This is a genomic window from Klebsiella africana, from assembly GCF_020526085.1.
GTDB classification, from domain to species: Bacteria; Pseudomonadota; Gammaproteobacteria; order Enterobacterales; family Enterobacteriaceae; genus Klebsiella; species Klebsiella africana.
On the sequence record NZ_CP084874.1, the window covers coordinates 1,473,771 to 1,531,441 of the forward strand.

The following is a 57,671-nucleotide window of genomic DNA, read 5'->3' on the forward strand; positions in this document are numbered from 1 at the left end:
GCCGTTCAAAATTCACGGCGTTAACTACTCCATCAGCTCGGCCTGCGCCACTTCCGCCCACTGTATTGGTAACGCGGTAGAGCAGATCCAGCTGGGCAAACAGGACATCGTCTTTGCCGGCGGCGGCGAAGAGCTGTGCTGGGAAATGGCCTGCGAATTCGACGCCATGGGCGCGCTGTCCACTAAATACAACGACACCCCGGAAAAAGCGTCCCGTACCTATGACGCTAACCGTGACGGCTTCGTTATCGCCGGCGGCGGCGGTATGGTCGTGGTGGAAGAGCTGGAACACGCCCTGGCGCGTGGCGCACATATCTATGCCGAAATCGTCGGCTATGGCGCAACCTCCGATGGCGCAGACATGGTAGCCCCGTCTGGTGAAGGCGCAGTGCGCTGCATGCAGATGGCGATGCACGGCGTTGATACGCCGATCGACTACCTGAACTCCCACGGTACGTCCACTCCGGTCGGCGACGTGAAAGAGCTGGGCGCCATCCGCGAAGTATTTGGCGACAACAGCCCGGCTATCTCGGCAACCAAAGCGATGACCGGCCACTCGCTGGGCGCGGCGGGCGTACAGGAAGCCATCTACTCTCTGCTGATGCTGGAGCACGGCTTTATCGCGCCGAGCATCAACGTTGAAGAGCTGGACGAGCAGGCTGCCGGCCTGAACATCGTCACCAAACCGACTGACGCTAAGCTGACCACCGTAATGTCTAACAGCTTCGGCTTCGGTGGCACCAACGCCACGCTGGTGATGCGTAAATACAACGCTTAACCAGCACGCGATGCGCAGAGGGGAGCCTATGGCTCCCCTTTTTTGTCATCTTGACAGGTTAAGGGCCTGCAGGCACACTGCTGGCGTATCCATTAGTCTCTCCACTAATGCGTAAGCGTTTAACGTCAACCAACGCGCCTTAACCCTGATAATCAGGTGGAGGGGGCGTGTCGCTTTGCTCGCCTTACTCTGCGAATCTGGAGTAATGCATGTCCGCAGTTACTGAAACAACATCCCATTCATCGGCGAATTTTTCGCTCTTCCGTATTACGTTTGCCGTCTTTTTGACCTATATGACCGTCGGTTTGCCGCTGCCGGTGATCCCGCTGTTTGTCCATCAGGAGCTGGGATTTGGCAACACTGTGGTCGGCGTGGCGGTAGGGATCCAGTTCCTCGCCACCGTTCTGACCCGGGGGTACGCCGGGCGCCTGGCAGACCAGTACGGCGCCAAACGCTCCGTCCTGCAAGGGATGCTGGCCTGTGCTCTGGCCGGCGCGGCATGGCTGGCCGCTGCGCTGCTGCCGTTACCAGTGCTCGCCAGGCTTGGTCTGCTGCTGCTGGGCCGCCTGATCCTTGGGTTTGGCGAAAGCCAGCTACTGACCGGTAATCTGAGCTGGGGGTTGGGCCTGGTGGGGCCGGCTCGCTCCGGTAAAGTGATGTCATGGAACGGCATGGCGATGTACGGCTCGCTGGCGGTGGGCGCTCCGCTGGGATTATTGATCTATAGCCATTTTGGCGTGGCGGTGCTGGCCTGCGTCACCATGGGACTACCGTTCGTCGCCTGGCTTATTAACGGTACCGTGCGCAAAGTGGCGGCCCACGGAGGCGAGCGGCCTTCACTCTGGAGCGTCATCGGCATGATCTGGCGGCCGGGTATTGGCCTGGGTCTGCAAGGCGTCGGCTTTGCGGTGATCGGCACCTTCGTCTCCCTCTATTTCGCCAGTCATAACTGGCCAATGGCCGGCTTTACCCTGACGGCGTTTGGTGGTGCTTTTGTGCTGATGCGGGTGCTGTTCGGCTGGATGCCGGATCGGTTTGGCGGCGTTAAGGTGGCGATGGTCTCGCTGCTGATAGAGGCGGTTGGTCTGACGCTGCTGGGGCTGGCGCCGAGCGCCTGGGTGGCGCTGGCCGGCGCGGCCCTGACCGGGTGTGGCTGCTCCCTGATTTTCCCGTCGCTTGGCGTTGAGGTGGTGAAGCGCGTCCCGGCGCAGGTGCGCGGTACCGCGCTCGGCGGCTATGCAGCCTTTCAGGATATCTCCTATGGCCTGACCGGGCCGCTGACCGGCCTGCTGGCAACCTCGCTGGGCTACTCGTCGGTGTTCCTTGCCGGCGCCCTCTGCGCGGCGCTGGGGATCCTCGTCACCCTCGTCTCTTTTCGCCGCTAGGTTAGTGTCCGGCCAGAAATCGCTGTAGTAAACATCGCGGCGTTTGGCATGAAAGGGAGCCGTGAACGCCGCCTGTGGCTGCTGGGTTACAGCAGGAGCCACAGCACAAGAAGCAGGACGACTGCGCCCAGCGCCAGCTGCCATGGCTTAGCGCTCCACGTCCGCTTCGCCATCGGCTCCTCCTGCGGGATGGCCAGCGTCTCCTGGGCGCGGGCCACCCGCAGCACAAACACCTTGTTTAACAGCGCCAGGATCTGCGCCGGACTCAGCGTGGTCTGCGGCGTGATCTGCCAGTTGCGACTGGCAAAGTCGACAATCTTTTGCCACTCCGCGGCTTCCAGCGGCTGCTTGAGCGCCCCCTGCAGCGAGGTGAGCGTGGGCGCGCTTTGCGCACTCAGCGTCTGCCGCGCCTGCAGCCAGTACGAAAGCGGCAGGAAGTGTGTCGCCGGGATCAGCTCCCCGGACTTGACGCCGCAAAGCTCCAGCATGGACTGCCAAATCAGTTTGCTTGGTTCGCCGGTGGCGGCCGCCAGTTTAGTCACCAGCTGATTGAGCGTATTATGCTCGGCTGGCAACAGCGGGCGCAGGGTTGGCGGGCGCTGCTGCGGCTGCGGGATCGACAGCTGACCGCGCTGCAGCAGATGCAGAATATTCTCCAGTTGCGGCTGGCTGAGTGCGTGCAGCGCGGTTTGCCCATAATGCTGACGAATATAATCACTCACCGCCTGGCGGTTATTGCCCTGGCCAAGCAGATCGCTGAGCTGCGCCAGCGTCTGGCGGTGATGATGATTGTCCTGAGCCGTGGCTAAACGCTGATTGAGACTCGCCTCGGCGGCGTTGAAATGGCGGGCCAGCAGGGGCGTGTCGCCTTTCAGGCCGAGGTCATGTTTGACGCAGGCCCACACTTCCGCATTCTGCTGCGAGGTCAGCGCCACCAGGCGCGTGATCAGTCGCTCCAGGACGGTGCGTTGCTGCATGGAAAGCGAAGGTTCGCCGGTGGCGGCAGTGCCTGATGGACCTCGCCCCGGAGGACGGTCTGGCATATCTGCAAGGGGGTGCGTCATGATTCATCCTTTCGATATCGCGGTGCTGGAACCAGGTGATGAGTATGCCTGGCGGCCAGATTATGGCACACTTCCCCGGTTAACTCTCGTTCTCAGACAGGTACTGAACTGTGAAAATCCTCGTTGATGAAAATATGCCCTATGCCCGCGAGCTTTTTAGCCGCTTAGGCGATGTGCAGGCGATCCCGGGCCGCCCGGTTCCGGCCGATGCCCTGACCGATGCGGATGCTTTAATGGTGCGCTCGGTCACCCGGGTCAATGAAGCATTACTCGCCGGTAAGGCCATCAAGTTTGTCGGCACGGCGACTGCAGGCACCGATCACGTCGATCAGCCGTGGCTGCAGCAGGCGGGGATTGGTTTCTCCGCGGCGCCTGGCTGCAACGCCATTGCGGTAGTGGAGTACGTCTTTTCGTCGCTGCTGATGCTGGCTGAACGTGACGGCTTTGCGCTGCGCGATCGCACCGTTGGGATCGTCGGCGTCGGCAACGTCGGCGGGCGGCTGCAAAAGCGCCTGGAAGCATTGGGGATCAAAACTCTGCTCTGCGACCCACCGCGCGCCGATCGCGGTGACGAAGGCGACTTCCGATCCCTGGAGGCTTTGGTCCAGGAAGCCGATGTCATCACCTTCCATACGCCGTTATATAAAGAAGGGCAATATAAAACCCTGCATCTGGCGGATGAGGCGCTGATTAGCCGCCTGAAGCCTGGAACAATTTTGATTAACGCCTGCCGCGGGCCGGTGGTCGATAACGCCGCACTGCTGAAGCGGCTGGAAGCTGGTCAGCCCCTGAGCGTGGTATTGGACGTCTGGGAGCCGGAGCCGGATCTTAACGTTGAGCTTCTCAAGCGAGTGGATATCGGTACTGCGCATATCGCCGGCTACACCCTTGAAGGGAAAGCGCGCGGGACGACGCAGGTCTTTGAAGCCTATAGCGCCTTTATTGGTCATCCGCAGCAGGTGGCGCTGGATACCCTGCTGCCGGCCCCGGAGTTTGGCCGCATCACCCTGCATGGGCCGCTCGATCAGCCGACGCTGAAAAGACTGGTCCATTTGGTGTATGATGTGCGCCGCGATGATGCGCCGCTGCGAAAGGTAGCGGGCGTCGCCGGTGAATTCGACAAGCTGCGCAAAAATTACCAGGAACGCCGCGAATGGTCTTCGCTGTACGTGCAGTGCAGCGATGAGCAGGCGGCGACGCTGTTGCGCCAGCTCGGTTTTAACGCTGTGCATCATCCTGTTCGTTAATGTCTTCTTAATGCCCCTGCCGGATACTCCGGCAGGGCCGCTTTATTTCTGGAGTAAACCACCATGTCTGAAGGCTGGAATATTGCCGTACTGGGCGCAACGGGCGCCGTAGGCGAAGCCCTGCTCGAAACTCTTGCTGAACGCCAGTTCCCGGTGGGGGAGATTTTTGCTCTGGCGCGCAATGAAAGCGCAGGCGAACATCTGCGGTTTGGTGGCAAGTCGGTGATCGTTAAAGACGCTGCCGAATTTGACTGGACCCAGGCCCAGTTGGCTTTCTTCGCCGCCGGCGTCGAAGCCAGCGCGGCGTATATCGAAGATGCGACAAACGCCGGGTGTCTGGTTATCGATCTCAGCGGCCTGTTTGCGTTGGAGCCGGACGTACCGCTGGTGGTGCCGGATGTGAATCCATTCGTGTTAGGCGATTACCGCAACCGCAATCTGATTGCGGTGCCCAATAGTCTGACTAGCCAACTGCTGACGGCGCTCAAGCCGCTGATCGATCAGGGTGGACTGTCGCGCATTAGCGTTACCAACCTGCTCTCCGCCTCGGGGCAGGGGAAAAAAGCGGTGGATGCGCTGGCAGGGCAGAGCGCTAAGCTGCTGAACGGCATCCCTATCGATGAAGACGATTTCTTTGGCCGCCAGCTGGCGTTCAACATGCTGCCATTGCTGCCGGATCGGGAAGGTAGCGTGCGCGAAGAGCGTCGGATCGTCGATGAAGCGCGCAAAATTCTTCAGGATGACGGGCTGATGATCTCCGCCAGCGTCGTTCAGTCGCCGGTCTTCTACGGCCATGCGCAGATGGTGAGCTTCGAAGCGATGCGTCCGCTGGCGGCGGAAGAGGCGCGTGACGCCTTTACCCGCGGCGAGGATATCGAACTTTCTGAAGAGGGCGAATTCCCGACTCAGGTTGGCGATGCCTCCGGCAATGCCCGCCTCTCCATCGGCTGCGTGCATAACGATTACGGCATGCCGGAGCAGATCCAGTTCTGGTCGGTCGCGGATAACGTCCGCTTCGGCGGGGCGCTGATGGCGGTGAAGATCGCCGAGAAGCTTATTGAGGAGTACCTGTACTGATGTCTGAGATGGAGCAACAGCCGATCTGTAAAATCGCGCTGGGCATCGAGTACGACGGCAGCAAATATTACGGCTGGCAGCGGCAAAACGAAGTGCGCAGCGTGCAGGAGAAGCTGGAAAAGGCGCTCTCGCAGGTGGCGAACGAACCGATTACCGTCTTTTGCGCAGGCCGCACCGACGCCGGTGTCCATGGCACCGGCCAGGTGGTGCATTTTGAAACCCGGGCGCAGCGGAAAGATGCCGCCTGGACGCTGGGGGTAAATGCGAATTTACCTGGTGACATCGCGGTGCGCTGGGTCAAACATGTACCGGCGGATTTTCACGCCCGGTTCAGCGCTACGGCACGCCGCTATCGCTACGTCATCTATAATCATCGCCTGCGTCCGGCGGTGTTAAGTCATGGCGTGACGCATTTTCACCAGCCGCTCGACGCTGAGCGTATGCAGCGCGCCGCGCAGTGTCTGCTGGGAGAGAATGATTTCACCTCGTTTCGCGCGGTGCAGTGCCAGTCGCGTACCCCGTGGCGCAACGTGATGCATATTAACGTTACCCGCTACGGCGCGTATGTGGTGGTGGATATCAAAGCGAATGCCTTTGTACATCATATGGTCAGGAATATTGTAGGCAGCCTGATGGAAGTCGGGGCCGGAAACCAGCCGGAGAGCTGGATGGCAGAACTGCTGGCAGCAAAAGACAGGACGCTCGCTGCGGCAACGGCAAAAGCGGAAGGGTTGTATCTGGTGTCGGTGGATTACCCGGCCCACTATGATTTACCGGTGCTGCCAATGGGCCCGCTGTTTCTGGCGGACTAATAGAGTCATTAAGGGTAAAGACAAACATGGACTTGATTCACTTTTTAATTGATTTCATCCTGCATATTGATGTGCACCTTGCCGAGCTGGTTGCCCAGTACGGTGTCTGGGTTTATGCCATTCTGTTTTTGATTCTGTTCTGTGAAACCGGGCTGGTGGTGACGCCGTTCCTGCCGGGAGATTCACTGCTGTTTGTGGCGGGGGCGCTCTCGGCGCTGCCGACGAACGATCTCAATGTTCACCTGATGGTACTGCTGATGGTCATCGCGGCTATCGTCGGTGATGCGGTCAACTACACTATTGGTCGGTTGTTTGGCGAGAAGCTGTTCAGTAATCCGAACTCAAAGATTTTCCGTCGCAGCTACCTGGATAAAACTCATAGCTTCTACGAACGTCACGGCGGGAAAACCATTATCCTGGCGCGCTTTGTGCCGATAGTCCGAACCTTCGCGCCGTTTGTGGCGGGAATGGGGCATATGTCCTATCGTCATTTTGCAGCCTATAACGTAGTCGGGGCGCTGCTGTGGGTTCTGCTGTTCACCTACGCCGGCTATCTGTTTGGCGATCTGCCGGTGGTGCAGGAGAACCTGAAGCTGCTGATTGTGGCGATCATCGTCCTCTCCGTTCTGCCTGGCGTGATTGAGATTATCCGCCATAAGCGGGCGGCGGCGAAGCAGACGAAGTAGTTCGCCCTGCGCTGCGCGTGACGGAGCATGATCGTCGCGCGCAGCGGTTTGACCACTTTTTTATCCCATGTTCCGGGATGATATGATTTAATGTGCAACATTCATGGTCTGTAAGAGGCAAAAATGGCATTATGCGCCCCTTACGACAAAACTGGCATCGACCAGGTTCAGGCAGAAAGGTTATCAATGAGCTGGATTGAACGAATTAAAAGCAACATCACTCCCACCCGCAAGGCGAGCATTCCTGAGGGTGTATGGACCAAGTGCGACAGCTGCGGTCAGGTACTCTACCGCGCCGAGCTGGAGCGCAACCTGGAGGTTTGTCCTAAGTGCGATCACCATATGCGCATGTCGGCGCGTAATCGCCTGCATAGCCTGTTGGATGAAGGTTCTCTGGTAGAGCTGGGTAGCGAACTTGAGCCAAAAGATGTGCTGAAGTTCCGCGATTCAAAAAAATACAAAGACCGCCTGGCGTCCGCTCAGAAAGAGACGGGCGAGAAAGACGCGCTGGTGGTGATGAAAGGCACGCTCTACGCGATGCCGGTGGTTGCCGCTGCCTTTGAGTTCTCCTTTATGGGTGGCTCGATGGGTTCCGTCGTCGGCGCGCGTTTTGTGCGCGCGGTGGAGCAGGCGCTGGAAGATAACTGCCCGCTGATCTGCTTCTCCGCCTCCGGTGGCGCCCGTATGCAGGAAGCGCTGATGTCGCTGATGCAGATGGCGAAAACCTCCGCCGCGCTGGCGAAAATGCAGGAGCGCGGACTACCGTATATCTCCGTGCTGACCGACCCGACCATGGGCGGCGTATCGGCGAGCTTTGCGATGCTGGGTGACCTGAACATTGCCGAGCCGAAAGCGTTGATCGGCTTTGCCGGTCCTCGCGTCATTGAGCAGACCGTACGCGAGAAGCTGCCGCCGGGATTCCAGCGCAGCGAGTTCCTGATTGAAAAAGGGGCGATTGATATGATCGTTCGCCGCCCGGAAATGCGTCTCAAGCTGGCCAGTATTCTGGCGAAGCTGATGAACCTGCCGGCGCCGGTAGCTGCTTCTGAAGCGCCTCATGAAGGCGTGGTGGTGCCGCCGGCACCGGATCAGGAACCTGAGGCCTGATAAAGCAGAGGGCAGGGCCTGGCGGCGCTGCCCTTTTTTATTCATACGCGTTAACCGTCAATTCTTGCGGGCATCATGGAAAAAGATCCTATTCCTCAGGCCACGTCGCCCCTGGCTACGTGGCTTTCTTATCTGGAACATCTGCACAGTAAAACCATCGACCTGGGGCTGGCGCGCGTCAGCGAGGTCGCCCGGCAGATGGATATCGTTAAACCGGCGCCGTTCGTCTTTACGGTCGCGGGCACCAATGGCAAAGGCACCACCTGCCGCACGCTGGAAACCGTCCTGATGGCGGCCGGCTATAAAGTGGGGGTATACAGCTCCCCGCACCTGGTGCGTTACACCGAACGCGTGCGCATTCAGGGAGCGGAACTGCCGGAGGCGGCGCATACGGCTTCGTTTGCTGAAATTGAAGCGGCGCGGGGTGATATCTCGTTGACCTATTTTGAGTACGGCACGCTCTCGGCGCTATGGCTGTTTAAGCAGGCGCAGCTGGATGTAGTGATCCTGGAGGTGGGCCTCGGCGGCCGTCTCGATGCCACCAACATCGTAGATGCTGACGTCGCGGCGATCACCAGCATCGCCCTCGATCATACCGACTGGCTGGGGCCGGATCGCGAAAGTATCGGCCGGGAAAAAGCCGGTATCTTCCGTGCCGGTAAACCGGCGGTGGTAGGGGAGCCGGATATGCCGCACACCATTGCTGAAGTGGCGAGCGAGAAGGGCGCCCTGCTCCAGCGCCGCGGCGTCGACTGGCGCTATGATGTGGAGGGCGATACATGGTCCTTCCACGATGCGGCCGGGGCGTTAAGCCACCTGCCGTTGCCTCAGGTGCCGTTGCCGAATGCAGCGACGGCCGTGGCGGCGCTGCGCGCCAGCGGACTTGCGGTGGATGACGCTATCCTGCGCGCGGGGATCCGCGACGCGATACTCCCGGGACGCTTTCAGATAATCAGCAACGCCCCGCGGGTGATCCTCGATGTGGCGCACAACCCGCACGCGGCGGCTTATCTCGCCGGGCGTCTCAAAACGTTAGCGAAAACGGGACGCATACTGGCGGTTATTGGTATGCTGCATGATAAAGACATCGCCGGCACGCTGGCCAATCTGGCCCCGGAAGTCGATACCTGGTACTGCGCGCCGCTGGAAGGCCCGCGCGGGGCGACGGCGGAGCAGCTGGTGGAACATTTGCGTGGCGGCACAGTCTATAGCAGCGTGGCGCAGGCGTGGCATGCGGCCATGGCTGACGCGAAAGTGGAAGATACCGTGCTGGTGTGTGGTTCGTTTCACACCGTAGCGCAGGTTATGGAAGAGATAGACGCGGGGAGAATCGGTGGCGAGTAAGTTTCAGAACCGTTTAGTCGGGACAATCGTGCTGGTGGCGCTGGGGGTGATTATCCTGCCAGGGCTGCTGGACGGGCAGAAAAAGCATTACCAGGATGAGTTTGCCGCGATCCCGCTGGTACCGAAACCAGGCGATCGCGATGAACCGGATATGCTGCCGGCGGCAACCCAGGCGTTGCCTTCGCAACCGCCGGAAGGGGCGGCGGAAGAGGTGCGGGCGGGCGATGCCGCCGCGCCATCGTTAGATCCATCGCGTATTCCGGTGAACAGCAACAGCTTCGATGACGTTCAGGAGCCGGTGGTGGCCGCGAAACCGCAGCCCAAGCCGCAGCCGAAACCGCAGCCGCAACAGCAGGCCGCGACGCCAACGCCGCCGCCGGCTAAGCCACAGCAGCAACAGCCCCCGCAGCAGCAGGCGGCCCTGCCGGCGCCGACCGGCAAAGCCTATGTGGTTCAGCTGGGCGCGTTGAAGAACGCCGATAAGGTGAATGAGATTGTCGGTAAACTGCGGGCCTCGGGTTTCAAAGTCTATACGTCGCCTTCGACGCCGGTACAGGGTAAAATTACCCGCATCCTCGTCGGCCCGGATGCGTCAAAAGACAAGCTGAAAGGCCAGCTGGGCGATCTGCAGCAGATCTCCGGGCTTAGCGGGGTGGTGATGGGCTTCACCCCGAACTGATTGTTTTTTCCGCCATGCGGAGAGAACGTGGCGGGGAGAAACGCCCCGCAAACCCTGTCTCAGCCGCCCTGAAGAGGCGAAAGGCAGTCTGGCGTTGAATGTTTTTTCAGCGCCATTTTTATTTCCGTAGGGCATGGAAATCCCTACGCAAACGTTTTCTTTTTCTGTTAGAATGCGCCCCGAACTGGACGACAGGGCGTAAATCGTGGGACGTATATGGTCTGGATTGATTACGCCATTATGGCGGTGCTGGGTCTTTCTTGCCTGGTCAGCCTGATCCGCGGCTTCGTTCGCGAAGCTTTATCGTTAGTCACGTGGGGTTGCGCCTTTTATGTCGCCAGCCACTACTACGCTGACCTGTCTGTCTGGTTTACGGGCTTTGAGGATGAACGGGTTCGAAATGGGATTGCTATTGCGGCGCTGTTTATCGTGACGCTCATCGTTGGCGCTATCGTGAACTATGTGATAGGCCAGCTGGTGGAGAAGACCGGTTTGTCAGGTACCGACAGGGTATTGGGGATCTGCTTCGGCGCGCTACGTGGGGTGCTGATCATCGCCGCTATCTTGTTCTTCCTCGACACCTTTACCGGGATGGCGAAGAGCGATGACTGGCATCAGTCGCAGTTTATTCCCTATTTTACCCCTGTCATCAGATGGTTTTTTGAATACCTGCAAAGCTCGTCAAGTTTCTTGCCTAAAGTATAGACTTTGGGTCGTTGCTGAACGAGGAAAAGACGTATGTGCGGTATTGTCGGTATCGCCGGTGTTATGCCGGTTAACCAGTCGATTTATGATGCGCTAACGGTGCTCCAGCACCGTGGACAGGATGCCGCTGGCATCATCACCATTGATGCCAACAACTGCTTCCGGTTGCGTAAGGCTAACGGGCTGGTAAGCGACGTATTCGAAGCCCGCCACATGCAGCGTATGCAGGGCAATATGGGTATTGGCCATGTGCGTTATCCTACGGCGGGCAGCTCCAGCGCCTCCGAGGCGCAGCCGTTTTACGTAAACTCGCCATATGGCATCACATTGGCGCATAACGGCAACCTGACCAATGCGCACGAGCTGCGTAAAAAGCTGTTTGAAGAAAAACGCCGCCATATCAATACCACCTCTGATTCCGAAATCCTCCTCAATATTTTCGCCAGTGAGCTGGATAACTTCCGTCACTACCCGCTGGAAGCGGACAACATCTTCGCTGCGATTGCGGCGACCAACCGCCTGATTCGCGGCGCATACGCGTGCGTGGCGATGATCATCGGTCATGGCATGGTGGCCTTCCGCGATCCTAACGGCATTCGTCCGCTGGTGCTGGGTAAACGTGACGTTGGCGACGGTCGCACTGAGTATATGGTGGCCTCGGAAAGCGTGGCGCTTGATACGCTTGGTTTTGAATTCCTGCGCGATGTCGCGCCGGGCGAAGCGGTCTATATTACCGAGAAAGGCCAGCTGTTTACCCGTCAGTGTGCCGATAATCCGGTCAGCAACCCATGCCTGTTCGAGTACGTCTATTTTGCCCGTCCAGACTCGTTTATCGACAAAATTTCCGTCTACAGCGCTCGCGTCAACATGGGGACTAAGCTGGGCGAGAAGATTGCCCGCGAGTGGGAAGATCTGGATATTGACGTCGTTATTCCGATCCCGGAAACCTCCTGCGACATCGCTCTGGAAATCGCCCGTATTCTCGACAAGCCTTATCGTCAGGGCTTCGTGAAGAACCGCTATGTCGGCCGGACGTTTATCATGCCGGGTCAGCAGCTGCGTCGTAAATCTGTTCGCCGTAAGCTTAACGCCAACCGCGCGGAATTCCGCGATAAGAATGTGCTGCTGGTCGACGATTCCATTGTACGCGGCACCACCTCTGAGCAGATCATTGAGATGGCGCGGGAAGCCGGGGCGAAAAAAGTTTATCTGGCCTCCGCTGCGCCGGAAATTCGTTTCCCGAACGTGTACGGTATCGATATGCCGACCGCCAACGAACTGATCGCCCATGGCCGCGAAGTGGATGAGATCCGTCAGATCATCGGCGCCGACGGCCTGATTTTCCAGGATCTCAACGATCTGATCGACGCGGTGCGCGCGGAGAACCCGGATATTCAGCAGTTTGAATGTTCTGTGTTCAACGGCGTGTACGTCACACGGGATGTCGACCAGCAGTACCTCGACTACCTTGATTCTCTGCGTAACGATGATGCCAAAGCGGTCCAGCTGCAGAACGAAGTCGAAAACCTTGAGATGCACAACGAAGGGTAAATGAGCTACAGCAGCCAGCGGCGTTGCGTCGCTGGCGATGCTTAACGGTGTACGACGCCAAAACGGATGCCGTATTTCTGTACCTTATAGTTCAGCGTCGTTCGGGAGACGTTGAGACTGCGCGCCGCCGCCGCAATATTTCCCTGATAAGTATCCAGCGCGGTTTCTATCAACCCCCTTTCGTAATTTGCTACCCGTGCCTCGAGAGAGCTCTCGTTATCCGGTTCTGCTGCCGGGAGAGAGGGAAGCGATGTTGGGGTCTCCGGGCCGCCTAAATTCAGTTCTTCGTTTTCAAATACGATCTTTTTCAGCATGCCATCGGTTTCCTGCATGATCATACTGCGAACAATGGCGTTTTCCAGCATCCTGACATTGCCCGGCCAGGAATGGCTCAGTAGCGCAATACGTGCCGCCTCGCTGAGACCATGGATATCTTGCGGAACTTCACTGCGATATTTATCAATGAAATAATTGGCCAACAGAGGAATATCTTCCGGGCGAGTGCGTAGTGGCGGAAGCATGAGCATCCCGACGTTAAGCCGATAAAACAGGTCCGGGCGCAGACGCTCTTGCTGAATCAATCGCGCAGGGGATTCATTCATTGCGGCAATAATACGCACGTCGGAATGAATAGGGTGTTGACCGCCTAGCCTCCAGAACGTTTTATCCTGTAAGAAGCGAAGCAACTTGCTCTGCATCTCGATTGGCATTGCGTTCAGTTCATCAAGAAAAAGCGTTCCACCGTTTGCCAGTTCCAGATAGCCCTGACTGTTTTCCGCGCCAGTATAAGCGCCGCGCATAGCGCCAAAAAGCGTACTCTCCACCAGGGTTGGCGGGAGCGCCCCGCAATTCAGCGCAATGAAGGGTTTGTTGGCGCGTTTACTGCACTGGTGGATAAGACGGGAGAAAAGTTCCTTACCCGTACCCGTTTCGCCAACAATTGTCACGGGAATATTACTCACCGCCAGACGTTTAGCTTTGGCAATAATGGCAAGCATTTCCGCGTTTTCAGTAATGATAGCATGGTGCTTTTCACGGCCCTGAGCGTAGAGCAGATGGTTTAGCTCAACAACCTGTTCCTGTAATCGCCGGACGCCGGACATATTCCTGCCGATTTCGATAACACCGACCATATTGCCCTTGCTGGAGTAGAGCGGGGCGGTGGTATGCTGGTAATCCACCGCCTGGCCCCGGGCATTGTAGTAAATCTGGTAATGACCAATATACTCGACCCCGTCTTTTAGTGAAGAAAGCATCGTACTTTGGTTCTCTTTCATGCTGGGGTAGACATCCAGCATATGTTTACCCATCGCTTGTTCAATACTATACCCGTCCAGATCGGCGCTTTCCTGGTTGTAATAGACATATTCACCTCGTTCGTTAATAACGGCCAACGGTTGATGTATCAGATCAAAGAAACGAGAGAACATTTTAAGTGCGGAAGCGAGCTCTTCATTGGTGGATGCCATAACAAAATCAAATCCTTTCTATCAGTCTTATCCCTATTGTAAATGTGACAATTTTTCGTCGCTATGATGAATAACAAACCATTTGACGAAAGATAAAAAATACAAAATTTATAAGCCATTGAATTTTAAGATTAAAAATTTTGGCATGCTTGTTGCTGTATCCATTATGAAACGTATGGTTTTTTACAGAACAATAAGCAGAGGGTGTTATGACTGACTCCATTATCGAAAATTACAATCAATTACGTCGCAACGTTGTCGAGGCCGATCGACGCTTCCAGCAGAAGGATGGCCACCTGTGTTTTGAAGGTGTTGATCTCGATGCTTTAGCGCGTAAGTACCCGACGCCGTTTTATGTTTTCTCTGAGCCAGAAATTATTCGTAATATCAAGGAGATAGAGCAGGCATTTGCCGCACATAACAATACGAAAACTTTTTTTGCTTCAAAAACTTGTTCCGTCATGGGGGTACTGAAAGCCATTCGGGATGCAGGTATCTGCGCCGAAGCCAATTCGCAGTATGAAGTCCGTAAATGCCTTGAGATTGGTTTTCGCGGGGATCAGATCGTGTTCAACGGTGTGGTGAAGAAGCCCGCCGACCTGGAGTTTGCGATTGCCAACGATCTGTATTTAATCAACGTCGATAGCCTGTATGAACTTGATCATATTGATGCGATCTCTCGCAAGCTGAAAAAGGTGGCTAATGTTTGTGTGCGCGTAGAACCTAATGTGCCTTCTGCCACACATGCTGAACTCGTCACTGCTTTCCACGCTAAATCCGGTCTCGACCTTGAACAGGCAGAAGAGACCTGCCGTCGAATCCTGGAGATGCCTTATGTCCATCTGCGCGGATTGCATATGCACGTAGGTGATCAGGTACCTGAATCAGAACCGTTTGCGAAAGCCACAAAAGTTCTGGTGGACGAGTCTCGTCGTCTGGAAGAAGTGTTAGGCATTAAGTTTGATTTGATTAATGTGGGCGGGGGTATTCCAGTTCCTTATAAATACGATGAAGAAAACGGTGACCCACTTAAAGACAATATGTATGCCGGGATCACCGCGCAGGATTTCGCGGATGCGGTGATCCGCGAGGTGCATAAATGGCGTACTGATGTTGAAATCTGTATTGAGCCAGGACGCAAAGTCACTGGATCCGCTGCGGTATTGCTAACAGAAGTTGCCTGTGAAAAGCGTAAAACAAACTATGACCTCGATGGCAATGTGGAGTGTCACGTTGAATGGAAGTTTGTCGATGCGGGGTACAGCATTCTGTCCGATAGCCAGCATTTCGACTGGTTCTTCTATGTATACAATGCCTCCCGAATGACCGAGGCCCATGATGCATGGATCAAGCTTGCCGGCCCTCTGTGCGATGGTGGTGACTATTTCCATATGGGCGTTAAAGGCGAAGAATTCCTGATGCCGAAAACCACCACGCCTGGCGATATTATCGCGTTTCTTGATGCCGGGGCGTATACCATTGAAAGCCAAACTGTCTATAACAACCGCCCGCGTTCTGCCGTGGTGATGATTGATAAAAATGGACAGGACCGTTTAATTCGCCGGGAAGATAGTTACGAAGATATGGTCAAGTACGACCTTTATTAAATCTGTGGTTTGGGCTTCAGATAATGACTGAAGCCTCTGGATAACGCGATTCTGCAGGGGCGGTCACGCCCCTGAGGGATAACAGGAGATAGCCATGAGTAACAATAGTTCTGGCTTACTTGGTATTAAAGACATTGTTTTTATGAATGTCATTGCCATTCTTAGTTTGCGACAAATACCCAACGTTGCGCCTTATGGGGCTTCTGCGATGTTATTATGGGTAATTGCCGCATTTTGTCTGTTCTTTCCTCTGGCAATGGTATGTGGCGAGCTGTCCACCGGCTGGCCGAAAGACGGTGGTATTTTTGTCTGGATTAAAGAGGCGTTTGGGAAACGTATCGCCTGGATTGTGGTGGTTTGTTTCCTGTTTTCATGTGTACTGTTTTTCCCGCTGATGCTGCAATTCGGTTTTACCGCGCTGGGATATATGATTGGTAATGGTCTGGCAGAGAATAAGGCATTCATCGGCATTGGTTCGGCAGTCATCTTCTGGCTACTGACGCTGATGAATATTCGCGGTATGGAATGGACGAAAATCATCAACAGCGTCAGCGCCTGGTGTGGTGTGTTTATTCCTTCAGCGATTTTAATTGTTCTGGCGATTGTCTGGCTGCTCACCGGTCATCCGATGCAGACGAACTATGCGAGTGCCTCAAACTGGGTGCCTGATCTTGGGCACTGGGATACCATTGTCTTCCTGTCCAGTATGATGTTCGCTTTTGCCGGTCTGGAGGTCGCACCGATGATCGCCGGGCGTACCCGTAACCCGCAGCGTGATTTTCCGCGGGCGATGGCTGTTTCTGCCGCCGTCATTGTCGGGATATATATGGTTGGCACCTGGGCGCTGAATACGCTATTACCAGCAGGGAAAACTGATATTGTTGCTGGTGTCATGCAGGCTATGCATGCTGCTGCCGATACTCTCCATATGCCATGGCTGATTCCGGTGATGGCTATCTGCATGTTTTTCGGCGCATTGGGCCAGATTAACTCATGGCTGGTTGGCCCTATCTACATGCTTCAGGAAGCTTCTCGTGAGGATAACCTGTTAGGCGATAAAATTGCGCAATTGCATCCGGTCTGGAAAACACCTGCTTTTGCGCTGATGGTTCAGGCGATTATTGTTACGGTATTGTGCTTCTCAACCTTTATCTCGCCAAGCGTTGCGGCGGCCTACTGGATGCTGACTGCGCTGACCACGATCACCTATTTTATCCCTTACCTGGTGATGTTCCCGGCGTTCTGGCGCCTGCGTAAAACACAGCCTGACACACCGCGAAGTTTCAAGATTCCAGGGAAAGTATTACCTGCCGTACTGCCTGCATTAGGTTTTATTTCTATCGCTTTTGCCGTTGTGTTGCTGTTTATTCCACCATCCCAAATCGATATGGGGGGGTATTTCCAGTATGCCGGCAAGATTATTGGCGGGGCATTGCTGGCCATTGTTGTCGCTGAATGGATTTACCATCGCGCTTTGAAACGCAATACACGTCTGGGTATGGTGAAGGGGAAATAATATGTATATGCCAACGCTCAAAATAAATTTACGCAAACTTGAAGAAAATGCGCGTACTGAGAAAGCTTTGTTAGCCAGCAGCGGTATTGACGTTATGGCGGTCAATAAAGTCTTTGATGGTTGTGTGGAAACCGCACAGGCAGTTTTTGATGGCGGAATTCATGTTATTGCCGAATCACGGACTTATAACTTGAAAAAAATCCGGGAGATCGGTTGTACGACTTGTTTACTTCGTAGTCCTTGCCTGAGTGAAATTGAAGATGTCGTTCGCTATGCAGATATTAGTTTAAATAGCGAGCCAGCGGTGTTGCGCGCATTATCAGAAGAGGCTCGTCGCCAGGGAAAAACGCACCAGGTTTTACTGATGGTGGACATGGGCGATTTACGTGAGGGCATTTGGTTTAGTGAATATCAAAAAATCCTCGATACCATTAACCTTATCAAAACGTTGCCTTGTCTCGATCTGTATGGTCTCGGCACTAATTTCAACTGCTATGGCACCGTTCTGCCAACGGTAAAAAATGGCGAAGATTTCCTGGCTCTGGCTTCTCGACTGGAACGAGACAGCGGCTTGACGATTCGTCGCTTATCTGCGGGTAATTGTACCAGCTATCACCTGCTGGATAAGGGCATTTGGCCGAAAGGGCTGAACCATCTGCGCATTGGTGGGCTACATGAATTTGGTATCGAATATGTAGAGATGAAGTATCTCAATGAATTTCACCACTCCGGAAAACCGGTAGAGAAAGCGTGCTCGGATATGTATGTGCTGGAGGCCGAGATTATCGAGTTAAACAGCAAACCGACGGTTCCAGTCGGCGAGCTGGGAGTGGATGCATTTTTGCAGAGCAAAACCTTTACTGATAATGGCATCCGTAAGCGCGCATTACTGGCATTTGGTCGCCAGGATGTCCCGTCTGATAACTGTGTGCCATGCCATGACAGTATCACCATTCTGGGTCAGACCAGCGATCATACCCTGGTGGATATCGAAGATTGCCCATTACCGTTGCAGGTGGGGGATGTGGTGAGCTTTGAGCTTGATTACACCGGGCTTTTGATGGCTTGCCAGACCAAAGGCGTTGCCATGCGATTTATTCGATAAGCAAAACGCTGCGGGTTTGACCCGCAGCGTAATTCTGACCCCCTATAAAAAAACAGGGAGGTATGATGAGTACCCTGCAAGAACCCCCTCTGACAGAGCAAACGGGTGGATTGCGCCGTAACTTAAAAAAGCGCCATTTACTGATGATGTCACTAGGCGGAACGATAGGAACGGGTTTATTTATCGGGATTGCCGAGCCCCTGTACAGCGTTGGGCCTGCTGGCACTCTTCTGGCTTATTTATTAGCCGGTGGGATAATGCTGGCGACGATGATGTGTCTTGGCGAATTATCGTGCGCGTTTCCTCACTCGGGCTCATTTCAGCATTATGCATTGATGTTTATTCCTCACCCGATATGGAGCTATACCATTGGGTGGCTGTACTGGTTTAGTTGGGTCTTTTCCCTGGCCGCCGATTTAACCGCTGCAGGTTTTATCGCTCACCATTATTTCCCCTTCATACCCGTCCATAACTTCTGTCTTTATATTCTCGTTGCGTTAACGCTGGTTAATCTTTTTTCAGCGAAGAGTTTTGGTGAGTGTGAATACTGGCTATCGGCTATTAAAGTTTTTGCTATCGTGCTGTTTATTGCGGCGGGCGGTGTCATGATCTATTCGTTATCAGGCCATACCGGCTGGCACCCGACATTAAAAACGTCGGAGGGCTGGTTTCCTCATGGCGGCTGGCAAATTCTGGTTTGCATGACCATCGTTATCTATTCTTTTCAGGGCGTTGAACTGGTCGGAAATGCGGCTGGAGAAACCGAGTCGCCGCATTCTATTCTACCGAAAGTTATCCTCGGAATAGGTATTCGGATTATCTTATTTTATGGCCTGGCGATTGCTATTCTGGCGCTGGTTTATCCACGAGATCGCCTCCCTGACGGGCAAAGCCCTTTTGTCTGGGTCTTTTCCCATGCGGGAATTCCAGGGGCGGATACCCTGATGACGTTGGTGATCTTTTCTGCTGCGGTGTCGGCTGCGAATTCGGCAATTTATGCCAGTTCGCGAATGTTGTGGTCGATGGCTGGCGATCATTTCGCACCGGCTCGTTTCAGCCGGGTAAGCCGCAATGGCGTCCCGGTGAATGCGATTTTGCTGACTACCGTTTTGGCACTGGTATCAATGCTTACCCGTTATATTTCAGCACAGCAGTTATATCTCTATTTGATCGCCAGCACCGGGCAGGTTGGGTGTCTGGCATGGATTGTGATTGGCTGGTGTCAGTACCGTTTCCGGCGCGCGGTGGACCGGGGCGAATATCCACGTAGCCTGCTGCGCTACCGCTCCCCCTTTTTCCCGTGGGTGGCGGTAATAGTGATAGTCACCAATATCGCCATCATCATCGGCACCTGGTTCAGTCAATCCGGGATGTTGATTATGCTGATAGAATTGTTATTTATGACCTGCATTATCGCGTCATGGTTTGTATTCAGGCCCATCCTGAAATAGGAACAGGTATCGGGTCTTTTGTACGTGTAGACCTTAACGCATCATGGTTGCGTCTGACAGAGTAATCCGGCAAAGTGGCCCCAATTATGGCAACAGGGTGGTCCTCGTGAAACGACTGATTATTGGCATTTCCGGCGCCAGCGGCGCCATCTACGGCGTGCGGATGCTGCAGGTGCTTCGGGATATGCCGGATATTGAAACCCATCTTATCCTCAGCCAGGCGGCGCGACAGACGCTGGCCATGGAGACCGACTACTCCGTGCGCGACGTACAGGCGCTGGCTGATGTGGTCCACGACGCCCGCGATATCGCCGCCAGTATTTCATCCGGTTCGTTTAAAACCGCCGGGATGGTGATTTTACCCTGCTCTATGAAGACGCTCTCGGGCATTGTCCATAGCTATACGGATGGCCTGCTGACCCGGGCGGCGGATGTGGTACTGAAGGAGCGTCGTCCGCTGGTGCTTTGCGTGCGGGAAACGCCGTTCCATCTCGGTCATCTGCGCCTGCTGGTTCAGGCCGCGGAGTTGGGGGCGGTGATTATGCCGCCAGTGCCGGCGTTCTACCACCGGCCGCAAGGCCTGGATGATGTCATCAATCAGACCGTCAACCGGGTGCTCGATCAGTTCGACATTAGCCTGCCTCAAGACTTGTTTACCCGCTGGCAGGGGGCCTAGTGTCGCACTATAGTGGTGCATGAAATGTACGCTTGCGCTGCGGTGGTGCAAATTTGTCGCCCCGATCAAATCCTCGACATTTATTTCGTCTTTTTGCGCTCAGGCGCTGCGGTTTCGCCAGTAATGCTGGTATCTTCCCCTTTAAGACAATATTGCAACTTAATTTTAACAAATTTAACCCTGTTCCCGGCACGCACCGGGAAGGTGGCATAAAAACTGCAGGATTGATCGGCAATCACCATAACAAGCAACGCACCACATCACGACACTTAAGGGTACTGTATGAAGAAGACGATTCTGGCTCTCTCTTTACTCGTGGGAATGAGCAGCACGGCCAGCGTGTTTGCTGCTCTGCCGCAGAGCATTCGCATCGGCACTGACGCGACCTATGCGCCGTTTTCGTCGAAAGACGCAAAAGGGGATTTTGTTGGCTTTGATATCGATTTAGGCAATGAGCTGTGCTCCCGTATTAAGGTGAAATGCACCTGGGTCGGCAGCGATTTTGATTCCCTGATCCCCTCTCTCAAGGCGAAGAAAATTGACGCCATCATCTCTTCCCTCTCCATCACCGAGAAACGCCAGCAAGAGATCGCCTTCTCGGACAAGCTTTATGCCGCCGACTCGCGCCTGATTGCTGCCAAAGGGTCGCCGATCCAGCCGACGCTGGAGGCGCTGAAAGGTAAGCACGTCGGGGTGCTGCAGGGTTCCACTCAGGAAGCCTATGCTAACGATCGCTGGCGCAGCCAGGGCGTTGACGTGGTGGCCTATCAGAACCAGGACCTGATCTATTCCGACCTTGCTGCTGGCCGTCTGGATGCGGCGCTGCAGGATGAAGTCGCGGCCAGCGAAGGCTTCCTGAAACAGCCCGCCGGAAAAGATTTCGCCTTTGCCGGCCCGTCGGTCAAAGATAAAAAGTACTTTGGCGACGGTACAGGGATCGGCCTGCGTAAGGACGACGTCGAGCTGAAAGCCGCGTTTGATAAAGCGTTGGGTGAGATACGTAAAGACGGGACTTACGACAAAATGGCGAAGAAATACTTCGATTTTAACGTTTACGGCGACTAAGACTGCTGCAGGCCCGCACAATGGGGTGGGCCTGCCGCCATGATCGTATTATGCCCTGAAAAGGTGCAACAGAAGACGCTATGGATCATTACAGTGCAAATGCAGCCGGTTTTTTGGCTAAAAAATGCATAGTTAAGCGTTTATGATGCAAAAAATCGGCTTTTCTGGTGCATAAATCTTTGCCCTCAAGGGGCGAATAATGGCACGATAACTGGCGTAAATAGTTCTAATAAACCCGTTAGAATGACAGTCTGTCGAGGATAGTTATGAAAAAACTGGCGTTGTCTCTCTCTTTAGCGCTGGCACTTTCCAGCGTTTCCACGGTCTTTGCCGCCATCCCGCAAAAAATACGTATCGGCACCGATCCGACTTATGCTCCCTTTGAATCGAAGAATGCGCAGGGGGAATTGGTTGGTTTTGATATCGATCTGGCAAAAGAACTGTGTAAGCGTATTAATACCCAATGTACCTTTGTGGAAAACCCGCTGGATGCACTGATCCCCTCCTTAAAAGCGAAGAAAATTGACGCGATTATGTCTTCCCTGTCGATTACTGAAAAGCGCCAGCAGGAAATTGCCTTCACTGACAAGCTGTATGCGGCAGATTCGCGTTTGGTAGTGAAAAAAGGTAGCCCGGTAACGCCGGACTTAGCCACCCTGAAGGGTAAGCGCGTGGGCGTGCTGCAGGGCACAACTCAGGAAACTTATGGCAATGAGCACTGGGCGCCGAAAGGTATCGAAATTGTCTCCTATCAGGGGCAGGACAATATCTATTCCGACCTGACTGCCGGCCGTATCGACGCCGCGTTCCAGGATGAGGTCGCGGCCAGCGAAGGGTTCCTGAAACAGCCTATCGGTAAAGATTATCAGTTTGGCGGCCCGTCAATCAAAGACGAGAAGCTGTTTGGCGTTGGCACCGGTATGGGGCTGCGCAAGGAAGACAACGAACTGCGTGAAGCGCTGAATAAGGCGTTTGCAGAGATGCGTAAGGACGGCACCTACGACAAGCTGGCGAAAAAATATTTCGATTTTAACGTATACGGCGAATAATTCTCACGCCTCACCATTGCGTGTGCGTTTCACACGCAATGGTGAATGACAGACAGGGTAGGCAGCATGCTGTATGGGTTTTCACAGGTTATTTTTCAGGGGGCGCTCGTCACCCTGGAGCTTGCGCTCAGCTCGGTCGTTCTCGCCGTCCTGATCGGGCTGGCAGGCGCTGGCGCAAAGCTATCGAGCAACCGTCCACTGGCGCTGGTATTTGAAGGCTATACCACTCTGATCCGCGGCGTGCCCGATCTGGTGCTGATGCTACTGATTTTCTACGGTCTGCAAATTGCGCTGAACAGCGTCACCGACGCGCTGGGCATGGCGCAGTTTGATATCGACCCGATGATCGCCGGGATTATTACCCTCGGCTTTATCTATGGCGCCTATTTTACGGAAACTTTTCGTGGCGCCTACCTTGCGGTGCCGAAGGGGCATATCGAAGCGGCTACCGCCTTTGGATTTAGCAGCGGGCAGACGTTCCGGCGTATTCTTTTCCCGGCGATGATGCGCTACGCCCTGCCGGGGATAGGCAACAACTGGCAGGTTATCCTCAAGGCGACGGCGCTGGTCTCGCTGCTGGGGCTGGAGGATGTGGTCAAAGCCACGCAGTTGGCGGGGAAAAGCACCTGGCAGCCGTTTTATTTCGCCATCGTCTGCGGCCTGATTTATCTGGTGTTTACCACCCTTTCTAATGGCGTACTGCTGCTGCTCGAACGCCGCTATACCGTTGGCGTGAAGAGGGCTGACCTGTGATTGAAATTATTCAGGAGTACTGGAAGTCGCTGCTGTGGACCGACGGCTATCGCTTTACCGGCGTGGCGATTACTTTATGGTTGCTGATCTCTTCGGTGGTGATGGGCGGCATCCTGGCGGTGTTTCTGGCTATCGGCCGCGTCTCAAGCAATAAGTTTATCCAGTTTCCCATCTGGCTGTTCACGTACATATTTCGCGGCACGCCGCTGTATGTGCAGCTGCTGGTTTTCTACTCCGGCATGTACACCCTGGAAATTGTTAAAGGTACGGAACTGCTGAACGCCTTTTTCCGCAGCGGGCTTAACTGTACGGTGCTGGCGTTGACCCTCAACACTTGCGCCTATACCACCGAAATTTTCGCCGGCGCGATCCGCTCGGTACCAGCAGGCGAAATTGAAGCGGCGCGGGCCTACGGCTTCTCTTCCGTCAAACTGTATCGCTGCATTATTCTGCCTTCCGCTCTGCGGATTGCGCTGCCGGCCTATAGTAACGAAGTGATCCTCATGCTGCACTCAACCGCGCTGGCCTTTACCGCCACGGTGCCAGATCTGCTGAAAATCGCCCGCGATATTAACTCGGCCACCTATCAGCCGTTCACCGCCTTTGGCATCGCCGCGGTGCTCTATTTAATTATCTCGTATGTGCTGATTAGCTTGTTCCGCAAAGCGGAAAAGCGTTGGTTGCAGCATATCAAACCTTCTTCGACGCATTGAGAACGCCATGTCCGACAATAAATTAAACGTTATCGATCTGCATAAACGCTATGGGGAACACGAGGTGCTGAAAGGCGTCTCGCTGCAGGCGAAAGCCGGGGACGTTATCAGTATCATCGGTTCATCGGGTTCCGGGAAAAGTACCTTTTTGCGCTGTATTAACTTCCTTGAAAAACCGAGCGAAGGGACGATCGTCGTTAGCGGCCAGAATATTGGTCTGGTGCGGGATAAAGACGGCCAGCTAAAGGTGGCCGATAAGAACCAGCTGCGCCTGCTACGCACCCGGCTGACCATGGTGTTTCAGCACTTCAATCTGTGGAGCCATATGACGGTGCTGGAGAACGTCATGGAGGCGCCGATTCAGGTGCTGGGCTTAAGCAAACAGGAAGCGCGCGATCGCGCGGTAAAATATCTGGCCAAGGTCGGGATAGACGAACGTCAGCAGGCGAAATATCCTGTGCATCTTTCCGGTGGTCAACAGCAGCGAGTCTCTATTGCCCGCGCGCTGGCGATGGAGCCGGAAGTGCTGCTGTTTGATGAGCCGACCTCCGCGCTGGATCCGGAACTGGTGGGCGAAGTGTTACGCATTATGCAGCAGCTGGCGGAAGAGGGGAAAACCATGGTGGTGGTGACCCACGAAATGGGCTTTGCCCGCCACGTCTCTTCACATGTCATTTTTCTGCATCAGGGCAAAATTGAAGAAGAAGGGCATCCGGATGCGCTGTTTGGCGCGCCGAAAAGCCCGCGCCTGCAGCAGTTTCTGAAAGGTTCGCTGAAATAAACGGTTCACCCGGCGTCTGCGGGCGCCGGGTGCGATTCACGCTCCAGCCGATAGATCCAGTCATCATAATCGACGCCGTTCAGATGATAGGCTTTCTCCAGCACCTGGGTGCGCACAAAGCCATGCTTCTCCAGCAGGCGCGATGAGCCACGGTTTTCACCCAGCACCCAGGCATTGATGGCCTGCACCCCCAGGGTGGTGAAACCATACTCGCAGACCGCCCGCAGCGCTTCGCCGGCGTAGCCTTTACCCTGAGCCTGCGGCAGTAACGCGTAGCCGACGTCGGCTTCGTGTGGATTTTTCGGACTGATGCGGAGCCCAATATCACCCAGCGCCTCGCTGCATTTATCGCGCAAAACAAACACCCCGGGATCGGCACAGCGACTGACGAAGACGCTGCGCAGCGCCTCCTCGCTTAACACCTCACCCATAAAACGCATCACCTGCGGATCCTGGCGCAGGCGCAGAAAAAAGGGCCAGTCATCGGTAACAAAGCGGGTAAGCGAAAGGCGTGGTGTGGTGATGGTCGTCATAAAGCAGTCAATACGCAGAAAGAAAAGCCTACCTTAGCACTTTGCTTCGCCAGGTTACACCGGCGAACCGGCCGGCCGGCGGTGAATTCAGGCGATTAAGGGCGCTGCTTGTCCTGAATATGGCGGTGCTACAGCGCCAGGGTGAAGCCATCCAGACGTGGAGCATGAGCCAGCAGAATGGAATCAGGGGAGCCAATGCTCCCCCGTTTAGCTGTTAGCTCAGCACATCCTTGAGCGCGTCGTCGAGATCGTACCAGCGGAAGGCGAAGCCAGCGGCCTCCAGACGTTTAGGTAGCGCGCGCTGGCCGCCGAGTACCAGGACGGCGGATTCCCCCATCAGCAGGCGGATAGCGGCGGCGGGGACGCGGAAAATCGCCGGTCGATGAAGCGCGTGACCGAGCGCGTGGGCAAACTGTTCGTTATGTACCGGATAGGGCGAAACCATATTGAACGGGCCGCGCAGATCGTTATCCAGCAGCCACAGGATGCCGTTAACCATATCGTCGATATGGATCCAGGACAGATACTGTCTGCCGCTGCCGATAGGCCCACCGAGGCCGAGCTTAAAGGCAGGCGTCATTTTGCCAAGAATACCGCCTCGCGGGGCCAGTACCACACCGGTTCGCAGCAGGCAAACGCGGGTGCGCTCGCTTTGCGCTTCGCAGGCAATTTGTTCCCAACGGGCGCACAGCTTATGGGTAAACTCGTTATGCGGTGGTTCTTCTTCGGTGACCACCACCTCGCCGAGGTCGCCATAATAGCCGGTGGCCGAACCGCTGATCAGCACGGAAGGCGGGGTGTCGCTGGCGTGGATCAGGCCCACCAACCGTTGAGTAAGATCCCAGCGGCTATGGCATAAGCGCTGTTTCTGTTCGGCCGACCAGCGTTTATCAGCAATGGGTTCACCCGCCAGATTGATGACGGCATCCATGTCATTGAGGTGGTGATGGCCCTCGAAATCACGCCACAGAGTGACGCGCGGATCGAGGCGGGCACGTGCGGTATCCGGGTGTCGGGTGGAGACCGTGACGCTATGCCCGAGCTCCAGCAATTTGGGTATTAGATGTCGGCCAATCAGGCCAGTACCACCCGTAAGCAGAATCTTCATACCACCTCCCTGACATGATTAGCGCCGCCAGCTCATGGTCATCGACACCGAGTCGGCATAGCGCAGCGCATGAAGTTTATCGATCTCCACTTCAGCATATGTGACCCAGTGATGTTCGCATGCGATATTCAGCACATCCTGAGTTAATTTTTCCAGCAGTGAGAAACGACCATTTTCCAGATGGCTGATGATACGCTTGGTGATGGTGCGGTAATTCAGCGCATCATTGATGTCTTCGCTATCACGCGCCTTGTCGGCGGGGTAGTGAATCGCCACATTCACCACCACATCCTGGCGGTTGGCGATCTCTTCCTCTTTAATACCAATAAAAGTACGCAGGCGCAGGTTCTTAATACGAATAATGGCGTCTGGTTGAGACATTGCAGGCTTCCTCCGTGGTGTAAGTTCCGCAATCATACAACAAAGCGCGACGGGCGAGCAGGGGGTTAATAAGGCTGAATTTTTTGCATCGCTTCACTGGTCGCTGGCCGTTGTCGAATCCGCTCATACCAGTTGTGCACCGCCGGATAGCTTGTCAGATCAATACGCTGACGGACATGGTTATTCACCCATGGCCAGGCGGCGATATCGGCAATGCTGTAATGTTCTCCGCCCAGCCACGGGCTGGATCCCAGGCGCTGATTCAGTACTCCGTACAGTCGTTGGGTTTCCACCTGAAAGCGTTCAATAGCGTAGGGCACGGTTTGCGGCGCTGAATGAGAAAAATGCTGATTTTGCCCCAGCATCGGGCCCAGCCCGCCGACCTGCCAGAACAGCCACTGCAGCGTGACGTAGCGTTCCCGGAGCTCACCGCTCAGCAGTTTGCCGCTTTTTTCCGCCAGATAGAGCAGGATGGCACCGGACTCGAAGACGCTCAACGGCGCCCCGCCATCAGCAGGCATGTGGTCGACGATAGCCGGGATTTTGTTATTCGGCGATATCGCGAGAAACTGCGGATGGAACTGCTCTCCTTTACTGATATCGACCCGGATCAGTCGATAGGCCAGCTGCGCCTCTTCGAGAAACAGGGTTATTTTGTGGCCGTTTGGGGTGGGTGCATAGTAGAGATCGATCATAATATTTCCCGCCGTCGTGGGTCGCAAACTGTTCGAGTATAGGTGAAGCTGCGCGACCCGGGAGAAAATCCGTGGCAGCGCCTTCTTTCTGCTTATCGCCAATGGGTTACGCTGGAGAACAGTGACATCCCTTGCCAGCCAGGCTATGTTGGCGTATTGCCTGCCTATCAATCTTGAGGATGCTATGAGCCAGCCTGTCATTACCCTGTGGTCCGATGCCGATTTTTTCTCACCGTACGTGATGTCTGTCTATGTCGCTCTGCAGGAAAAAAGCCTGCCTTTTCGTCTGAAAACCGTTGATCTGAACCGCGGCGAACATCTGCAGGTTGGCTGGACAGGCTATACGGCCACGCGTCGTGTACCGCTATTGGAAGTGGATGATTTCACCCTGAGCGAGTCTTCGGCGATTACCGAGTATCTGGATGAGCGTTTTGCCCCGCCGGAATGGGAGCGGCTTTATCCGCATGACCTGCAAAAACGAGCCCGTGCCCGGCAGATCCAGGCCTGGCTGCGCAGCGACCTGGTGCCCATCCGTGAAGAGCGTTCCACCGCGGTCGTGTTTGGTGGGGAAAAAATGCCGGCGCTCAGTGAAGCAGGGAAGCAGTCGGCAGAAAAATTGTTTACCACGGCCACCGCGCTACTGGCGCACGGCGGACAAAATTTATTCGGCGAATGGTCCATTGCTGACGCAGACCTGGCGCTGATGCTCAACCGCTTGGTTCTCAATGGCGATGACGTGCCGGAGGCGCTGGCTGATTATGCGACTTTTCAGTGGCAGCGGGCTTCAATCCAGCGTTACGCGGCGCTTTCCGCCAAACGCTGAGGCTGATAACCCGCCGCGCTTCCGCTATCATAGAGGCATCGTAACCAGTGGAGATAAAAGCTATGAAGCTGATGTTTGCCTCCGATATTCATGGTTCGCTGTCCGCCACGGAAAGCGTCCTTGAACGGTTCGCGCAAAGCGGTGCCAGGTGGCTTATTATTCTTGGCGATGTGCTCAATCACGGGCCACGGAACGCGCTGCCGGAAGGGTATGCGCCGGCTGAGGTGGCTGAGCGGCTAAACAGCGTGGCGGAACGTATCATTGCCGTGCGCGGCAACTGCGACAGCGAAGTGGATCAGATGCTGCTTCGTTTTCCCATCACCGCGCCCTGGCAGCAGGTGCTCAGCGAACGCAACCGCCTGTTTCTGACCCACGGTCATCTGTATAGCCCCGAAAATTTGCCCCCCCTTGCCGCTGGCGATGTTCTGGCTTACGGCCATACTCATATACCGGTCGCGGAAAAACGAGGCGAGGTTTACCTCTTTAATCCTGGCTCAGTGAGTATCCCGAAAGGAGGATATGCCGCCAGCTATGGGGTGCTGGATGAGGGGCGTCTGCAGGTTTTAGCACTCAATGATAATCAGGTTATTGCAGAGGTCGCAATTTACCCGTAATTTAGCCTTCAATCATAAAGACGCGCCGCGAGAGCGCTTTTAAAGTAAGGTTTCCTGATGGCGGAACAGAATCATTTGGCAAGCACAGAATGGGTCGATATTGTTAATGAAAACAATGAGGTGATAGCGCAGTCCAGTCGCGAACAGATGCGCGCGCAGTGTCTGCGTCACCGGGCGACCTATATCGTCGTTCACGACGGAATGGGGAAAATTCTGGTGCAACGACGCACCGAGACGAAAGACTTTCATCCGGGGATGCTGGATGCCACCGCTGGTGGTGTCGTTCAGGCTGATGAACAGTTGTTGGACTCGGCTCGTCGCGAGGCCGAAGAAGAGTTAGGTATCGCCGGGGTGCCGTTTGCCGATCACGGCCAGTTCTATTACGAAGACAAATTCTGCCGCGTCTGGGGAAGCTTGTTTAGCTGCGTCTCGCACGGGCCATTTGCCCTGCAGGAAGAAGAGGTGAGCGAAGTGTGCTGGTTAACGCCGGAAGAGATCACCGCCCGCTGCGATGAGTTCACGCCGGACTCCCTGAAAGCGCTGGCGCTGTGGATGACTCGCAATGCGGGTAACGAGTATGATGAGGCAGAAGAGAGCGAGCGCGAGTAAAATCCCAAACGCGTGGCAGCAATCGCTGCTCGCCTCCTGACGAAAAAAGGCAGCCATCTGGCTGCCTTTTGCTTTGATTTCAGCGGGAGATTACTTCTGCTGCTGAGCCGACTGGATCGCGGTCAGAGCGATGGTGTAGACGATATCGTCAACCAGCGCGCCACGAGACAGGTCGTTGACCGGCTTGCGCATACCCTGCAGCATCGGCCCGATGGAGATCAGGTCAGCAGAGCGCTGTACCGCTTTGTACGTGGTGTTACCCGTGTTCAGATCCGGGAAGATGAACACGGTCGCGCGGCCAGCCACCGGTGAGTTCGGCGCTTTGGACTTCGCTACGTCAGCCATTACCGCGGCGTCATACTGCAGCGGGCCGTCGATCATCAGGTCAGGACGTTTTTCCTGCGCCAGACGGGTCGCTTCGCGGACTTTCTCGACATCGCTACCCGCGCCGGAGGTACCGGTGGAGTAGGAGAGCATCGCCACGCGCGGTTCGATGCCGAAGGCAATCGCGGATTCAGCGGACTGAATAGCGATTTCCGCCAGCTGCTCGGCGGTCGGGTCCGGGTTGATCGCGCAGTCGCCGTAAACGTAAACCTGTTCCGGCAGCAGCATGAAGAATACGGAGGAGACCAGCGAGCTGCCCGGCGCGGTTTTGATCAGCTGCAGCGGCGGACGAATGGTGTTGGCAGTGGTGTGAACCGCGCCGGACACCAGGCCGTCGACTTCGTCCTGTTCCAGCATCAGTGTGCCGAGAACCACGTTGTCTTCCAGCTGCTCGCGAGCGACGGCTTCGGTCATGCCTTTGTTCTTACGAAGTTCAACCAGGCGACCCACATAGCTTTCACGCACTACTTCCGGATCGACGATTTCAATGCCGGCCCCGAGCTCAACGCCCTGGGCTGCCGCAACGCGGTTGATCTCATCCGGGTTGCCCAGCAGGACGCAGGTGGCGATCCCGCGTTCGGCGCAAATCGCCGCCGCTTTCACGGTACGTGGTTCGTCGCCTTCCGGCAGAACGACACGTTTGCCGGCTTTGCGCGCCAGCTCGGTCAGCTGGTAGCGGAACGCTGGCGGAGAGAGACGACGGCTGCGCTCGGAGGTCGCGGTCAGCGATTCGATCCAGTCGGCGTTGATGTAGTTGGCCACGTATTCCTGAACTTTCTCGATACGCTCGTGATCGTCAACCGGTACTTCGAGGTTGAAGCTCTGCAGGCTCAGGGAGGTCTGCCAGGTGTTGGTGTTGACCATGAATACCGGCAGGCCGGTCGCGAAAGCGCGTTCACACAGCTTGCTGATGCGCGCGTCCATTTCATAGCCGCCGGTCAGCAGAATGGCGCCGATTTCCACGCCGTTCATCGCCGCCAGGCAGGCCGCAACGAGTACGTCAGGACGGTCTGCGGAGGTAACCAGCAGAGAGCCCGGGCGGAAGTGTTCCAGCATGTGCGGGATGCTGCGTGCGCAGAAGGTCACGGATTTCACGCGGCGGGTGTTGATATCGCCTTCGTTGATGATGGTCGCATTCAGGTGGTGCGCCATGTCGATCGCTCGGGTGGCGATCAGATCGAAGCTCCACGGTACTGCGCCCAGCACCGGCAGCGTGCTGCCTTTCTGCAGCTGAGCCGGGTCAATCTTCACGATTTTTGCTTTCGACGAGTCGTCGAAAATTTCCGACAGATCAGGACGGGTACGGCCCTGATCGTCAACCGGTGCATTCAGTTTGTTGACGATAACGCCGGTGATGCTGGTATTTTTCGCGCCGCCAAAGCTGTTACGGGTCAGTTCGATACGCTCGTTCAGCTGTTCTGGCGTGTCGGTGCCCTGAGACATCACGAAGACGATTTCCGCGTTCAGCGTTTTGGCGATTTCAAAGTTCAGCGCCTGGGCGAACTGATGCTTACGGGTCGGCACCAGGCCTTCTACCAGCACCACTTCCGCATCCTGAGTATTCGCGTGGTAGTTGGCGATGATCTCTTCCATCAGCACATCTTTCTGATTGCTGGAGAGCAGAGACTCAACGTGGCTCATCTTCAGCGGTTCAGCAGCGGTGGTGGTGGAGGAGCTGGCGCGGACGATGGTGGTGGTTTGGTCTGGGGCATCGCCACCGGAACGCGGCTGGGCGATAGGTTTAAAGACGCTCAGGCGAACGCCTTTGCGTTCCATAGCGCGGATCACACCGAGGCTGACGCTGGTCAGGCCTACGCTGGTACCGGTAGGAATTAACATGATAGTACGGGACACGGTATATCCTCTTTCGTTACCGCCAGTATCAGGCGGGATACAAAACAGCACTGCCAGCTACCCGTCATATTTCAAGTTGCACGTGCGTTGGCTCTACTTGCTCACCCCGGTCGCGTACGCGCTGTACGCGACCGGGGTTTTGCTGAGTCGCCGCCTTCCTGCAGCTCGAATTATTGCGGGTCAGGGCTGGCGGTGTGGAATTAAGCGGTCAGACGGCTGGCGTCTTGCGCGATGACCAGTTCTTCGTTGGTCGGGATAACCACGGCAGGACGGGTGCCTTCTTTGTTGATGAAGCCAGACTTGCCGAAACGAGCAGCCAGGTTACGTTCATGGTCAACTTCGAAGCCCAGTACGCCCAGTTTGCCCAGCGACAGTTCACGCACCATCGCGGCGTTTTCACCGATACCACCGGTGAAGATAACGGCGTCGAGACGGCCGTCCATCAGCGCGGTATAGGAGCCGATGTATTTCGCCAGGCGGTGGCAGTATACGTCCATCGCGCGTTTAGCGTCGGCTTTTTCCTTGTAGTTGTCTTCTACGTAGCGGCAGTCGCTGGTGACTTCGGTCAGACCCAGCAGGCCGGACTCTTTGGTCAGCATTTTGTTGATGGCGTCAACGCTCATGCCCAGGGTGTCGTGCAGATGGAAGATGATGGCCGGATCGATGTCACCGGAGCGGGTACCCATCACCAGGCCTTCCAGTGGGGTCAGACCCATGGAGGTGTCAACGCATTTGCCGTTACGGATTGCAGATACAGAACCACCGTTGCCGAGGTGGCAGGTGATGATGTTTAGCTCTTCAACCGGCTTGTTCAGGATCTTAGCGGCTTCCTGAGTCACATAGAAGTGGCTGGTGCCGTGCGCGCCGTAACGACGAACGCCATGCTCTTTGTACAGGCTGTACGGCAGGGCGTAGAGATAGGATTCTTCCGGCATAGTCTGATGGAACGCCGTATCGAATACTGCCACATTTTTATCTTTCAGATGCGGGAAGGATTTCAGCGCTTCAGCGATGCCGATGAGGTGTGCCGGGTTGTGCAGCGGTGCGAAGGACGCGGCGTCTTTAATGCCCTGAATCACCGATTCGTCAATCACCACGGAGCTGGTGTATTTTTCGCCGCCGTGGACGATACGGTGGCCGATTGCGGTCAGCTGAGCAGACAGTTCTGGTTTTTGTGCCAGAATAGTGTTAACGATAAAGTTCAGCGCTTCACTGTGCGCGGCGCCCGCGCCTAACTCGGCTTCTTGTTTGCCGCCGTCCATTTTCCATTTGATACGGGCTTCCGGCAGGTGGAAGCATTCCGCTAAACCGGACAGGTATTCGTCGCCGTTCACGGCGTCAAGGATAGCAAATTTCAGAGAGGAGCTACCGCAGTTCAGAACCAGTACTAACTTACTCGACATGGAAGTACCTTTTTATGATACGTGGCTAAAAAAACGTCAGGGTGTCATTAGCGTAGCGCAGGATGACCTCGACATTTATGATTAACATCATGCCTTGTTCTGTTTTCGGGCACGATGGGAGAAGTACATTTGATTTTATGCCATTTTGCATAATTTTCAGCCAATGGCAGAATATGCGATAATTTGACTAGCCTGGCAAAAGAGTCTATCCGCCCTTTCAGGCGGGCACAGGATACCCGATTGCGGCATCCTTTGCCAAAATCTTTTGAACGATGTCATGCATAGTTGGTGTTTTGCACGAATTTTTTAAGTTTTATATGTAAAGTTGAGGTAAAGCCATGTCGACCCCTGAGAAACGCCCCGTTAGCTTCTTTAGCTTGTTCAATCGCGGGCAGCACTATGCCAGGACCTGGCCTCTCGACAAGCGCCTCGCGCCGGTGTTTATTGAAAACCGCATTATTCGAGCTACCCGCTATGCTATCCGCATCATGCCGCCGATCGCTATTTTTACCCTCTGCTGGCAGATAGCCCTTGGCGGACAGCTGGGTCCTGCCGTGGCCACCGCGCTGTTTGCGCTGAGTCTGCCGATGCAAGGATTATGGTGGTTAGGTAAGCGTTCGGTGACGCCGCTGCCGCCGTCCATTCTTAACTGGTTCTATGAAGTGCGCGGCAAACTGCAGGAGGCAGGGCAGGCGCTGGCGCCGGTTGAAGGCAAACCCGATTATCAGGCGCTGGCTGACACGCTTAAGCGCGCCTTCAAACAACTGGATAAAACTTTCCTTGATGATTTGTAATTCACTACGGAAAACGCATATAAAAGAAGGCGCATGATTTATGCGCCTTCTTTATTTCACGCCCTACCGTGCTACAGGAGTCACACCATGGAAATGACCAATGCGCAGCGTCTGATTTTATCCAATCAGTATAAAATGATGACGATGCTCGACCCGGACAACGCGGAACGCTACCGTCGTCTGCAAACCATTATTGAGCGTGGGTATGGGCTGCAGATGCGAGAACTGGACCGTGAGTTCGGCCAGTTGACGGAAGAAACCTGCCGTACCGTTATCGATATCATGGAGATGTATCACGCTCTACATGTCTCCTGGACTAACCTGAAGGATACGGCTGGTATCGACGAACGCCGGGTCACTTTCCTCGGCTTTGATGCCGCCACCGAAGCGCGTTTTCTCGGCTACGTGCGTTTTATGGTCAATGTCGAAGGCCGTTACAGCCATTTTGATGCCGGCACCCATGGCTTTAACTCGCAGACCCCGATGTGGGAGAAATACCAGCGAATGCTGAGCGTCTGGCACGCTTGCCCGCGCCAGTATCATCTGAGTAGTAATGAAATTAACCAAATTATTAATGCCTGAGGGAGGTGCCCGTGCAGTGTAAAGGTTTCCTGTTCGATTTAGACGGGACGCTGGTGGATTCCTTGCCGGTGGTGGAGCGTTCATGGTGCAAGTGGGGGGATCGTTTCGCCATTGACCATGATGAAATTCTCAATTTTATTCACGGCAAGCAGGCCATTACCTCCATTCGCCATTTTATGCCGGGGCGCAGCGAGGAGGATATTCAGGCCGAATTTCGCTATCTCGAACAGATAGAAGCCACTGATATTGAGGGTATCGTCGCGCTGCCTGGGGCATTAGCCCTGCTGAATACCCTTAATGAAGCCGGCATCCCATGGGCGATTGTCACCTCCGGGTCGATTCCGGTTGCCCATGCGCGTCACCGCGCGGCGGGCCTGCCGATGCCGGAGGTGTTCGTCACCGCAGAGCAGGTAAAACACGGCAAGCCGGCGCCGGATGCCTATCTGCTGGGCGCCGAGCGGCTGGGGTTGCCGGCTGAGCAGTGTGCGGTGGTGGAAGATGCGCCTGCGGGACTACTGTCCGGCCTGGCGGCGGGGTGTCGCACCATCGCGGTCAACGTGCCTGCTGATGCGCCTCGTCTGGATGAAGCCGATCTCGTGCTGAGTAGCCTGGAAGCCCTGGCTGTCGAACGCCAGGCGGACGGCTATGTGAATGTGCGTCTTAAAGCGTAAACAAATGATTTCGCCCCGCGTTGTCGGGGCTTTTTTATGCCACTATATCGACTCCCTCTTCTGACAAGGAAACGTTGTGAACGGTGAATTGATTTGGGTTTTAACCCTCCTGGCCATCGCGGTTGTGCTGTTTGCTACCGGCAAGGTGCGCATGGATGCTATTGCCCTGATGGTTATTGTCGCCTTCGTCCTCAGCGGCACGCTGACGCTGAATGAGGCTTTTTCCGGATTCAGCGATCCTAACGTGATCCTCATTGCCGCCTTGTTTATTATCGGTGACGGCCTGGTGCGCACCGGGGTGGCGACCAAGATGGGGGCCTGGCTGGTGAGCGTGGCTGGCAGCAGCGAAACCAAAATGCTGATCTACCTGATGCTCACCGTCGCCGGGCTGGGCGCATTTATGAGCTCAACCGGGGTGGTCGCCATTTTCATTCCGGTGGTGCTCAGCGTGTCGGCGCGGATGAATACCTCTCCCTCGCGGCTGATGATGCCGCTGAGCTTTGCCGGACTCATCAGCGGGATGATGACCCTGGTCGCAACGCCCCCCAACCTGGTGGTCAACAGTGAATTGCTGCGCGAAGGGCTGCACGGCTTCAGCTTTTTCAGCGTCACGCCGATTGGCCTGGTGGTGCTGATCCTGGGCATCGTCTATATGCTGGCGGTGCGCTTTATGCTGAAAACAGATAATGGTGAATCCGCACGTGATGGCCGCAAAAGAAGCACCTTTCGCGATCTGATCCGTGAATATCACCTCACCGGCCGCGCTCGCCGTCTGGCCATCCGCCCGGGTTCGCCGATGATTGGCCAGCGGCTGGATGATTTAAAACTACGTGAGCGCTACTGCGCCAACGTCATCGGCGTTGAACGCTGGCGGCGGTTCCGGCGGGTGATCGTCAACGTCAACGGGGTATCGGAATTCCGCGCCCGCGATGTCCTGCTGATCGATATGTCTGCCTCCGATGTTGATTTACGCCAGTTTTGCGGCGAACAAATGCTGGAGCCGATGGTGCTGCGCGGCGAGTATTTTGCCGACCAGGCGCTGGATGTGGGCATGGCGGAGGTGGCGCTGATCCCGGACTCAGAAATGATGGGGAAAACGGTGCGTGAGATAGCCTTCCGCACCCGGTTTGGCCTCAATATTGTCGGCATGAAACGCGATGGCAAGGCGATGGATGGATCCGTGGTCGATGAGCCGCTGCAGCTCGGCGATATCCTGCTGGTGGTCGGCAACTGGCGGCAAATTGCCCTGCTGGCGAAGCGCGGCCGGGATTTCGTGGTGCTCAATATGCCGGTTGAGGTCGATGACGCCTCGCCAGCGCACAGCCAGGCTCCACATGCAATTTTCTGCCTGGTGCTGATGGTGGCCCTGATGCTGACGGATGAAATTCCTAACCCGATAGCCGCGATTATCGCCTGCCTGCTGATGGGCAAATTCCGCTGCATCAATGCCGAAAGCGCTTACAAGGCGATCCACTGGCCGAGCATTATTTTGATTGTCGGGATGATGCCGTTTGCTCTGGCGCTGCAAAAAACCGGTGGGGTGGATCTGGTGGTCAAGGGACTGATGGACGTCGCCGGAGGCGAGGGGCCTTATCTGATGCTCGGCTGCCTGTTCGTGATGTGCGCGGCGATAGGCTTGTTCATCTCTAATACCGCGACGGCGGTGCTGATGGCGCCCATAGCTCTGGCCGCGGCGAAGTCGATGGGCGTATCGCCATACCCCTTCGCCATGGTGGTGGCGATGGCGGCTTCGGCGGCATTTATGACTCCAGTCTCCTCGCCGGTCAACACCCTGGTGCTTGGCCCGGGTAAGTACTCCTTCAGCGACTTTGTGAAGATTGGCGTGCCCTTCACCATACTGGTAATGGTGGTCTGTGTGCTGCTGATCCCGGTGCTCTTTCCGTTTTAGGATATTCAGGCCGGGCAGGGACAACCGCTGCCCGGCCTGAAAATTACAGCGGCGAATCCTGGCTTATTTCATCCAGCGACAGCTGGAAGCTCGGAACAAACACCTGCATAAAGTAATCCATCTCCGCGCTGCGCCGTGATTCCAGCGTCTTTTCCAGACGGCCTTTAGCCAGCAGAAATTCGTTGTTGCCCGCAGACAGTTCTTCGAGGCATTTCAGGTAAGCGCAGAGGGCGTCAGCTTGTTTAACGATCGACTGTTCTTCCTCACTGTAGTGGTGCTCGTCAATCAGCGGTTCGAAAATATCCCGCAGCTCGTCAGGAACCATATCCACCAGTTTTTGCTGCGCAATTTTCTCAATCGCCTTATATTCCTGGGCAATCTGCGAATTGAAGTATTTCACCGGCGTGGGCAGATCGCCGGTAAGCACTTCAGAGGCATCGTGGTACATCGCCAGCAGGGCAATACGTTCGGCGTTGACCTGGCCGCCAAATTTGCGGTTTTTAATCGCCGCCAGCGCGTGGGCGACCATCGCCACCTGTAGGCTGTGCTCGGAGACATTTTCGGTGCGAACGTTGCGCATCAGTGGCCAGCGGTTGATCAGTTTCAGGCGGGAGAGGTGGGCAAAGAAATGACTCTGACTCATAGGAACCCTTAATCAGTGACAACATCGGGTTCCATTGTGCGCAGGGATCGCCGCCGGATGCAAATACCGGCGGCGAAGCGATTAAAGCTGGTGGTAGCCAGAGAGGAAGCGGCCAAAGCGGGAGATCGCCATCTCCAGGTCGTCTTCGCGAGGCAGAGTCACAATACGTACGTGATCCGGCCACGGCCAGTTAAAGGCGGTACCCTGCACCAGCAGGACTTTCTCCTGCAACAGGAAATCGAGCACCATTTTCTGATCGTCGTGAATATTAAAGCGCTTCGCGTCGATTTTCGGGAACATATACAGCGCGCCTTTAGGCTTCACGCAGGAGACGCCCGGAATATCGTTGATCAGTTCCCAGGCGCGGTTGCGTTGTTCATACAGGCGGCCACCGGGGATAATGAATTCGCTGATGCTTTGATAGCCGCCGAGCGCCGTCTGGATAGCATGCTGAGCCGGCACGTTGGCGCACAGACGCATTGACGCCAGCATCTCCAGCCCTTCGATATAGCCCTTCGCGTGTTTTTTCGGGCCATTCAGCACCATCCAGCCCTGGCGGAAGCCGGCAACGCGGTAGGTTTTTGACAGCCCGTTGAAGGTTACCGTCAGCAGGTCCGGCGCCAGGGCGGCAATCGAATGATGCTGGGCTTCGTCGTAGAGGATCTTGTCGTAGATTTCATCGGCGAAAATGATCAGGTTATGCTGCCGGGCGATCTCCACGATCTCTTGCAGCAGTTCTTTTGAGTAGACCGCGCCGGTGGGGTTGTTGGGGTTAATGATCACGATCCCGCGGGTGCGGGGGGTGATTTTCGCACGAATATCGTCAAGATCCGGGAACCAGTCAGAGGATTCATCACACAGGTAGTGCACCGCTTTGCCGCTGGAAAGCGACACCGCCGCTGTCCACAGCGGATAATCGGGGGCGGGAACCAGCATCTCATCGCCGCTGTTTAACAGCGCCTGCATTGCCTGCACAATCAGCTCTGACACGCCATTGCCAATGTAAATATCTTCCACGGTGACATCGCGCATTCCCCGTGCCTGGTAATGCTGCATGATGGCTTTACGCGCCGAGTACAATCCTTTCGAATCGCAGTAACCCTGGGCGGTAGGCAGATTGCGGATGACGTCGACGAGGATCTCGTCAGGGGCCTCGAAGCCGAATGGCGCCGGGTTGCCGATGTTCAGTTTCAGAACCTTATTGCCTTCTTCTTCAAGACGTTTCGCTTCTTTCAGAACCGGGCCGCGGATGTCATAACAGACGTTCTCTAACTTGCTGGATTTTTCGATGGGGGACATGAATCTTGACCTTTTAGCTGTTATCGCCACTCCCTGCCGTGGAAGTCAGCACGGAACAATGTACTCCGCCTCCCCGCTGTTTTGAAGGCTTTGCAGGAGAAGATTTTGCTAATGCAGAATTTTAAGCGTAATTGATTTATCTGCTGTTGGCGGGTTTAATCTATAGCTTATGCCTGTTTATGGATATTTTTCGGTCGTATATGTAACCGTAATGTCATTTTCACCAACATTTATCTGGTTTGTATGTGTGGCGAGAGAGAATGCGAGGAAGCGCAGTGAGCTATAAAAGCGACCCTTAAGGTAATTAAGCACTGATTTGTGATTTTGATGTTAAATATTTTTAATAAAAAGCAGCGCTCGCCCACAATATTCTTATTTTTGACAGGTAATAATCTGAGGTTTGTTAATTTCTACAAGATGTTGAAAAAAATTTAAAATTACCTGAGTTAATCCTTATTAAGGCTTATAAAAAGGATGGATATCGGTTAGAATATCGCCGTTAATGTCAGTGTTAACCCACTGTTTTGCGGTGGAATTGATAATTAATATATTGTTATTACAGGATTTTATTGTTCTTTTTCTCTCTCGTAAAGCACGCTAAAAACAGGCTTTCTGGCCATGACCGCCCGCTTCATTGCGGCGATGTATGAAGCCCGGCAGATCGTGGCAATAAATAACGATGAGAAATACGAACAATATATTACTCCGAGGTTCTGTGCATTTGCGCAGACGAGTACTTTGACATGTAATAACGTTCGTCCAGTTGTTTATCCGCCATCGAAAGGGTGAGCACGAGGCTCAGGGATTAGCTGGAAACCTGGCGTGAAGCATCAACAAGGCAGGTCGGCGTTAGCTACCTGTAAGTGAACAATATGATTAATACCAATCGTCCGATACTTAACCTCGATCTCGATCTGCTGCGCACCTTCGTTGCGGTCGCCGATCTGAACACCTTTGCCGCTGCTGCTGCCGCGGTGTGTCGTACCCAGTCCGCGGTCAGCCAGCAAATGCAACGCCTTGAGCAGCTGGTGGGTAAAGAACTTTTCGCCCGCCACGGGCGCAACAAACTACTGACCGAACAGGGCATCCAGCTGCTGGGTTATGCCCGTAAAATCCTGCGTTTTAACGATGAGGCCTGCATGTCATTGATGTATGGCAGCCTGCAGGGAGGGATGACAATTGGTGCGTCGGAAGAAACGGCCGATACCATCCTGCCGTTTTTGTTAAACCGCATCGGCGGCTTCTACCCCCGAATGACGCTGGAGATTAAAGTGCATCCGCATGCCGCGATCATGGAGATGCTCGCTGAGGGGGAAGTGGATCTGGCATTGTCCACGCATCAGCCTGATGGCTTTAGCTCTTTTACTCTGCGAACGTCGCCCACCCTCTGGTACTGTGCGGCGGAATACGTACTGGCACAAGGGGAGTCGATTCCCCTTATCCTGCTGGAGGAGCCGGGGCCATTTCGTCAGGACATTATTACCGCGCTGGAAGCCGCCCATGTCTCATGGCATCTGGCCCATGCCGCCTCTTCGCTGTCCGGGGTGAAAGCCGCGGTTAAAGCTGGGCTGGGCGTCACGGCGCGGCCGGTTGAAATGATGAGCGCTGACCTGCGGGTGGCTGGCATAAGCGATGGTTTACCGGCGCTACCAGATACCCGGTATGTCGTTAGCTGTAATCCGCAGACGGTGAGCGAACTGCCGCAGGCGATTTTTCAGTCTCTCAGTCAGGAGAGCTACCCCTGGCGCACAGGGGCAGCGCTTACCCCGGAAGAGGGAGGAAATACCCTCATTTTATGAGGGAAATAATGCTAACAAAGATCACAAAAACTGGTAACAGAATGTAAGTGCGCAAAAAGAGCCTCAGAGGTGGATTTCCCACCAGCTGGCTCTTTTTTTGCCACTGTTATTGATGATTTGAATGTTTTTTTTATTTCTTTCAAGAAAAATCAGCAACCTGGCGTGATATAGCGCTCACCTTGTCGACTTTTTTCGGCACTTTCAACACTTCCTGCTAATGTTAAAAAACCGGACAGATTGTTGCCGTTTTCCAGATGTAATTAACAAAAGCGTGTCACAGATCAAGAAAATACCCCTCTTTGGGGGGAGGAATCGAGGCTAAATCCTGTCAAAATGGATGGGTACTTTTGATTTACGACGGAAACGGACACGATTCAACAACACTAAAACCGAACAGTATGCAAGGTTATTCCGCAGAAAAGGGCATTTAATGTTAATGAAAAGATTCCAATGTAAATTAATGTTGTGAAAACTTTTGTTAAAGTTGACAAAAGGTTAAAGAAAGGGGTAAAAAGCCACGGCATCTGGGCTTCTCACATCGACCAGGGACGCTTTTTTGCACGGTTATTTTTTATTCCTCCCGTGAAACGCTGTGGCGTTCATCTGCCAGTAAGAGCAGAGGGTTTTGGCGCTACACTTTTTTGGTTAAGCAATGCGTATGTCAACATCCACTGAAGTCATCGCTCATCATTGGGCATTCGCTATATTTCTCATCATCGCTATCGGCCTGTGCTGCCTCATGCTCGTCGGCGGCTGGTACCTTGGCGGTCGCGCGCGCGCGCGTAGTAAAAACACGCCGTTTGAATCGGGGATCGACTCCGTCGGTTCGGCCCGCTTACGTCTTTCTGCGAAGTTTTATCTGGTTGCCATGTTCTTCGTTATCTTCGACGTGGAAGCCCTGTATCTCTACGCATGGTCGACCTCTATCCGCGAAAGCGGCTGGGTCGGCTTTGTGGAAGCCGCAATTTTCATTTTAGTGCTACTGGCTGGTCTGGTTTATCTCGTTCGCATCGGCGCACTGGACTGGACGCCTGCGCGTTCCCGTCGCACGCTGGTTAACCCGGAAACAGACAGTCCCACTAACCGTCATATGCAGTAAAAGCGAGGCAATAAGATGGATTATACGCTCACCCGCATAGATCCTAACGGTGAGAACGACCGTTACCCCCTGCAGAAACAGGAGATCGTTACCGATCCGCTGGAGCAGGAAGTCAACAAAAGCGTGTATATGGGGAAACTCGAACACGCGCTGCATGACATGGTGAACTGGGGCCGTAAGAACTCAATTTGGCCGTACAACTTCGGCCTTTCTTGCTGTTATGTGGAAATGGTGACGTCATTCACTGCGGTGCATGACGTTGCGCGTTTTGGGGCAGAAGTTCTGCGCGCCTCTCCGCGTCAGGCGGACCTGATGGTGGTCGCGGGAACTTGCTTTACCAAAATGGCGCCGGTTATTCAGCGTCTCTACGATCAGATGCTGGAGCCGAAGTGGGTGATCTCCATGGGCGCCTGCGCTAACTCCGGCGGCATGTACGACATTTATTCTGTCGTTCAGGGCGTGGATAAATTCATTCCGGTCGATGTGTACATCCCGGGCTGCCCGCCGCGTCCGGAGGCCTATATGCAGGCGCTGATGCTGCTGCAGGAGTCCATTGGTAAAGAACGTCGTCCGCTCTCATGGGTGGTTGGCGATCAGGGCGTTTATCGCGCCAATATGCAGTCGGAACGCGAGCGTAAACGCGGCGAACGTATTGCAGTGACCAATCTGCGGACGCCGGACGAGATTTAATTTGCGCCTGCGGGCGGGAGAACCACTTCGCAAATCAATCTACAACAGCGCGAAGTCTCGCCGGCAGTCACCACGGACCTTTTGCAATGGTGAACAATATGACCGATTTAACCGCGCATGACGCCGCACCAGCCTGGCAAACCCGCGATCACCTTGATGACCCGGTGATTGGCGAACTGCGCAACCGCTTTGGGCCGGATGCCTTTACCGTTCAGCCAACCCGTACCGGCGTACCGGTAGTATGGGTGAAGCGTGAACAGCTGCTGGAGGTGGGTGATTTCCTGAAGAAATTGCCGAAGCCTTACGTGATGCTGTTTGACCTGCACGGCATGGACGAACGTCTGCGCACGCACCGCGAGGGCCTGCCCGCCGCGGATTTTTCCGTTTTCTATCACCTGATCTCCATCGACCGCAATCGCGACATCATGCTCAAGGTGGCGCTGTCGGAAAACGATCTGCACCTGCCGACTTTCACCAAACTGTTCCCCAACGCCAACTGGTATGAGCGTGAAACCTGGGAAATGTTTGGCATTACCTTCGATGGTCACCCGAATCTGCGTCGCATCATGATGCCGCCGACCTGGGAAGGCCACCCGCTGCGTAAAGACTACCCGGCGCGCGCCACCGAGTTCGACCCGTTTGAGCTGACCAAAGCCAAACAGGATCTGGAGATGGAAGCGCTGACCTTTAAACCGGAAGAGTGGGGCATGAAGCGCGGCACCGACAACGAGGACTTCATGTTCCTCAACCTCGGTCCGAACCACCCATCGGCGCATGGTGCGTTCCGCATTATTCTGCAGCTGGACGGCGAAGAGATCGTCGACTGCGTACCGGATATCGGTTATCACCACCGCGGCGCCGAGAAGATGGGCGAGCGCCAGTCCTGGCACAGCTACATCCCGTATACCGACCGTATTGAATACCTCGGCGGCTGCGTCAACGAGATGCCGTACGTGCTGGCAGTGGAAAAACTGGCCGGGATCACCGTACCGGATCGCGTGAACGTGATCCGCGTGATGCTCTCCGAACTGTTCCGCATCAACAGCCACCTGCTGTATATCTCGACCTTTATTCAGGACGTCGGCGCGATGACGCCGGTCTTCTTCGCCTTTACCGATCGGCAGAAAATCTACGATCTGGTGGAAGCGATCACCGGTTTCCGTATGCACCCGGCGTGGTTCCGCATCGGCGGCGTCGCGCACGATCTGCCGCGCGGCTGGGATCGCCTGCTGCGTGAGTTCCTCGAGTGGATGCCGAAGCGTCTGGACTCCTATGAAAAAGCCGCCCTGCGCAACACCATTCTGAAAGGACGTTCCGTCGGCGTGGCCGCCTACACCGCGAAAGAAGCGCTGGAGTGGGGCACCACCGGCGCAGGCCTGCGCGCCACCGGTATCGGCTTCGACGTGCGTAAATGGCGTCCTTACTCTGGCTATGAAAACTTCGACTTTGAAGTCCCGACCGGCGGTGGCGTTTCTGACTGCTACACCCGCGTGATGCTGAAAGTCGAAGAGCTGCGCCAGAGCCTGCGCATTCTTCAGCAGTGCCTCGATAACATGCCGGAAGGCCCGTTCAAAGCGGATCATCCGCTGACTACGCCGCCGCCGAAAGAGCGCACGCTACAGCATATCGAAACCCTGATCACCCACTTCCTGCAGGTATCGTGGGGCCCGGTGATGCCGGCCAACGAATCCTTCCAGATGATTGAGGCGACCAAAGGGATTAACAGTTACTACCTGACCAGCGACGGCAGCACCATGAGCTACCGTACCCGCGTCCGTACGCCGAGCTTTGCGCACCTGCAGCAGATCCCGTCGGCAATCCGCGGCAGCCTGGTATCCGACCTGATCGTGTATCTGGGTAGTATCGATTTTGTTATGTCAGACGTGGACCGCTAATTATGCACGAGAATCAACAACCACAAACCGAGGCTTTTGAGCTGAGTGCGGCAGAGCGTGAGGCTATTGAGCACGAGAAGCACCACTACGAAGACCCGCGTGCGGCGTCCATCGAAGCGCTGAAAATCGTTCAGAAACAGCGTGGCTGGGTGCCGGATGGCGCGATCTATGCGATCGCCGATGTGCTGGGGATCCCGGCGAGCGATGTCGAAGGCGTGGCAACATTTTACAGCCAGATTTTCCGTCAGCCGGTTGGCCGTCACGTGATCCGCTACTGCGACAGCGTGGTGTGCCACATCACCGGTTATCAGGGTATTCAGGCTGCGATTGAGAAGAAGCTGAATATCAAGCCAGGGCAGACCACCTTTGACGGCCGCTTCACGCTGCTGCCGACCTGCTGCCTGGGCAACTGCGACAAGGGACCGACCATGATGATTGATGAGGACACTCACAGTCATCTGACGCCGGAGGCAATTCCTGACCTGCTGGAGCAGTACAAATGAAAACCGTAATTCGTACTGCGGAAACGCATCCGCTCACTTGGCGCCTGCGCGACGACAAGCAGCCGGTATGGCTGGACGAGTATCGCAGCAAAAATGGCTATGAAGGGGCGCGTAAAGCCCTGACCGGTATGGCCCCGGATGAGATTGTCACGGCGGTCAAAGACGCTGGCCTGAAAGGGCGCGGCGGCGCGGGCTTCTCCACCGGTCTGAAGTGGAGCCTGATGCCGAAAGACGAATCCATGAACATCCGTTACCTGCTGTGTAACGCCGATGAGATGGAGCCGGGCACCTATAAAGACCGTCTGCTGATGGAGCAGCTGCCGCACCTGCTGGTAGAAGGCATGCTGATCTCCGCGTTTGCGCTGAAAGCGTACCGCGGCTACATCTTCCTGCGCGGGGAATATATTGAAGCGGCCCAGCATCTGCGTCGCGCGATTGCCGAAGCCACCGAAGCGGGTCTGTTGGGGAAAAACATCCTCGGCACCGGGTTTGACTTCGAACTGTTTGTTCACACCGGGGCAGGGCGCTATATCTGCGGCGAAGAGACGGCGCTGATCAACTCCCTGGAAGGCCGCCGCGCCAACCCGCGTTCCAAGCCGCCGTTCCCGGCGAGCTCCGGCGTATGGGGCAAGCCGACCTGCGTCAACAACGTGGAAACCCTGTGCAACGTGCCGGCGATCCTCGCCAACGGCGTCGAGTGGTACCAGAACATTTCCACCAGCAAAGATGCGGGCACCAAACTGATGGGCTTTTCCGGCCGGGTGAAGAATCCGGGCGTCTGGGAGCTGCCGTTCGGCACCACTGCCCGTGAGATCCTCGAAGATTACGCTGGCGGCATGCGCGATGGCCTGAAGTTTAAAGCCTGGCAACCGGGCGGGGCAGGAACCGACTTCCTCACCGAAGCGCATCTTGATCTGCCGATGGAATTCGAAAGCATTGGGAAAGCGGGCAGCCGTCTGGGTACCTCGCTGGCGATGGCCGTTGACCACGAGATCAACATGGTCTCGCTGGTGCGCAACCTTGAAGAGTTCTTTGCCCGCGAGTCCTGCGGCTGGTGTACGCCGTGCCGTGATGGTCTGCCGTGGAGCGTGAAGATCCTGCGCGCCCTGGAGCGCGGCGAAGGCCAGCCTGGCGATATCGAAACGCTTGAGCAACTGTGTCGATTCCTGGGCCCTGGTAAAACCTTCTGCGCACACGCGCCGGGTGCGGTCGAGCCGCTACAGAGCGCGATTAAATATTTCCGCGAAGAATTCGAGGCTGGCATTAAGCAGCAGTTCAGCAATACCCATGCAATCAACGGGATTCAGCCGAACCTGCTTAAGACGCGCTGGTAATCAAAGGTTTTTTATTTTTGGAAGCACGCAAATGGCTACGATTCATGTAGACGGCAAAGAATACGAGGTCAACGGGGCGGACAACCTGCTAGAGGCTTGTCTCTCTCTCGGTCTTGATATTCCCTACTTTTGCTGGCACCCGGCGCTAGGGAGCGTCGGTGCTTGCCGCCAGTGTGCGGTGAAGCAATATCAGAACGCGGAAGACACGCGTGGTCGCCTGGTAATGTCCTGTATGACTCCGGCATCCGACGGCACCTTTATTTCTATCGACGACAGCGAAGCGAAGCAGTTCCGTGAAAGCGTAGTGGAGTGGTTGATGACTAACCACCCGCACGATTGCCCGGTCTGCGAAGAGGGTGGCAACTGCCACCTGCAGGATATGACGGTGATGACCGGCCATAGCTTCCGCCGCTATCGTTTCACCAAGCGTACCCACCGCAATCAGGATCTGGGGCCGTTTATTTCGCACGAAATGAACCGCTGCATCGCCTGCTACCGCTGTGTGCGCTACTACAAAGATTATGCCGACGGCACCGATCTGGGCGTCTATGGCGCCCACGACAACGTCTACTTCGGCCGCCCGGAAGATGGCACGCTGGAAAGCGAGTTCTCCGGCAACCTGGTGGAAGTCTGCCCGACCGGCGTCTTCACCGACAAAACGCACTCCGAGCGCTATAACCGTAAATGGGACATGCAGTTTGCGCCGAGCATCTGCCAGCAGTGTTCCATCGGCTGCAACATCAGCCCGGGCGAACGCTATGGCGAGCTGCGTCGTATCGAAAACCGCTATAACGGGACCGTTAACCGCTACTTCCTCTGCGACCGCGGTCGTTTCGGTTATGGCTATGTCAACCTGAAAGACCGTCCGCGTCAGCCGGTGCAGCGCCGCGGCGACGATCTGATCACCCTTAACGCCGAGCAGGCGATGCAGGGCGCGGCAGATATTCTGCGCCAGTCGAAGAAAGTGATCGGTATCGGCTCACCGCGCGCCAGCATCGAAAGCAACTTCGCGCTGCGCGAGCTGGTGGGCGCCGACAACTTCTATACCGGCATCGCTAAGGGTGAACAAGCGCGCCTGCAGATGATGCTGAAAGTGCTGCGCGAGGGTGGGATCCACACCCCAAGCCTGCGCGATATCGAATCCTACGATGCGGTGCTGGTGCTGGGCGAAGACATTACCCAGACCGGCGCGCGCGTTGCCCTGGCGGTACGTCAGGCAGTGAAAGGGAAAGCACGCGAAATGGCGGCAGCGCAGAAAGTGGCCGACTGGCAGATTGCGGCGATCCTCAACATCGGCCAGCGCGCCAAGCACCCGCTATTCGTCACCAACATCGATGACACCCGCCTCGATGACATCGCGGCGTGGACCTACCGCGCGCCGGTAGAAGATCAGGCGCGTCTGGGCTTCGCCATCGCCCATGCGCTGGACGACAGCGCACCGGCGGTTGATGGCCTGAGCCAGGACCTGCAGGGTAAAGTCGATGTCATCGTTCAGGCGCTGGCCGGGGCGAAAAAACCGCTGATTATCTCCGGAACCAACGCCGGCAGCATGGAGATCATCCAGGCCGCCGCTAACGTCGCAAAAGCTCTGAAAGGCCGCGGCGCCGACGTCGGGGTGACCATGGTCGCCCGGGCGGTTAACAGCGTCGGTCTGGGTATGATCGGCGGCGGCTCGCTTGAAGAGGCGCTGGACCAACTGGAAAGCGGCGCCGCAGACGCGGTTATCGTGCTGGAAAACGATCTGCATCGTCATGCTTCCGCCGCGCGCGTTGACGCTGCGCTGGCGAAAGCCCCGCTGGTGATGGTGGTTGACCATCAGCGCACCGCGATTATGGACAACGCGCACCTGGTGCTCTCCGCCGCAAGCTTTGCGGAAAGCGACGGGACCGTGGTGAACAACGAAGGTCGCGCCCAGCGTTTCTTCCAGGTTTACGATCCGGCTTACTACGACGCGAAAACCGTGATGCTGGAGAGCTGGCGCTGGCTGCATTCGCTGCACAGCACCGTTAACAACCGTCAGGTTGACTGGACGCAGCTGGACCACGTCATCGATGCCGCGATTGCCGCGCTGCCGCAGCTGGCGGGCATTAAAGATGCCGCGCCGGATGCGACCTTCCGTATTCGCGGGCAGAAGCTGGCGCGTGAACCACACCGCTACAGCGGCCGTACGGCGATGCGCGCCAACATCAGCGTGCATGAGCCGCGTCAGCCGCAGGATAAAGACACGATGTTCGCCTTCTCCATGGAAGGGAACAACCAGCCGTCCGCCCCGCGTTCGCAGATCCCGTTCGCCTGGGCGCCGGGCTGGAACTCCCCGCAGGCATGGAATAAGTTCCAGGATGAAGTGGGTGGGAAACTGCGCCACGGCGATCCGGGCGTCCGTCTGTTTGAAGCGTCCGCCAGCGGGCTGGAGTACTTCACCGCGGTGCCAGCCAGCTTCCAGGCCGAAGAAGGGAAATGGCGTATTGCGCCGTATTACCATCTGTTCGGCAGCGATGAGCTGTCTCAGCGCGCGCCGGTGTTCCAGAGCCGGATGCCTGAGCCGTACATTAAGCTGAACCCGGCGGATGCCGCTAAGCTTGGCGTCAACGCGGGGGCGATGCTCTCCTTTAGCGTGGAAGGCCAGACCCTGCGTCTGCCGCTGGTTATCTCTGAAGGCCTGACCGCAGGACAGGTTGGCTTACCGATGGGCATGCCTGGCATTGCGCCGGTACTGACCGGATCGCGTATTGATTCACTGCAGGAGGCGCAAGCATGAGCTGGTTAACGCCGGATCTTATCGACATTCTGTTAAGCATCCTGAAGGCCGTGGTCATTCTGCTGGTGGTCGTCACCTGCGGCGCGTTCATGAGCTTCGGCGAGCGTCGTCTGCTCGGCCTGTTCCAGAACCGCTACGGACCTAACCGCGTGGGCTGGGGCGGTTCGCTGCAGCTGGTCGCCGACATGATCAAAATGTTCTTTAAAGAGGACTGGATCCCACGCTTCTCCGATCGCGTGATCTTTACTCTGGCGCCGGTTATCGCCTTTACCTCGCTGCTGCTGGCCTTCGCTATCGTGCCGGTCAGCCCGACGTGGGTGGTCGCTGACCTGAACATCGGCATCCTGTTCTTCCTGATGATGGCAGGCCTGGCGGTCTACGCGGTGCTGTTCGCTGGCTGGTCGAGCAACAACAAATACTCGCTGCTGGGGGCGATGCGTGCTTCTGCGCAGACTCTGAGCTACGAAGTGTTTCTCGGTCTCTCCCTGATGGGCGTGGTGGCGCAGGCGGGGTCATTCAATATGACCGATATCGTCAATAACCAGGCGCATCTGTGGAACGTTATCCCGCAGTTCTTCGGCTTCGTCACTTTCGCCATCGCCGGCGTGGCGGTGTGTCACCGTCATCCGTTCGACCAGCCGGAGGCGGAGCAGGAACTGGCCGATGGTTACCACATTGAATATTCCGGCATGAAATTCGGTCTGTTCTTCGTCGGTGAATACATCGGTATCGTCACCGTTTCAGCGCTGATCGTCACGCTGTTCTTCGGCGGCTGGAATGGCCCGTGGTTACCGCCTTTCATCTGGTTCGCGCTGAAAACCGCGTTCTTCATGATGATGTTCATTTTGATCCGCGCATCATTACCGCGTCCGCGCTATGACCAGGTAATGTCCTTTGGCTGGAAGGTATGCCTGCCGTTAACGCTGGTCAACTTGTTGGTAACGGCGGCTGTCATTCTCTGGCAGGCGCAATAAGGGGTGAATTGAACATGACCTTAAAAGAATTATTGGTGGGGTTCGGCACCCAGGTCCGTAGTATCTGGATGATTGGCCTGCATGCCTTCGCCAAACGTGAAACCCGGATGTATCCGGAAGAGCCGGTCTATCTGCCGCCGCGCTATCGCGGCCGCATCGTGCTGACCCGCGATCCGGACGGTGCAGAGCGCTGCGTCGCCTGTAACCTGTGTGCGGTAGCCTGCCCGGTGGGCTGTATCTCGCTGCAGAAAGCAGAGACGGTAGACGGCCGCTGGTATCCGGAGTTCTTCCGCATCAACTTCTCACGCTGCATCTTCTGCGGTTTGTGTGAAGAAGCGTGCCCGACCACGGCGATCCAGTTGACCCCGGACTTCGAGCTGGGTGAATACAAGCGTCAGGATCTGGTGTACGAAAAAGAGGATCTGCTGATTTCCGGTCCGGGCAAATACCCGGAATATAACTTCTACCGGATGGCGGGTATGGCAATCGACGGCAAAGATAAGGGCGAAGCGGAAAACGAAGCTAAGCCGATCGACGTCAAGAGCCTGTTACCGTAAGGAGAGGGGCAATGGAATTCGCTTTTTATATCTGTGGCCTGATCGCCATCCTCGCAACCTTGCGGGTCGTCACCCACACCAATCCGGTGCATGCGCTGCTGTACCTGATTATTTCGCTGCTGGCGATTGCCGGGGTGTTCTTCTCGCTGGGCGCGTACTTTGCCGGGGCGCTGGAAATTATCGTCTACGCCGGGGCCATTATGGTGCTGTTCGTCTTCGTGGTGATGATGCTCAACCTGGGCGGGACCGAGATCGAACAGGAACGCAAATGGCTGCAACCGGGGATCTGGATTGGCCCGGCCATCCTTTCGGCGGTGCTGCTGGTGGTTATCGTTTACGCCATCCTGGGCATTAACGACCAGGGGATCGACGGTGCGGCGATCAACGCCAAAGAAGTGGGTATTGCGCTGTTTGGGCCTTACGTCCTGGCGGTGGAACTGGCCTCCATGCTGCTGCTGGCGGGCCTGGTGGTTGCCTTCCACATCGGTCGCGAAGAGCGCGCCGGCGAGGTGCTGAGCAACCGTCTGAACGACAGCGACAAACGAAAAACGGAGGAACACGCATGATCCCCTTAACACATGGACTGATCCTCGCCGCCATTCTATTTGTGCTTGGTCTGACGGGGCTGGTGATCCGCCGCAATCTGCTGTTTATGTTGATTAGCCTGGAAATCATGATTAACGCCGCCGCGCTGGCCTTTGTGGTGGCGGGTAGCTACTGGGGCCAGGCAGATGGTCAGATAATGTATATCCTCGCCATCAGCCTCGCGGCTGCGGAAGCGAGTATCGGCCTGGCGCTGCTGCTGCAGCTCCATCGTCGCCGCCAGAACCTGAACATCGATTCAGTAAGTGAGTTGCGTGGATGAACATGCTTGCCTTAACCATTCTTTTGCCATTGATTGGCTTTGTGCTGCTGGCCTTCTCCCGTGGACGCTGGTCGGAAAACCTTTCCGCCACTGTTGGCATGGGGTCGGTAGGCCTGGCAGCGCTGGTCACCGCCTATGTTGGCGTCGACTTTTTCGCTAACGGCAAACAGGCGGTCAGCGTGCCGCTGTGGACCTGGATGTCGGTCGGTGATTTCAACATCGGCTTCAACCTGGTGCTGGACGGCCTGTCGCTGACCATGCTCTCCGTGGTGACCGGCGTCGGCTTCCTGATCCACATGTTCGCTTCCTGGTACATGCGCGGTGAAGAGGGATATTCTCGCTTCTTCGCCTATACCAACCTGTTTATCGCCAGCATGGTGGTTCTGGTGCTGGCCGATAACCTGCTGTTGATGTACCTGGGTTGGGAAGGCGTGGGCCTCTGTTCTTACCTGCTGATCGGTTTCTACTACACCGATCCGAAGAACGGCGCCGCAGCGATGAAAGCGTTTGTGGTGACCCGCGTCGGCGACGTGTTCCTCGCCTTCGCGCTGTTCATTCTTTATAACGAACTGGGTACTCTCAACTTCCGCGAAATGGTGGAGCTGGCACCGCAGCACTTTGCTAACGGCAGCACCACGCTGCAGTGGGCGACGCTGATGCTGCTTGGCGGCGCGGTCGGTAAATCTGCTCAGCTGCCGCTGCAAACGTGGCTTGCCGATGCAATGGCGGGTCCGACGCCGGTCTCTGCACTGATCCACGCCGCGACCATGGTCACCGCGGGCGTCTACCTGATCGCCCGTACCCACGGCCTGTTCCTGATGACGCCGGAAGTGCTGCATCTGGTCGGTATCGTCGGGGCGGTCACCCTGGTGTTGGCGGGCTTCGCCGCGCTGGTGCAGACCGATATCAAACGCGTTCTCGCCTACTCTACCATGAGCCAGATTGGCTACATGTTCCTCGCGCTGGGCGTGCAGGCATGGGACGCGGCGATTTTCCATCTGATGACGCACGCGTTCTTTAAAGCGCTGCTGTTCCTGTCGTCTGGTTCGGTCATTCTGGCCTGCCATCACGAACAGAACATCTTCAAGATGGGCGGCCTGCGCAAATCCATTCCGCTGGTATACGTCTGCTTCCTGGTGGGGGGCGCGGCGCTGTCCGCACTGCCGCTTATCACCGCAGGCTTCTTCAGTAAGGATGAGATTCTGGCAGGCGCGATGGCCAACGGCCATATCAATCTGATGGTGGCAGGCCTGGTCGGCGCCTTTATGACCTCGCTGTACACCTTCCGGATGATTTTCATCGTATTCCACGGTAAAGAGCAAATTCACGCGCACGCAGGGAAGGGGATTACCCATCATCTGCCGCTGATTGTGCTGCTGGTGCTGTCTACCTTCGTTGGCGCGCTGATTGTGCCGCCGCTGGAAGGCGTACTGCCGCAGACCACTGAGCTCGCCCATGGCAGCGTGATGACGCTGGAGATTGCCTCCGGGATCATCGCCATTGCCGGGATTCTGGTCGCCGCATGGCTGTGGCTGGGCAAACGCACGCTGGTGACCTCCATCGCCAACAGCGCGCCTGGCCGCTTCTTCGGTACCTGGTGGTTCCATGCCTGGGGCTTCGACTGGCTATACGACAAAGTATTCGTGAAACCATTCCTCGGTATTGCCTGGCTGCTGAAGAGCGATCCGCTGAACGCGTTGATGAATATTCCGGCGATCCTTTCCCGCTTCGCAGGCAAAGGCCTGCTGGTGAGCGAGAACGGTTATCTGCGCTGGTATGTGGCTTCTATGAGCATCGGCGCGGTGGTGGTGCTGGCACTGCTGATGGTATTGCGTTGATTTGATTGCGCGGTTTTGCCCGGTGGCGCTTCGCTTACCGGGCCTACGAGACCGTAGGTCGGGTAAGCGAAGCGCCACCCGACACAACCAACCGCACTCAAACGTGAATGTAGTCGAATTCGTTGAAAATCGGTCCTGAACGGGACTTTAACAAGGAATAAAAATCGCCATGTTATTACCCTGGCTAATATTAATTCCCTTTATCGGCGGCTTCCTGTGCTGGCAGACCGAACGCTTTGGCGTGAAAGTGCCGCGCTGGATCGCGCTGATTACCATGGGACTGACGTTGGTGCTTGGCCTGCAGCTGTGGATGCAGGGCGGCTATTCTCTGACGCAATCCGCGGGTATTCCGCAATGGCAGTCGGAATTCGTGCTGCCGTGGATCCCACGCTTTGGCATTAGCATCCATCTGGCGATCGACGGTTTGTCGCTGCTGATGGTGGTGCTGACCGGCCTGCTTGGCGTGCTGGCGGTGCTCTGTTCGTGGCGTGAAATCGAAAAATACCAGGGCTTCTTCCATCTAAACCTGATGTGGATCCTGGGCGGCGTCATCGGCGTGTTCCTCGCCATCGACATGTTCCTGTTCTTCTTCTTCTGGGAAATGATGTTGGTGCCGATGTACTTCCTGATCGCGCTGTGGGGCCATAAAGCTTCTGACGGTAAAACGCGTATCACGGCGGCCACCAAGTTCTTCATCTATACCCAGGCGAGCGGCCTGGTGATGCTGATCGCCATTCTGGCGCTGGCCTTCGTTCACTTCAACGCCACCGGTGTGTGGACCTTCAACTATGAAGAGCTGCTGAAAACTCCGATGTCTCACGGCGTGGAATACCTGCTGATGCTCGGATTCTTCATCGCCTTCGCGGTGAAAATGCCGGTGGTACCGCTGCACGGCTGGCTGCCTGACGCCCACTCCCAGGCGCCGACTGCCGGTTCCGTCGACCTCGCGGGTATTTTGCTGAAAACCGCGGCCTACGGTCTGCTGCGCTTTGCGCTGCCGCTGTTCCCGAACGCCTCCGCCGAGTTTGCACCTATTGCCATGTGGCTAGGCGTGATCGGTATCTTCTACGGCGCGTGGATGGCCTTCGCCCAGACCGATATCAAACGCTTGATCGCTTACACCTCTGTGTCCCACATGGGCTTCGTGCTAATTGCTATCTACACCGGCAGCCAGCTGGCCTATCAGGGAGCGGTGATCCAGATGATTGCCCACGGTCTGTCCGCGGCGGGTCTGTTTATTCTCTGCGGCCAGCTGTACGAACGTCTGCACACCCGCGATATGCGCCAGATGGGCGGTTTGTGGAGCAAAATTAAATGGCTGCCGGCGATGTCGATGTTCTTCGCTGTCGCCACCCTGGGGATGCCGGGTACCGGTAACTTTGTCGGCGAATTTATGATCCTGTTCGGCAGCTATAAAGTGGTGCCGGTGATCACCGTTATCTCGACCTTTGGTCTGGTTTTCGCTTCCGTTTACTCGCTGTCGATGCTGCATCGCGCCTACTTCGGTAAAGCGAAAAGCGAAGTGGCGGCGAAAGAGTTGCCGGGGATGTCCCTGCGTGAACTGTCTATCATCCTGCTGCTGGTGGTGCTGCTGGTGCTGTTGGGCTTCTTCCCGCAGCCGATCCTCGACACCTCGCATGCTGCGATGAGCAACATTCAGCAGTGGTTTGTTAATTCTGTTTCTACTACAAGGCCGTAATTCGCCATGACAATAACTCCACAACAACTGATCGCACTGCTACCGCTGCTGATCGTCGGCTTGACGGTGGTGGTTGTGATGCTCTCCATTGCGTGGCGACGCAATCATTTTCTCAATGCCACGCTGTCGGTCATCGGACTTAACGCCGCGCTGGTCTCGCTCTGGTTTGTCGGCCAGAACGGGGCCATGGACGTCACCCCGCTGATCCGCGTTGACGGCTACGCTATGCTCTATACCGGGCTGGTGCTGCTGGCGAGCCTTGCGACCTGTACTTTCGCCTACCCATGGCTTGAGGGTTACAAGGACAACAAAGAAGAGTTCTACCTGCTGGTGCTGATCGCCGCCCTGGGCGGCATCCTGCTGGCCGGTGCGAATCATCTGGCGGCGCTGTTCCTCGGTATTGAGCTGATTTCGCTGCCGCTGTTCGGCCTGGTCGGCTACGCCTTCCGTCAGAAGCGTTCGCTGGAAGCGAGCATCAAATACACTATCCTCTCCGCGGCAGCTTCGTCTTTCCTGCTGTTCGGTATGGCGCTGGTGTATGCGAACTCCGGCAACCTGTCCTTCCTCGCGCTGGGCAAGAGCCTGGCGGACAACGCGCTGCACGAGCCGCTGCTGCTGGCGGGCCTCGGTCTGATGATCGTCGGTCTTGGCTTTAAACTGTCGCTGGTGCCGTTCCACCTGTGGACGCCGGATGTATACCAGGGCGCGCCTGCGCCAGTCTCTACCTTTCTGGCGACCGCCAGCAAGATCGCCATCTTCGGGGTGGTGATGCGTTTGTTCCTGTACATGCCGGTGGGCAACAGCGAAGCGGTACGCGTGGTGCTGGGCCTGATCGCCTTCGCCTCTATCATCTTCGGTAACCTGATGGCGCTGAGCCAGACCAACATCAAGCGTCTGCTCGGTTACTCTTCCATCTCCCATCTCGGCTATCTGCTGGTGGCGCTGATCGCCTTGCAAAGTGGCGAAATGTCGATGGAAGCTGTGGGCGTTTACCTGGCCGGTTACTTGTTCAGCAGCCTCGGTGCGTTCGGCGTGGTCAGCCTGATGTCCAGTCCGTACCGCGGTCCGGATGCGGACTCGCTGTTCTCCTACCGCGGCCTGTTCTGGCACCGTCCGATCCTGTCGGCGGTCATGACGGTGATGATGCTGTCGCTGGCCGGTATTCCGATGACCCTCGGCTTTATCGGTAAGTTCTACGTGCTGGCCGTCGGTGTGCATGCGCACCTGTGGTGGCTGGTTGCCGCAGTGGTTGTCGGTTCGGCGATTGGTCTCTACTACTATCTGCGCGTGGCCGTCAGCCTGTATCTGAGTGCCCCGGAGCAGTTGAACCGTGATGCGCCATCGAACTGGCAGTACAGCGCCGGCGGTATCGTGGTGCTGATCTCCGCGCTGCTGGTGCTGGTGCTCGGCGTCTGGCCGCAGCCGCTGATTAGCATTGTGCAGCTGGCGACGCCGCTGATGTAATCACATTGCTGGTGAACTGAATTAACCGCCGACTTGTCGGCGGTTTTTTTATGCCTGCGGTTTACGCCAGCCGATAGACCATAAAATCCTCCGCCAGTAGCGTATTGGCGAAAACTTCCCGGCATTCCGCCAGCATACGCAGGCAGCCTTCGGCGTCGTAGCGTGAGCTAAAGTGGGTGGCGATTAGCGTGCCGACGCCCGCCTCTTTGGCAAGCGTCGCGGTCTGCTGGCTGGAGGAGTGGCCACGGCTATTGGCTTTTCCAGCCATCGCCTGCTCAAGCGTGGTTTCATGGACCATCACATCCGCCCCACGGGCCATTTCTAACGCTTCAGGGCAAGGAGCGGTATCGCCGAAGATGGCCAGCGTTTTACCCGGGGTCGCAGGCCCCAGATAATGACTGCCGTCGATCACCCGGCCATCCGCCAGGGTCACGCGCTCACCGCGCTTCAGCGGGTGAAACAGCGGCCCGGGAGGCACGCCGTCGGCAATCAGCCGGGCGGCGTCCAGCGTGCCCGGCTTATCGTGTTGCTCAATGCGATACCCGTAGCACTCCACTGGATGGCTGAGCGGGTACGCAGTGACCCGATAGCCCTCTTCGTTGAACACCAGACCGGGGCCGACTTCGATGATGGTGAGGGGGTAGTCGGTCCACGAGCCGCTCAGGCGCAGCGCGGTCTCAACAAACTCTTTGAGCCCTTTTGGCCCGTAAAGGGTGAGGGGCAGAGAGTTCCCCTGCATGGAACGGCTGCACAGCAGGCCGGGCAGGCCGAACAGGTGGTCACCGTGCAGATGGGTAATAAAAATTTTATTGAGTTTGCCGGGATGATAGGGCGTGTGCAGAAACTGATGCTGGGTCCCTTCGCCGCAGTCAAACAACCACATTTCGGCGCGGGTCGGCTGTTGCAAATTGAGTATTATCGACGTCATATTACGCGTGCGGGTCGGCACCCCGGCGGATGTCCCCAAAAAAGTTAATTCCATCGTCCAGTGTCCTCAGGGCGAGTCGCAAAGTATCAGTATATCAATAAGGAGCAGCAGATGATGACCTGGCAGGATCTCCACCATAGTGAACTCACCGTTCCCCAGCTGTATGCGCTGTTGAAATTGCGCAGCGAAGTCTTTGTCGTGGAGCAGCAGTGCGCCTATCAGGATGTCGACGGCGATGATTTGGTCGGCGAAAATCGCCATCTGCTCGGCTGGCGCGATGGCGAACTGCTGGCCTACGCGCGGATCCTCAAAAGTGAAGAAGAGTTTGCGCCGGTGGTGATTGGCC

General features: G+C 56.1%; 55 protein-coding genes and 1 pseudogene (2 of these 56 cut by a window edge). 44 read left to right on the plus strand and 12 right to left on the minus strand.

Annotated features, from left to right (window positions below; genetic code table 11):
- Positions 1–778 carry the 3' portion of a beta-ketoacyl-ACP synthase I gene (gene fabB, locus LGL98_RS07185; RefSeq protein WP_002913291.1) on the plus strand. The gene continues 443 nt to the left of window position 1, outside the view, so the window shows 778 of its 1,221 coding nt (coding positions 444–1,221); its start codon lies beyond the left edge, outside the window; its stop codon occupies positions 776–778.
- A 209-nt stretch (positions 779–987) separates the two neighbouring features.
- Entirely contained in the window at positions 988–2,163 is a 1,176-nt protein-coding gene (locus LGL98_RS07190; RefSeq protein ID WP_136034565.1) for an MFS transporter, read from the plus strand.
- 86 nt (positions 2,164–2,249) lie between these two features.
- On the opposite strand, the gene flk is transcribed toward LGL98_RS07190, so the two are convergent.
- A complete protein-coding gene (flk, locus tag LGL98_RS07195; RefSeq protein ID WP_136034567.1) occupies positions 2,250–3,227 on the minus strand; it encodes a flagella biosynthesis regulator Flk in 978 nt (325 codons plus the stop codon).
- A gap of 110 nt (positions 3,228–3,337) precedes the next feature.
- Here flk and pdxB point away from each other — a divergent pair, with 110 nt between their 5' ends.
- From pdxB to purF, 9 genes are all read left to right on the plus strand, one after another.
- Positions 3,338–4,474, plus strand: a complete 1,137-nt coding sequence (gene pdxB, locus LGL98_RS07200; RefSeq protein WP_168435420.1) for a 4-phosphoerythronate dehydrogenase PdxB — start codon at positions 3,338–3,340, stop codon at positions 4,472–4,474.
- Between the two features lie 63 nt (positions 4,475–4,537).
- Positions 4,538–5,551, plus strand: coding sequence for an aspartate-semialdehyde dehydrogenase (locus tag LGL98_RS07205; protein WP_136034569.1), 1,014 nt, complete (start codon positions 4,538–4,540; stop codon positions 5,549–5,551).
- Positions 5,551–6,363, plus strand: coding sequence for a tRNA pseudouridine(38-40) synthase TruA (gene truA / locus LGL98_RS07210; RefSeq protein ID WP_002913226.1), 813 nt, complete (start codon positions 5,551–5,553; stop codon positions 6,361–6,363). Before LGL98_RS07205 ends, truA begins: the two co-directional genes overlap by 1 nt.
- 26 nt (positions 6,364–6,389) lie before the next feature.
- Positions 6,390–7,049: a DedA family protein gene (locus LGL98_RS07215; protein WP_136034571.1), complete on the plus strand. Its 660-nt coding sequence runs from the start codon at positions 6,390–6,392 to the stop codon at positions 7,047–7,049.
- Between the two features lie 186 nt (positions 7,050–7,235).
- On the plus strand, positions 7,236–8,156 hold the full coding sequence (gene accD / locus LGL98_RS07220; protein ID WP_168435421.1) for an acetyl-CoA carboxylase, carboxyltransferase subunit beta: 921 nt from the start codon (positions 7,236–7,238) through the stop codon (positions 8,154–8,156).
- Between the two features lie 75 nt (positions 8,157–8,231).
- On the plus strand, positions 8,232–9,500 hold the full coding sequence (gene folC / locus LGL98_RS07225) for a bifunctional tetrahydrofolate synthase/dihydrofolate synthase (RefSeq protein WP_136034575.1): 1,269 nt from the start codon (positions 8,232–8,234) through the stop codon (positions 9,498–9,500).
- A complete protein-coding gene (gene dedD / locus LGL98_RS07230) occupies positions 9,490–10,179 on the plus strand; it encodes a cell division protein DedD (protein WP_004214089.1) in 690 nt (229 codons plus the stop codon). The genes folC and dedD overlap by 11 nt, the downstream gene beginning before the upstream one ends.
- Before the next feature lie 216 nt (positions 10,180–10,395).
- Positions 10,396–10,884: a colicin V production protein gene (cvpA, locus tag LGL98_RS07235; protein ID WP_002913214.1), complete on the plus strand. Its 489-nt coding sequence runs from the start codon at positions 10,396–10,398 to the stop codon at positions 10,882–10,884.
- A gap of 33 nt (positions 10,885–10,917) precedes the next feature.
- Positions 10,918–12,435 carry an amidophosphoribosyltransferase gene (gene purF / locus LGL98_RS07240; protein ID WP_064278691.1) on the plus strand — a complete coding sequence of 506 codons (1,518 nt, stop codon included), beginning with the start codon at positions 10,918–10,920 and terminating at the stop codon, positions 12,433–12,435.
- Positions 12,436–12,476: 41 nt separating this feature from the next.
- On the opposite strand, the gene LGL98_RS07245 is transcribed toward purF, so the two are convergent.
- Complete coding sequence (locus tag LGL98_RS07245; RefSeq protein WP_136034576.1) at positions 12,477–13,904, minus strand: sigma-54 interaction domain-containing protein; 1,428 nt, start codon at positions 13,902–13,904, stop codon at positions 12,477–12,479.
- A 209-nt stretch (positions 13,905–14,113) separates the two neighbouring features.
- Here LGL98_RS07245 and dokD point away from each other — a divergent pair, with 209 nt between their 5' ends.
- The 5 genes from dokD (at position 14,114) to LGL98_RS07270 (ending at position 20,259) form a co-directional block, all read left to right on the plus strand.
- Positions 14,114–15,511, plus strand: a complete 1,398-nt coding sequence (dokD, locus tag LGL98_RS07250) for an ornithine/lysine decarboxylase DokD (protein ID WP_136034577.1) — start codon at positions 14,114–14,116, stop codon at positions 15,509–15,511.
- A gap of 94 nt (positions 15,512–15,605) precedes the next feature.
- On the plus strand, positions 15,606–17,027 hold the full coding sequence (locus LGL98_RS07255) for an APC family permease (protein WP_136034579.1): 1,422 nt from the start codon (positions 15,606–15,608) through the stop codon (positions 17,025–17,027).
- Between the two features lies 1 nt (position 17,028).
- Entirely contained in the window at positions 17,029–18,132 is a 1,104-nt protein-coding gene (locus tag LGL98_RS07260; RefSeq protein WP_136034581.1) for an alanine/ornithine racemase family PLP-dependent enzyme, read from the plus strand.
- A gap of 65 nt (positions 18,133–18,197) precedes the next feature.
- Positions 18,198–19,583, plus strand: coding sequence for an amino acid permease (locus LGL98_RS07265; protein ID WP_136034619.1), 1,386 nt, complete (start codon positions 18,198–18,200; stop codon positions 19,581–19,583).
- Positions 19,584–19,689: 106 nt separating this feature from the next.
- Entirely contained in the window at positions 19,690–20,259 is a 570-nt protein-coding gene (locus LGL98_RS07270) for a UbiX family flavin prenyltransferase (RefSeq protein ID WP_136034583.1), read from the plus strand.
- A gap of 80 nt (positions 20,260–20,339) precedes the next feature.
- Here the strand turns inward: LGL98_RS07270 and LGL98_RS07275 are convergent, their stop codons facing one another.
- The gene (locus tag LGL98_RS07275; protein WP_168435422.1) at positions 20,340–20,501 is read right to left on the minus strand and encodes a hypothetical protein; all 162 of its coding nucleotides are present in this window, start codon (positions 20,499–20,501) and stop codon (positions 20,340–20,342) included.
- A gap of 40 nt (positions 20,502–20,541) precedes the next feature.
- On the opposite strand from LGL98_RS07275, the gene argT reads away from it, so the two are divergent.
- The 5 genes from argT to hisP all read left to right on the plus strand — a co-directional run bounded on the left by argT (position 20,542) and on the right by hisP (position 24,620).
- Positions 20,542–21,324, plus strand: a complete 783-nt coding sequence (argT, locus tag LGL98_RS07280; protein WP_008803930.1) for a lysine/arginine/ornithine ABC transporter substrate-binding protein ArgT — start codon at positions 20,542–20,544, stop codon at positions 21,322–21,324.
- 266 nt (positions 21,325–21,590) lie between these two features.
- The gene (gene hisJ / locus LGL98_RS07285; RefSeq protein ID WP_002913209.1) at positions 21,591–22,373 is read left to right on the plus strand and encodes a histidine ABC transporter substrate-binding protein HisJ; all 783 of its coding nucleotides are present in this window, start codon (positions 21,591–21,593) and stop codon (positions 22,371–22,373) included.
- A 66-nt stretch (positions 22,374–22,439) separates the two neighbouring features.
- Complete coding sequence (locus LGL98_RS07290; RefSeq protein ID WP_136034621.1) at positions 22,440–23,126, plus strand: histidine ABC transporter permease HisQ; 687 nt, start codon at positions 22,440–22,442, stop codon at positions 23,124–23,126.
- A complete protein-coding gene (gene hisM / locus LGL98_RS07295; protein WP_002913207.1) occupies positions 23,123–23,839 on the plus strand; it encodes a histidine ABC transporter permease HisM in 717 nt (238 codons plus the stop codon). The genes LGL98_RS07290 and hisM overlap by 4 nt, the downstream gene beginning before the upstream one ends.
- Before the next feature lie 7 nt (positions 23,840–23,846).
- On the plus strand, positions 23,847–24,620 hold the full coding sequence (gene hisP / locus LGL98_RS07300; RefSeq protein WP_008803931.1) for a histidine ABC transporter ATP-binding protein HisP: 774 nt from the start codon (positions 23,847–23,849) through the stop codon (positions 24,618–24,620).
- 5 nt (positions 24,621–24,625) lie between these two features.
- Here the strand turns inward: hisP and LGL98_RS07305 are convergent, their stop codons facing one another.
- A complete protein-coding gene (locus LGL98_RS07305) occupies positions 24,626–25,153 on the minus strand; it encodes a GNAT family N-acetyltransferase (protein ID WP_136034585.1) in 528 nt (175 codons plus the stop codon).
- A gap of 119 nt (positions 25,154–25,272) precedes the next feature.
- Between LGL98_RS07305 and LGL98_RS07310 the strand changes: the two are divergent.
- Positions 25,273–25,385, plus strand: a pseudogene (locus LGL98_RS07310) (hypothetical protein); the annotation flags it as partial.
- Here LGL98_RS07310 and LGL98_RS07315 read toward each other — a convergent pair.
- The 3 genes from LGL98_RS07315 to yfcG all read right to left on the minus strand — a co-directional run bounded on the left by LGL98_RS07315 (position 25,368) and on the right by yfcG (position 27,337).
- Positions 25,368–26,261, minus strand: a complete 894-nt coding sequence (locus LGL98_RS07315) for a TIGR01777 family oxidoreductase (protein ID WP_136034587.1) — start codon at positions 26,259–26,261, stop codon at positions 25,368–25,370. The pseudogene LGL98_RS07310 and the gene LGL98_RS07315 overlap by 18 nt on opposite strands.
- Positions 26,262–26,279: 18 nt before the next feature.
- Positions 26,280–26,642: a dihydroneopterin triphosphate 2'-epimerase gene (gene folX / locus LGL98_RS07320; protein WP_002913200.1), complete on the minus strand. Its 363-nt coding sequence runs from the start codon at positions 26,640–26,642 to the stop codon at positions 26,280–26,282.
- Between the two features lie 65 nt (positions 26,643–26,707).
- Positions 26,708–27,337: a GSH-dependent disulfide bond oxidoreductase gene (yfcG, locus tag LGL98_RS07325; protein WP_136034589.1), complete on the minus strand. Its 630-nt coding sequence runs from the start codon at positions 27,335–27,337 to the stop codon at positions 26,708–26,710.
- Between the two features lie 184 nt (positions 27,338–27,521).
- Between yfcG and yfcF the strand changes: the two genes are divergently transcribed.
- From yfcF to yfcD, 3 genes are all read left to right on the plus strand, one after another.
- A complete protein-coding gene (yfcF, locus tag LGL98_RS07330) occupies positions 27,522–28,160 on the plus strand; it encodes a glutathione transferase (protein ID WP_136034590.1) in 639 nt (212 codons plus the stop codon).
- A 62-nt stretch (positions 28,161–28,222) separates the two neighbouring features.
- Positions 28,223–28,774: a phosphodiesterase gene (yfcE, locus tag LGL98_RS07335; RefSeq protein WP_136034592.1), complete on the plus strand. Its 552-nt coding sequence runs from the start codon at positions 28,223–28,225 to the stop codon at positions 28,772–28,774.
- Positions 28,775–28,831: 57 nt separating this feature from the next.
- Positions 28,832–29,383 carry an NUDIX hydrolase YfcD gene (gene yfcD, locus LGL98_RS07340; protein ID WP_136034594.1) on the plus strand — a complete coding sequence of 184 codons (552 nt, stop codon included), beginning with the start codon at positions 28,832–28,834 and terminating at the stop codon, positions 29,381–29,383.
- Between the two features lie 90 nt (positions 29,384–29,473).
- Here yfcD and pta read toward each other — a convergent pair whose 3' ends face one another.
- Together pta and ackA are read right to left on the minus strand one after the other, a co-directional pair.
- A complete protein-coding gene (pta, locus tag LGL98_RS07345) occupies positions 29,474–31,621 on the minus strand; it encodes a phosphate acetyltransferase (RefSeq protein WP_002913196.1) in 2,148 nt (715 codons plus the stop codon).
- 200 nt (positions 31,622–31,821) lie between these two features.
- Positions 31,822–33,024, minus strand: coding sequence for an acetate kinase (gene ackA, locus LGL98_RS07350; RefSeq protein WP_136034595.1), 1,203 nt, complete (start codon positions 33,022–33,024; stop codon positions 31,822–31,824).
- Positions 33,025–33,362: 338 nt separating this feature from the next.
- Here ackA and yfbV point away from each other — a divergent pair, with 338 nt between their 5' ends.
- From yfbV to LGL98_RS07370, 4 genes are all read left to right on the plus strand, one after another.
- Positions 33,363–33,818 carry a terminus macrodomain insulation protein YfbV gene (gene yfbV / locus LGL98_RS07355; RefSeq protein ID WP_136034597.1) on the plus strand — a complete coding sequence of 152 codons (456 nt, stop codon included), beginning with the start codon at positions 33,363–33,365 and terminating at the stop codon, positions 33,816–33,818.
- A gap of 87 nt (positions 33,819–33,905) precedes the next feature.
- Complete coding sequence (locus LGL98_RS07360) at positions 33,906–34,400, plus strand: YfbU family protein (RefSeq protein WP_136034599.1); 495 nt, start codon at positions 33,906–33,908, stop codon at positions 34,398–34,400.
- Between the two features lie 11 nt (positions 34,401–34,411).
- Positions 34,412–35,071, plus strand: a complete 660-nt coding sequence (locus tag LGL98_RS07365) for a sugar phosphatase (protein ID WP_136034601.1) — start codon at positions 34,412–34,414, stop codon at positions 35,069–35,071.
- A gap of 76 nt (positions 35,072–35,147) precedes the next feature.
- Complete coding sequence (locus LGL98_RS07370) at positions 35,148–36,980, plus strand: SLC13 family permease (RefSeq protein WP_136034603.1); 1,833 nt, start codon at positions 35,148–35,150, stop codon at positions 36,978–36,980.
- A 43-nt stretch (positions 36,981–37,023) separates the two neighbouring features.
- On the opposite strand, the gene yfbR is transcribed toward LGL98_RS07370, so the two are convergent.
- The gene (gene yfbR, locus LGL98_RS07375) at positions 37,024–37,623 is read right to left on the minus strand and encodes a 5'-deoxynucleotidase (protein WP_025711575.1); all 600 of its coding nucleotides are present in this window, start codon (positions 37,621–37,623) and stop codon (positions 37,024–37,026) included.
- Between the two features lie 81 nt (positions 37,624–37,704).
- Positions 37,705–38,922 carry an alanine transaminase AlaA gene (alaA, locus tag LGL98_RS07380; RefSeq protein ID WP_002913185.1) on the minus strand — a complete coding sequence of 406 codons (1,218 nt, stop codon included), beginning with the start codon at positions 38,920–38,922 and terminating at the stop codon, positions 37,705–37,707.
- Between the two features lie 872 nt (positions 38,923–39,794).
- Between alaA and LGL98_RS07385 the strand changes: the two genes are divergently transcribed.
- From LGL98_RS07385 to nuoN, 14 genes are all read left to right on the plus strand, one after another.
- The gene (locus LGL98_RS07385) at positions 39,795–40,721 is read left to right on the plus strand and encodes a LysR family transcriptional regulator (protein WP_136034605.1); all 927 of its coding nucleotides are present in this window, start codon (positions 39,795–39,797) and stop codon (positions 40,719–40,721) included.
- A gap of 652 nt (positions 40,722–41,373) precedes the next feature.
- Positions 41,374–41,820, plus strand: coding sequence for an NADH-quinone oxidoreductase subunit NuoA (nuoA, locus tag LGL98_RS07390; protein ID WP_002913181.1), 447 nt, complete (start codon positions 41,374–41,376; stop codon positions 41,818–41,820).
- 15 nt (positions 41,821–41,835) lie between these two features.
- A complete protein-coding gene (gene nuoB, locus LGL98_RS07395) occupies positions 41,836–42,510 on the plus strand; it encodes an NADH-quinone oxidoreductase subunit NuoB (protein WP_002913178.1) in 675 nt (224 codons plus the stop codon).
- 86 nt (positions 42,511–42,596) lie between these two features.
- On the plus strand, positions 42,597–44,405 hold the full coding sequence (gene nuoC, locus LGL98_RS07400; RefSeq protein ID WP_136034607.1) for an NADH-quinone oxidoreductase subunit C/D: 1,809 nt from the start codon (positions 42,597–42,599) through the stop codon (positions 44,403–44,405).
- A gap of 2 nt (positions 44,406–44,407) precedes the next feature.
- Complete coding sequence (gene nuoE, locus LGL98_RS07405; RefSeq protein WP_002913160.1) at positions 44,408–44,908, plus strand: NADH-quinone oxidoreductase subunit NuoE; 501 nt, start codon at positions 44,408–44,410, stop codon at positions 44,906–44,908.
- Positions 44,905–46,242, plus strand: coding sequence for an NADH-quinone oxidoreductase subunit NuoF (gene nuoF / locus LGL98_RS07410; RefSeq protein ID WP_002913158.1), 1,338 nt, complete (start codon positions 44,905–44,907; stop codon positions 46,240–46,242). Before nuoE ends, nuoF begins: the two co-directional genes overlap by 4 nt.
- A gap of 31 nt (positions 46,243–46,273) precedes the next feature.
- Positions 46,274–49,000, plus strand: coding sequence for an NADH-quinone oxidoreductase subunit NuoG (nuoG, locus tag LGL98_RS07415; protein WP_136034609.1), 2,727 nt, complete (start codon positions 46,274–46,276; stop codon positions 48,998–49,000).
- On the plus strand, positions 48,997–49,974 hold the full coding sequence (nuoH, locus tag LGL98_RS07420; RefSeq protein WP_002913156.1) for an NADH-quinone oxidoreductase subunit NuoH: 978 nt from the start codon (positions 48,997–48,999) through the stop codon (positions 49,972–49,974). Before nuoG ends, nuoH begins: the two co-directional genes overlap by 4 nt.
- A gap of 14 nt (positions 49,975–49,988) precedes the next feature.
- Positions 49,989–50,531, plus strand: a complete 543-nt coding sequence (gene nuoI, locus LGL98_RS07425; protein WP_002913152.1) for an NADH-quinone oxidoreductase subunit NuoI — start codon at positions 49,989–49,991, stop codon at positions 50,529–50,531.
- An 11-nt stretch (positions 50,532–50,542) separates the two neighbouring features.
- Positions 50,543–51,097 (plus strand): NADH-quinone oxidoreductase subunit J, encoded by a 555-nt coding sequence (gene nuoJ / locus LGL98_RS07430; protein ID WP_002913150.1) that lies wholly within the window; start codon positions 50,543–50,545, stop codon positions 51,095–51,097.
- Positions 51,094–51,396: an NADH-quinone oxidoreductase subunit NuoK gene (nuoK, locus tag LGL98_RS07435; RefSeq protein ID WP_002913148.1), complete on the plus strand. Its 303-nt coding sequence runs from the start codon at positions 51,094–51,096 to the stop codon at positions 51,394–51,396. Before nuoJ ends, nuoK begins: the two co-directional genes overlap by 4 nt.
- Positions 51,393–53,234 (plus strand): NADH-quinone oxidoreductase subunit L, encoded by a 1,842-nt coding sequence (nuoL, locus tag LGL98_RS07440; protein ID WP_136034611.1) that lies wholly within the window; start codon positions 51,393–51,395, stop codon positions 53,232–53,234. Before nuoK ends, nuoL begins: the two co-directional genes overlap by 4 nt.
- Before the next feature lie 169 nt (positions 53,235–53,403).
- Positions 53,404–54,933 (plus strand): NADH-quinone oxidoreductase subunit M, encoded by a 1,530-nt coding sequence (gene nuoM, locus LGL98_RS07445; protein ID WP_136034623.1) that lies wholly within the window; start codon positions 53,404–53,406, stop codon positions 54,931–54,933.
- 6 nt (positions 54,934–54,939) lie between these two features.
- On the plus strand, positions 54,940–56,397 hold the full coding sequence (gene nuoN / locus LGL98_RS07450; RefSeq protein ID WP_136034624.1) for an NADH-quinone oxidoreductase subunit NuoN: 1,458 nt from the start codon (positions 54,940–54,942) through the stop codon (positions 56,395–56,397).
- Between the two features lie 61 nt (positions 56,398–56,458).
- Here the strand turns inward: nuoN and rnz are convergent, their stop codons facing one another.
- Complete coding sequence (gene rnz, locus LGL98_RS07455; RefSeq protein ID WP_136034626.1) at positions 56,459–57,379, minus strand: ribonuclease Z; 921 nt, start codon at positions 57,377–57,379, stop codon at positions 56,459–56,461.
- 57 nt (positions 57,380–57,436) lie between these two features.
- Between rnz and LGL98_RS07460 the strand changes: the two genes are divergently transcribed.
- Positions 57,437–57,671, plus strand: partial view of a GNAT family N-acetyltransferase gene (locus LGL98_RS07460; RefSeq protein ID WP_136034628.1) — the 5' portion only. It continues 227 nt past the right edge of the window; only the first 235 of its 462 coding nucleotides appear in the window; the start codon lies at positions 57,437–57,439; its stop codon lies off the right edge, out of view.

Coding starts and splice junctions, on each gene's coding strand:
- yfcE (WP_136034592.1), top strand. CDS start 28,223: ATGAAGCTGATGTTTGCCTCCGATATTCATGGTTCGCTGTCCGCCACG.
- yfbR (WP_025711575.1), bottom strand. CDS start 37,623: ATGAGTCAGAGTCATTTCTTTGCCCACCTCTCCCGCCTGAAACTGATC.
- nuoE (WP_002913160.1), top strand. CDS start 44,408: ATGCACGAGAATCAACAACCACAAACCGAGGCTTTTGAGCTGAGTGCG.
- folC (WP_136034575.1), top strand. CDS start 8,232: ATGGAAAAAGATCCTATTCCTCAGGCCACGTCGCCCCTGGCTACGTGG.
- flk (WP_136034567.1), bottom strand. CDS start 3,227: ATGACGCACCCCCTTGCAGATATGCCAGACCGTCCTCCGGGGCGAGGT.
- LGL98_RS07260 (WP_136034581.1), top strand. CDS start 17,029: ATGTATATGCCAACGCTCAAAATAAATTTACGCAAACTTGAAGAAAAT.
- nuoN (WP_136034624.1), top strand. CDS start 54,940: ATGACAATAACTCCACAACAACTGATCGCACTGCTACCGCTGCTGATC.
- LGL98_RS07305 (WP_136034585.1), bottom strand. CDS start 25,153: ATGACGACCATCACCACACCACGCCTTTCGCTTACCCGCTTTGTTACC.
- rnz (WP_136034626.1), bottom strand. CDS start 57,379: ATGGAATTAACTTTTTTGGGGACATCCGCCGGGGTGCCGACCCGCACG.
- LGL98_RS07315 (WP_136034587.1), bottom strand. CDS start 26,261: ATGAAGATTCTGCTTACGGGTGGTACTGGCCTGATTGGCCGACATCTA.
- LGL98_RS07275 (WP_168435422.1), bottom strand. CDS start 20,501: ATGGTGATTGCCGATCAATCCTGCAGTTTTTATGCCACCTTCCCGGTG.
- yfbV (WP_136034597.1), top strand. CDS start 33,363: ATGTCGACCCCTGAGAAACGCCCCGTTAGCTTCTTTAGCTTGTTCAAT.
- alaA (WP_002913185.1), bottom strand. CDS start 38,922: ATGTCCCCCATCGAAAAATCCAGCAAGTTAGAGAACGTCTGTTATGAC.
- hisJ (WP_002913209.1), top strand. CDS start 21,591: ATGAAAAAACTGGCGTTGTCTCTCTCTTTAGCGCTGGCACTTTCCAGC.
- ackA (WP_136034595.1), bottom strand. CDS start 33,024: ATGTCGAGTAAGTTAGTACTGGTTCTGAACTGCGGTAGCTCCTCTCTG.
- nuoI (WP_002913152.1), top strand. CDS start 49,989: ATGACCTTAAAAGAATTATTGGTGGGGTTCGGCACCCAGGTCCGTAGT.
- yfcG (WP_136034589.1), bottom strand. CDS start 27,337: ATGATCGATCTCTACTATGCACCCACCCCAAACGGCCACAAAATAACC.
- argT (WP_008803930.1), top strand. CDS start 20,542: ATGAAGAAGACGATTCTGGCTCTCTCTTTACTCGTGGGAATGAGCAGC.
- LGL98_RS07265 (WP_136034619.1), top strand. CDS start 18,198: ATGAGTACCCTGCAAGAACCCCCTCTGACAGAGCAAACGGGTGGATTG.
- LGL98_RS07290 (WP_136034621.1), top strand. CDS start 22,440: ATGCTGTATGGGTTTTCACAGGTTATTTTTCAGGGGGCGCTCGTCACC.
- yfcD (WP_136034594.1), top strand. CDS start 28,832: ATGGCGGAACAGAATCATTTGGCAAGCACAGAATGGGTCGATATTGTT.
- nuoG (WP_136034609.1), top strand. CDS start 46,274: ATGGCTACGATTCATGTAGACGGCAAAGAATACGAGGTCAACGGGGCG.
- LGL98_RS07215 (WP_136034571.1), top strand. CDS start 6,390: ATGGACTTGATTCACTTTTTAATTGATTTCATCCTGCATATTGATGTG.
- LGL98_RS07360 (WP_136034599.1), top strand. CDS start 33,906: ATGGAAATGACCAATGCGCAGCGTCTGATTTTATCCAATCAGTATAAA.
- nuoF (WP_002913158.1), top strand. CDS start 44,905: ATGAAAACCGTAATTCGTACTGCGGAAACGCATCCGCTCACTTGGCGC.
- yfcF (WP_136034590.1), top strand. CDS start 27,522: ATGAGCCAGCCTGTCATTACCCTGTGGTCCGATGCCGATTTTTTCTCA.
- LGL98_RS07245 (WP_136034576.1), bottom strand. CDS start 13,904: ATGGCATCCACCAATGAAGAGCTCGCTTCCGCACTTAAAATGTTCTCT.
- truA (WP_002913226.1), top strand. CDS start 5,551: ATGTCTGAGATGGAGCAACAGCCGATCTGTAAAATCGCGCTGGGCATC.
- LGL98_RS07205 (WP_136034569.1), top strand. CDS start 4,538: ATGTCTGAAGGCTGGAATATTGCCGTACTGGGCGCAACGGGCGCCGTA.
- LGL98_RS07385 (WP_136034605.1), top strand. CDS start 39,795: ATGATTAATACCAATCGTCCGATACTTAACCTCGATCTCGATCTGCTG.
- hisP (WP_008803931.1), top strand. CDS start 23,847: ATGTCCGACAATAAATTAAACGTTATCGATCTGCATAAACGCTATGGG.
- LGL98_RS07255 (WP_136034579.1), top strand. CDS start 15,606: ATGAGTAACAATAGTTCTGGCTTACTTGGTATTAAAGACATTGTTTTT.
- nuoA (WP_002913181.1), top strand. CDS start 41,374: ATGCGTATGTCAACATCCACTGAAGTCATCGCTCATCATTGGGCATTC.
- nuoC (WP_136034607.1), top strand. CDS start 42,597: ATGGTGAACAATATGACCGATTTAACCGCGCATGACGCCGCACCAGCC.
- folX (WP_002913200.1), bottom strand. CDS start 26,642: ATGTCTCAACCAGACGCCATTATTCGTATTAAGAACCTGCGCCTGCGT.
- nuoJ (WP_002913150.1), top strand. CDS start 50,543: ATGGAATTCGCTTTTTATATCTGTGGCCTGATCGCCATCCTCGCAACC.
- dokD (WP_136034577.1), top strand. CDS start 14,114: ATGACTGACTCCATTATCGAAAATTACAATCAATTACGTCGCAACGTT.
- nuoM (WP_136034623.1), top strand. CDS start 53,404: ATGTTATTACCCTGGCTAATATTAATTCCCTTTATCGGCGGCTTCCTG.
- cvpA (WP_002913214.1), top strand. CDS start 10,396: ATGGTCTGGATTGATTACGCCATTATGGCGGTGCTGGGTCTTTCTTGC.
- nuoH (WP_002913156.1), top strand. CDS start 48,997: ATGAGCTGGTTAACGCCGGATCTTATCGACATTCTGTTAAGCATCCTG.
- accD (WP_168435421.1), top strand. CDS start 7,236: ATGAGCTGGATTGAACGAATTAAAAGCAACATCACTCCCACCCGCAAG.
- nuoL (WP_136034611.1), top strand. CDS start 51,393: ATGAACATGCTTGCCTTAACCATTCTTTTGCCATTGATTGGCTTTGTG.
- purF (WP_064278691.1), top strand. CDS start 10,918: ATGTGCGGTATTGTCGGTATCGCCGGTGTTATGCCGGTTAACCAGTCG.
- LGL98_RS07190 (WP_136034565.1), top strand. CDS start 988: ATGTCCGCAGTTACTGAAACAACATCCCATTCATCGGCGAATTTTTCG.
- nuoK (WP_002913148.1), top strand. CDS start 51,094: ATGATCCCCTTAACACATGGACTGATCCTCGCCGCCATTCTATTTGTG.
- nuoB (WP_002913178.1), top strand. CDS start 41,836: ATGGATTATACGCTCACCCGCATAGATCCTAACGGTGAGAACGACCGT.